At 52.2% G+C, this 57,671-nt stretch carries 37 protein-coding genes and 1 tRNA gene (2 of these 38 only partly in view); 20 read left to right on the top strand and 18 right to left on the bottom strand.

Going from position 1 to position 57,671, the window contains the following annotated elements; translation table 11 throughout:
• The 4 genes in view from ADH68_RS03195 to ADH68_RS03180 are tightly spaced (at most 58 nt apart) and all read left to right on the top strand, a layout consistent with a single transcriptional unit that may run on beyond the window.
• A protein-coding gene (locus tag ADH68_RS03195; protein WP_068959835.1) for a S41 family peptidase crosses the window boundary here: on the top strand, positions 1-1,104 show its 3' portion. The gene continues 561 nt to the left of window position 1, outside the view; 1,104 of the gene's 1,665 nt are visible here — the last part of the coding sequence; the start codon falls outside the window, past its left edge; its stop codon occupies positions 1,102-1,104.
• Positions 1,105-1,118: 14 nt separating this feature from the next.
• Positions 1,119-1,670, top strand: a complete 552-nt coding sequence (locus ADH68_RS03190; protein WP_068959836.1) for a 5-formyltetrahydrofolate cyclo-ligase — start codon at positions 1,119-1,121, stop codon at positions 1,668-1,670.
• A gap of 58 nt (positions 1,671-1,728) precedes the next feature.
• Positions 1,729-2,436 carry a hypothetical protein gene (locus ADH68_RS03185; RefSeq protein WP_068959837.1) on the top strand — a complete coding sequence of 236 codons (708 nt, stop codon included), beginning with the start codon at positions 1,729-1,731 and terminating at the stop codon, positions 2,434-2,436.
• Positions 2,433-2,975, top strand: a complete 543-nt coding sequence (locus tag ADH68_RS03180) for a helix-turn-helix transcriptional regulator (protein ID WP_068959838.1) — start codon at positions 2,433-2,435, stop codon at positions 2,973-2,975. Before ADH68_RS03185 ends, ADH68_RS03180 begins: the two co-directional genes overlap by 4 nt.
• 36 nt (positions 2,976-3,011) lie before the next feature.
• Here the strand turns inward: ADH68_RS03180 and ADH68_RS03175 are convergent, their stop codons facing one another.
• On the bottom strand, positions 3,012-3,989 hold the full coding sequence (locus ADH68_RS03175) for a polyprenyl synthetase family protein (protein ID WP_068959839.1): 978 nt from the start codon (positions 3,987-3,989) through the stop codon (positions 3,012-3,014).
• A gap of 94 nt (positions 3,990-4,083) precedes the next feature.
• Here ADH68_RS03175 and polA point away from each other — a divergent pair, with 94 nt between their 5' ends.
• The 5 genes from polA to ADH68_RS03150 all read left to right on the top strand — a co-directional run bounded on the left by polA (position 4,084) and on the right by ADH68_RS03150 (position 16,656).
• Positions 4,084-6,858, top strand: a complete 2,775-nt coding sequence (gene polA, locus ADH68_RS03170) for a DNA polymerase I (protein ID WP_068959840.1) — start codon at positions 4,084-4,086, stop codon at positions 6,856-6,858.
• A gap of 20 nt (positions 6,859-6,878) precedes the next feature.
• Positions 6,879-9,266, top strand: coding sequence for a helix-turn-helix domain-containing protein (locus ADH68_RS03165; protein ID WP_068959841.1), 2,388 nt, complete (start codon positions 6,879-6,881; stop codon positions 9,264-9,266).
• A gap of 111 nt (positions 9,267-9,377) precedes the next feature.
• Positions 9,378-14,279 (top strand): pectinesterase family protein, encoded by a 4,902-nt coding sequence (locus tag ADH68_RS03160; RefSeq protein ID WP_068959842.1) that lies wholly within the window; start codon positions 9,378-9,380, stop codon positions 14,277-14,279.
• A gap of 145 nt (positions 14,280-14,424) precedes the next feature.
• Entirely contained in the window at positions 14,425-15,555 is a 1,131-nt protein-coding gene (tgt, locus tag ADH68_RS03155) for a tRNA guanosine(34) transglycosylase Tgt (protein WP_068959843.1), read from the top strand.
• Positions 15,556-15,573: 18 nt separating this feature from the next.
• Complete coding sequence (locus ADH68_RS03150) at positions 15,574-16,656, top strand: LptF/LptG family permease (protein ID WP_068959844.1); 1,083 nt, start codon at positions 15,574-15,576, stop codon at positions 16,654-16,656.
• An 87-nt stretch (positions 16,657-16,743) separates the two neighbouring features.
• Here the strand turns inward: ADH68_RS03150 and ADH68_RS03145 are convergent, their stop codons facing one another.
• The 10 genes from ADH68_RS03145 to ADH68_RS03100 all read right to left on the bottom strand — a co-directional run bounded on the left by ADH68_RS03145 (position 16,744) and on the right by ADH68_RS03100 (position 31,855).
• Positions 16,744-17,622, bottom strand: a complete 879-nt coding sequence (locus tag ADH68_RS03145; protein ID WP_068959845.1) for a nucleoside phosphorylase — start codon at positions 17,620-17,622, stop codon at positions 16,744-16,746.
• A gap of 85 nt (positions 17,623-17,707) precedes the next feature.
• Positions 17,708-18,826 carry a DNA-processing protein DprA gene (dprA, locus tag ADH68_RS03140; RefSeq protein ID WP_068959846.1) on the bottom strand — a complete coding sequence of 373 codons (1,119 nt, stop codon included), beginning with the start codon at positions 18,824-18,826 and terminating at the stop codon, positions 17,708-17,710.
• Positions 18,827-18,872: 46 nt separating this feature from the next.
• On the bottom strand, positions 18,873-19,274 hold the full coding sequence (locus ADH68_RS03135; RefSeq protein ID WP_068959847.1) for an acyl-CoA thioesterase: 402 nt from the start codon (positions 19,272-19,274) through the stop codon (positions 18,873-18,875).
• 317 nt (positions 19,275-19,591) lie between these two features.
• On the bottom strand, positions 19,592-20,386 hold the full coding sequence (locus ADH68_RS03130; protein WP_157755861.1) for a DUF1573 domain-containing protein: 795 nt from the start codon (positions 20,384-20,386) through the stop codon (positions 19,592-19,594).
• A 119-nt stretch (positions 20,387-20,505) separates the two neighbouring features.
• Complete coding sequence (locus tag ADH68_RS03125) at positions 20,506-21,528, bottom strand: BT_3987 domain-containing protein (RefSeq protein WP_068959849.1); 1,023 nt, start codon at positions 21,526-21,528, stop codon at positions 20,506-20,508.
• 25 nt (positions 21,529-21,553) lie between these two features.
• Positions 21,554-22,789 carry a DUF1735 and LamG domain-containing protein gene (locus ADH68_RS03120; protein ID WP_068959850.1) on the bottom strand — a complete coding sequence of 412 codons (1,236 nt, stop codon included), beginning with the start codon at positions 22,787-22,789 and terminating at the stop codon, positions 21,554-21,556.
• A 24-nt stretch (positions 22,790-22,813) separates the two neighbouring features.
• Positions 22,814-23,773, bottom strand: coding sequence for a glycoside hydrolase family 18 (locus ADH68_RS03115; protein ID WP_068959851.1), 960 nt, complete (start codon positions 23,771-23,773; stop codon positions 22,814-22,816).
• Between the two features lie 41 nt (positions 23,774-23,814).
• Entirely contained in the window at positions 23,815-25,377 is a 1,563-nt protein-coding gene (locus ADH68_RS03110; RefSeq protein ID WP_068959852.1) for a SusD/RagB family nutrient-binding outer membrane lipoprotein, read from the bottom strand.
• Between the two features lie 23 nt (positions 25,378-25,400).
• Positions 25,401-28,430: a SusC/RagA family TonB-linked outer membrane protein gene (locus ADH68_RS03105; RefSeq protein ID WP_068959853.1), complete on the bottom strand. Its 3,030-nt coding sequence runs from the start codon at positions 28,428-28,430 to the stop codon at positions 25,401-25,403.
• Between the two features lie 521 nt (positions 28,431-28,951).
• Complete coding sequence (locus tag ADH68_RS03100) at positions 28,952-31,855, bottom strand: glycoside hydrolase family 3 C-terminal domain-containing protein (RefSeq protein WP_232321420.1); 2,904 nt, start codon at positions 31,853-31,855, stop codon at positions 28,952-28,954.
• Between the two features lie 246 nt (positions 31,856-32,101).
• Between ADH68_RS03100 and ADH68_RS03095 the strand changes: the two genes are divergently transcribed.
• Positions 32,102-32,896 (top strand): SGNH/GDSL hydrolase family protein, encoded by a 795-nt coding sequence (locus ADH68_RS03095; RefSeq protein WP_232321422.1) that lies wholly within the window; start codon positions 32,102-32,104, stop codon positions 32,894-32,896.
• Positions 32,897-32,971: 75 nt separating this feature from the next.
• Here ADH68_RS03095 and nhaA read toward each other — a convergent pair whose 3' ends face one another.
• Positions 32,972-34,369: a Na+/H+ antiporter NhaA gene (gene nhaA / locus ADH68_RS03090; protein ID WP_068959855.1), complete on the bottom strand. Its 1,398-nt coding sequence runs from the start codon at positions 34,367-34,369 to the stop codon at positions 32,972-32,974.
• A gap of 187 nt (positions 34,370-34,556) precedes the next feature.
• On the opposite strand from nhaA, the gene ADH68_RS03085 reads away from it, so the two are divergent.
• The gene (locus ADH68_RS03085) at positions 34,557-34,970 is read left to right on the top strand and encodes a PH domain-containing protein (protein WP_133165730.1); all 414 of its coding nucleotides are present in this window, start codon (positions 34,557-34,559) and stop codon (positions 34,968-34,970) included.
• 29 nt (positions 34,971-34,999) lie between these two features.
• Here the strand turns inward: ADH68_RS03085 and ADH68_RS03080 are convergent, their stop codons facing one another.
• Complete coding sequence (locus tag ADH68_RS03080) at positions 35,000-36,055, bottom strand: glycerate kinase (protein ID WP_068959857.1); 1,056 nt, start codon at positions 36,053-36,055, stop codon at positions 35,000-35,002.
• A gap of 28 nt (positions 36,056-36,083) precedes the next feature.
• Positions 36,084-37,871 (bottom strand): translation elongation factor 4, encoded by a 1,788-nt coding sequence (gene lepA / locus ADH68_RS03075; RefSeq protein ID WP_068959858.1) that lies wholly within the window; start codon positions 37,869-37,871, stop codon positions 36,084-36,086.
• 104 nt (positions 37,872-37,975) lie between these two features.
• On the opposite strand from lepA, the gene ADH68_RS03070 reads away from it, so the two are divergent.
• Both ADH68_RS03070 and ADH68_RS03065 read left to right on the top strand, forming a co-directional pair.
• A complete protein-coding gene (locus ADH68_RS03070; RefSeq protein WP_068959859.1) occupies positions 37,976-40,948 on the top strand; it encodes a DEAD/DEAH box helicase in 2,973 nt (990 codons plus the stop codon).
• Positions 40,949-40,964: 16 nt separating this feature from the next.
• Positions 40,965-42,815 (top strand): hypothetical protein, encoded by a 1,851-nt coding sequence (locus tag ADH68_RS03065; protein ID WP_068959860.1) that lies wholly within the window; start codon positions 40,965-40,967, stop codon positions 42,813-42,815.
• Between the two features lie 13 nt (positions 42,816-42,828).
• On the opposite strand, the gene ADH68_RS03060 is transcribed toward ADH68_RS03065, so the two are convergent.
• The gene (locus ADH68_RS03060) at positions 42,829-44,805 is read right to left on the bottom strand and encodes a KUP/HAK/KT family potassium transporter (protein ID WP_068959861.1); all 1,977 of its coding nucleotides are present in this window, start codon (positions 44,803-44,805) and stop codon (positions 42,829-42,831) included.
• Positions 44,806-44,987: 182 nt separating this feature from the next.
• Here ADH68_RS03060 and ADH68_RS03055 point away from each other — a divergent pair, with 182 nt between their 5' ends.
• Positions 44,988-46,427 (top strand): sialate O-acetylesterase, encoded by a 1,440-nt coding sequence (locus ADH68_RS03055; RefSeq protein WP_068961954.1) that lies wholly within the window; start codon positions 44,988-44,990, stop codon positions 46,425-46,427.
• Positions 46,428-47,332: 905 nt separating this feature from the next.
• Here the strand turns inward: ADH68_RS03055 and ADH68_RS03050 are convergent.
• Together ADH68_RS03050 and ADH68_RS03045 are read right to left on the bottom strand one after the other, a co-directional pair.
• Positions 47,333-48,337 carry an aldo/keto reductase gene (locus ADH68_RS03050; protein ID WP_068959862.1) on the bottom strand — a complete coding sequence of 335 codons (1,005 nt, stop codon included), beginning with the start codon at positions 48,335-48,337 and terminating at the stop codon, positions 47,333-47,335.
• Between the two features lie 23 nt (positions 48,338-48,360).
• Positions 48,361-51,351 carry a tetratricopeptide repeat protein gene (locus ADH68_RS03045; protein WP_068959863.1) on the bottom strand — a complete coding sequence of 997 codons (2,991 nt, stop codon included), beginning with the start codon at positions 51,349-51,351 and terminating at the stop codon, positions 48,361-48,363.
• Between the two features lie 330 nt (positions 51,352-51,681).
• On the opposite strand from ADH68_RS03045, the gene ADH68_RS03040 reads away from it, so the two are divergent.
• Both ADH68_RS03040 and ADH68_RS03035 read left to right on the top strand, forming a co-directional pair.
• Positions 51,682-51,754 (top strand) — tRNA-Phe (locus ADH68_RS03040).
• A 446-nt stretch (positions 51,755-52,200) separates the two neighbouring features.
• Positions 52,201-53,478, top strand: coding sequence for a site-specific integrase (locus ADH68_RS03035; protein WP_068959864.1), 1,278 nt, complete (start codon positions 52,201-52,203; stop codon positions 53,476-53,478).
• Between the two features lie 402 nt (positions 53,479-53,880).
• Here ADH68_RS03035 and ADH68_RS14200 read toward each other — a convergent pair whose 3' ends face one another.
• Positions 53,881-54,003 (bottom strand): hypothetical protein, encoded by a 123-nt coding sequence (locus tag ADH68_RS14200; RefSeq protein ID WP_256359322.1) that lies wholly within the window; start codon positions 54,001-54,003, stop codon positions 53,881-53,883.
• 270 nt (positions 54,004-54,273) lie between these two features.
• Between ADH68_RS14200 and ADH68_RS03030 the strand changes: the two genes are divergently transcribed.
• From ADH68_RS03030 to istB, 4 genes are all read left to right on the top strand, one after another.
• Positions 54,274-54,426, top strand: coding sequence for a Cas9 inhibitor AcrIIA9 family protein (locus ADH68_RS03030; RefSeq protein WP_084273905.1), 153 nt, complete (start codon positions 54,274-54,276; stop codon positions 54,424-54,426).
• A 142-nt stretch (positions 54,427-54,568) separates the two neighbouring features.
• Positions 54,569-55,813, top strand: coding sequence for a site-specific integrase (locus ADH68_RS03025; protein ID WP_068961955.1), 1,245 nt, complete (start codon positions 54,569-54,571; stop codon positions 55,811-55,813).
• A 145-nt stretch (positions 55,814-55,958) separates the two neighbouring features.
• A complete protein-coding gene (gene istA / locus ADH68_RS03020; RefSeq protein WP_068959738.1) occupies positions 55,959-57,560 on the top strand; it encodes an IS21 family transposase in 1,602 nt (533 codons plus the stop codon).
• Between the two features lie 37 nt (positions 57,561-57,597).
• A protein-coding gene (gene istB / locus ADH68_RS03015; protein WP_068961956.1) for an IS21-like element helper ATPase IstB crosses the window boundary here: on the top strand, positions 57,598-57,671 show its beginning. Its footprint extends 709 nt past the window's final position; the window shows 74 of its 783 coding nt (coding positions 1-74); the start codon lies at positions 57,598-57,600; the stop codon falls past the right edge of the window.

Below are 57,671 nucleotides of genomic sequence, written 5' to 3'. Positions count from 1 at the left end.
AATTCGGTCGATGCCGCCTACATGATATCGCCTGAGACGGGATATATTAAGGTAAATAAATTCGGACGCACTACCTACGATGAGTTCCTCACCGCGCTCGCCCGGCTTACAGCAAGCGGCGCCGGCAGTTTCATCGTCGACTTGCGCGGCAACGGCGGCGGATTCCTTGAGATGGCCATAATGATGGCCAATGAATTTCTGCCTATAGACTCGCCGATAGTGGAGACCCGAGGACGCCATGAGAGCGAGAACAGCGCTATAGCGAGTGACGGCAACGGGTCGTTTCAGAATGCGGGACTTGTAGTGCTTCTTGACGAATATTCGGCTTCGGCGAGCGAGATTTTTGCCGGAGCCATGCAGGACAATGACCGTGCCTTGATTGTCGGACGCAGAAGTTTCGGCAAAGGCCTCGTGCAGCGTCAGATTACGCTGCCCGACAGTAGTGCCGTACGTCTTACAGTACAGCGTTATTATACTCCGTCGGGACGTTGCATACAGAAGGATTACCGTCTTGGTGAGCGCGGAGCCTATGAGCAGGATATTACCAAGCGCTACGAACATGGCGAGTTTTTCGCCTCCGACAGCATTCATCTCAACAAGGAGGTCGAATATCACACCATCGGAGGACGCAAGGTATATGGCGGAGGGGGCATCATGCCTGATGTATTTGTGCCCAACGACACAGTAGGCATATCGAGCTACTATATTAATGTGCTTAATGCCGGACTTCTGCAGAAGTTTGCATTCCAGTATACCGACCGCCGCCGTGAGACTCTCTCCAAGGCCGCTAATCTCAGCGAACTGTTGCGTATGCTACCTTCCGACGAAGAGTTGCTGCAGCAGTTTGTCTCTTATGCATCGTCCAACGGAGTGCCGGCACGATGGTATTATATCAACATTTCCCACCGTTTGATTGTTAACTACTTGAAAGCCTTGATTGCAAGCGACACTCTTGGCCGTGAGACCTACTATCAGGTAGCCAATACCGACGATACCACTGTGCAGCGTGCATTGCGCGAGCTCACCGAGGGCCGGGCTACAGCTCCGATTACGGCAGGGACCGACAGCCTCGGTGTGCATCCCGTGAGACAAGGCGGTAAATAACAATCTTACCGACAATGAGAAAGGAAGAAATACGTAGCCGCATAAAGGCCCGCAAGGCCATGCTTACCGACGCCGAGCGACAGAGTGCCGCCGACGCTGTGTTCGCAGTTCTGGAGAATTCGGTGGCATTCATGCTTGCCGACAATATACTGCTTTATCATTCGCTCCCCGACGAACTCTCGACCAGAGCGTTCATAGAGAAATGGCACGACCGCAAGAATTTCTTTCTCCCAAGGGTGCACGGTGTCAACCTTGAGGTATTGCCTTACAATAGGAGTTCACTCAGGCTCGGTGCATTCCAGATTGAGGAACCCCAGGGCGACGATGTGCGCGACATCTCATCAATTGAGCTTATCGTAGTGCCCGGAGTGGCTTATGACCGCTGTGGCAACCGCGTAGGCCGCGGAAAGGGGTTTTACGACAGGTTGCTTGCCTCTACCCATGCCACCAAGGTTGGCGTGGGCTACGATTTTCAGCTTGTCGACGATATTGACAGCGAACCGCACGATGTGGTGATGGATTTAGTCGTCACCGAGCATGAGATAATAAGAGTGCGCCGCAGGTAGTATGTTGTCATAAGTCTTTCCTGCCGGTATCAGCTATGCCAATCACATTATCATATATATGACTCTTATCCGGACTACCACTTCACTGTCGGCTGTGCTTTTGCAGGAGCCCTCGGTGATACCTGTTATAAACCGTTTCGGCATACGGCTCGGTGTCAGCAACGCTACTGTCGGTCGGATATGCGAAATCCATTCGCTTGACAGCAATTTCGTGCTTGCTATACTGAACACGCTTGTCAACGAAGGGTATTTCCCCGAGAATCTGCTCCGCGGGTGTGGCTGCCATGAGGTAGCCGGCTATCTGGCCAAGGCCGACAATGACTGTCGGCGCACACTTGTGCCTAATGTGCTTGCCCACTTCGGTCGCCTTATGTCGACGGTGTCGGGCGAGAGCAACATGCCTATGATTCACGGAATGGCGCGCCATGCGCTTGCCTCTCTCGACGAGGCTATAGAGTGCGAGCTTACCGAGGTGTTCCCGATGGTGATGCAGCCCGATGCGTCGCGGCAAGCCGATGTATACCGTATGGTAGCACGCCATACCGAGCGTATGTGTGACTGCTGGAGCGAGATTGCCGACTTGCGTAGCATGCTTGTGAATCTTGTCAGCGGAGAGATGGATTCCAATCTGCTGTACGCCGTCATAGTCGCTGTTGGAGCCCTTGAAAACGATCTTCATAAAAACAACCGTCTGCGCAGCCGCATTCTGCTTCCGCTGCTCAGCGAGACAAATCCCTGCGGCGGGGCGGCTGATTCAGGACAATGAGGATAGTGATAGTTACAGCCGATACGGCTCGTGCGGTAGGACTGCGTTGGGTTATCAACCATTATTTTGAACTGGAGGCCAATGTAGTCGCTCCCATAGCGTCGGTTGCCTCGGAAATTGACGATTCCGACACCGGTGCCACCGTATATATGGTTGATGCCGACGTGTGGTGTTCCATGGCTGATTTCTTCATACCCCGGCGTCAGCGCACAATAGTCATCGGCACACGTGCCGGCATGTTTTCTACAGTACAGAGCGAAGGCGATATGGTAGAGGAGTTGCGCAGTCGTATTGACGGTATGAGTGCGATTGCTGTCGAGCAGTCGCTGCCCGGCCTGTCTCACCGTGAGGTCGAGGTATTGCGTCACATCGCGCTCGGACATCTCAACAAGGAGATTGCCGACGCTCTCGGTATAAGCATAAACACAGTGTTGTCGCATCGCAAGAACATCACGGCGAAACTCGGCATACGCTCGGCGTCAGGTCTTAGTGTGTATGCGATGATGAACGGCTATCTCTCACCCGTGGAGATACAATGATATATTGTCGCTTTCACGTATTGTTGTCTGTTGACATCAATATGTGCGGTGGATGATGTAGTCGAATATCGATATGAAAGCCGTGCGTGTAGGCGACTCGGGGAAATATGATATGATGTCGACAGCCTCGTCGCGCAGACGCTGCATTGTGGCATACGCGTAGTCGATGCCTCCGGCCCGCCGGGCATATTCTATCAAGGTATCAATTTCTTCGGAATTCAGCTCGTCGCGGCGCACGAGTTCGTTCATTGCCGCGCAATCATCTATGTCAGTGCGGTGGAGCGCATAAAGGAGCGGCAGGGTCACTTTGCCCTCGCGCAGGTCGTTGCCTGTCGGTTTGCCGAGGTCGTGGCTGTCAGGGAAATAGTCGAATATGTCGTCGCGTATCTGAAATGCCAGTCCTATCAGGCGGCCGAACTGCTCCATCCTTTCGGTATCTTCACGTGGCGCTTCGGTGGCTATCGCACCCATACGCACGCATGCCACAAACAAAGAGGCTGTCTTGTTGTCGATTACCTCCATATAGGCTTCCTCCTCAAGGTGATGGTTGCGGGCCTTGTTTATCTGGTCGATTTCGCCAAGCGACAACTGTCGGCCGAGCGCGCCGATTGTCGATGCGATATCAAGGTTTCCGGTAAGTAGAGCTTCCTGGAGGGCCATGCTGACAAAGAAATCTCCGACGAGTACAGCGATATGGTTGTCCCAGATGGTATTGATTGTGGGCCGGCCTCGGCGCAGTGGGGTCTCGTCCACAACATCGTCATGAATGAGCGAGGCATTATGTAGCATCTCGATTGCGGCGGCGCCATGAAGCGCTGTGCTGTTGATGCCTCCGAACAGCTTGGCGCTCAAGAGTACCATCACGGGTCGTATCTGCTTCCCTTTGGTGGTGAGATAGTTGGAGACAATCTCGTTCATGAGCGGGTTGGAGGTATGAAGCGCATGTCGCATGCGCTCGTTTAGCTCCTTCAACTCGGGAGCTATGGAGTGGAGTATGTCTTCAAATGCGGTCATTGAGGCAAATTGTGGTACAAAATTAGTAAAAGTCTTAAATTCTTTATACTTTTATCGTCAAATAATGAATGGACAATCGTAAATACCTCAGGATATGACCGACAAAAAACTGTTTCTCCTCGACGCTTACGCCCTGATATATCGTGCATACTATGCTCTTATACGAGCTCCCCGCATTACATCGCAGGGGATGAACACATCTGCTATATTCGGCTTTGTCAATACTCTCGACGAGGTCCTGAAAAAGGAGAATCCATCGCATATTGCGGTGTGTTTTGATCCGTCGGGCCCGACTTTCCGCCATGAGATGTATGAGGCCTACAAGGCGCAGCGCGAGAAGCAGCCGGAGGATATCACACGCTCGGTGCCATATATAAAAGATATAATCCGCGCATACGGCATACCGGTGGTCGAGGTGCCAGGATATGAGGCCGACGACGTGATAGGCACTCTCTCGCGCAATGCCGAGCGTGATGGGTACACTACATATATGATGACACCCGACAAGGATTACGGACAGCTCGTCACCGACCGGGTGTTTATGTACAGGCCATCAGTGCGCGGCGCCGATATCGAAATCAGAGGCCCCAAAGAGGTCTGCGCCAAATATGGCATAGACACCCCCGCTCAGGTGATTGATCTGCTTGCGCTCGAAGGGGATGCCGTCGATAATATTCCCGGTTGTCCGGGTGTCGGCGAAAAGACCGCAGCAAAGCTAATCGGAGAATGGGGCAGTGTCGAGAATCTGCTTGACAACACCTCGCAGCTCAAAGGGGCCATGCAGAAACGTATAATCGAAAATGCCGAGCAGATACGTTTTTCAAAAATTCTGGCCACGATTAAGACCGATGTTCCCGTCGATATTAGTATAGATGCCCTAAAGCGGGGTATACCCGACACTTCGGAACTGGCACGCATATATGGTGAGCTTGAGTTCCGCACTTTCCTTAAGCGTCTTAGCGATGTCGCGGCCGATACGGCTGTGGCCGCTCCCAAAGTGGAGGCCGAGGGTGTGATGGGCTCTCTTTTTGACATGCCGCAGGTTGCCGAAAATCAGACCGGCATTGATGTTGCGCGCTTCGATGAGACTACAGCCAGCTACCGCACTCTTGACTCTGTGTCCGAGGTAGAGAGATTTGTGGGTTCACTGCAGGGGGTGGCGCAGATTGGTGTGGCGTCATATGCCACGGGAGAGTGTGATATGACTTCACGTTGGCACGGGATAGCTGTCGCTACCTCGCCGGGAAACGCGGTGTATATCGTGCTGCCGGGTGACGCTGAGCAGCGCCGACAGATGGTGACGGCTATTGCTCCATTGTTTCAGAGCTCCACTACCGTTGTTGTCAGCCATGATGTGAAGCGTGAGATGATACTTTTGCGCCGCGAGGGGGTGATGTTCACGGCTCCATATTTCGATACCGGCATAGCACATTATCTTCTTGAGCCGGAGATGAATCATGCCTTGCCGCGCCTTGCCGCAGCAATGTTGGCCTGTCATACTTTGGACTACGATAATGAGTCGCGCCTGTCAAAGAAAGGAGAGATGCTTCCCGCAGGCGAGGAGGCAAAACGCTTGTGTGAGATGGCCGATGTCACTTTGCGCCTTCATCGTCCGCTCCTCGACAGAATTGACAGCGACGGGTTGCGTCATCTGATGGATGATATTGAGCTGCCGCTGGTTGGTGTGCTTGCCGACATGGAGTGGACAGGCGTGCGTATCGACGTGCACGCTCTGGCCGAATTGCAGCGCCGTTTCTCCACACAATTGCGTGCAATGGAGGAGGATGCCTACAGGCTTGCCGGAACTACATTCAACATTGCGTCGCCTTCGCAGGTCGGAGAGGTGCTTTTCGGACGTCTGCAGCTCGACCCTAAGGCCAAACGCACTAAAAAAGGCGGATATTCCACCACCGAGGAAATCCTCGACAAATACCGCGATGCCCACCCGCTGGTAGGACTGATACTTGATATACGCGGACTCCGCAAGCTGCTCACCACCTACATCGAGGCACTCCCGGCGATGATAAACCCGGCTACAGGCAAGATACACACAACATATAACCAGACTGTTACAGCCACAGGCCGTATCTCATCGGCAAATCCCAATCTACAGAATATACCTATCCGTACCGACAACGGACGCGAGATACGGCGCGCGTTTATAGCCGACCCGGGCTGTGTGTTCATGAGTGCCGACTATTCGCAGATTGAACTTCGCGTAATAGCTGACATATCGGGCGACAAGGATATGATTGATGCATTTGTGAGTGATGTCGACATACATCAGGCCACAGCCGCGAAGATTTATCACGAGAGCCTCGAGAGTGTCACTCCCGAGCAGCGAGCCAAGGCTAAGACCGCCAATTTCGGAATCATTTATGGCATATCGGCATTCGGACTCGCACAGAGGCTGCGTATTCCGCGGGCCGAGGCCAAAGAGCTTATCGACGGATATTTCCGCACCTATCCACATATCAGGGAGTATATCGCAGAGTCCATAGAGAAGGCTAAAAGTCAGGGCTACGTGACCACCATAATGGGGCGCAAGCGCATGCTTCCGGATATCAATTCGGCCAATGCCGTTGTGCGCGGATATGCCGAACGCAATGCTGTCAACGCGCCGATTCAGGGCTCTGCAGCCGACATCATAAAGGTGGCCATGATTAGTGTCGCCCGCCACTTCAGAGAGCGAGGGCTTAAGTCGCGAATGATAATGCAGGTACATGACGAATTGATATTCAACATTGTGCCTGAAGAGCTGGCTGAAGTGCAGGAGATAGTCACTGCCGACATGATGGGCGCCTACAAAGGGAAAGTGCCTCTTGAAGTCTCCTCAGGTGTTGGCCACAACTGGCTTGAGGCCCATTGACGTCGCGGCTACATGCTGTCATGAAACTGCGTGCTGTCATATCCTTTCTGGCAATAATATTTTCCGTCGTTGGCGTCTGTGCTGAGATTGTGCGCCATCATTTTGGTGTGGCCGACGGGCTGTCGAATGAGCACGTGCGCCACATTATGCAGGACTCCAACGGATACATATGGATTGCCACATGGTCGGGAGTTGACCGTTTCGACGGATACAGCTTCATCAATTTTCGCACCTACGCCGACGATTCCGTGCGCCTCGACCATAATCGTGTAGAGCGTCTGGCCGAAGCACCCGACGGCGGGATATTGCTTAAGACATATACCGGACGCGTTTATTTGCTTGATACGGCCTACGGTTCTTTCTCCCTTGCATCTCCATCCGACAGTGCCGCATTCGACAGCATGTCAGTATTACATAACACAACGGTGAGCGCATCACTCAGCGAATACAGGAGCGATAACAGGTTGCGTCTTGTAGATGCCGATGGCAATATATGGGAAGCCTCGCCTGACGGTGGCATCGATTGTATCACTGAAGCTCCTGCTGCATTCCGGTTTATAGAAAGCAATCCCCTCAATAGTGAGGGACGCGATATTCATGTTGTCTATGCGGCTCCTGACGGCATACTCTGGACAGCCTCGCGCGACACACGTGTTACTCTCTACGACCGTAATGGCATGTTTATAGGCAATCTTGCGCCCGACGGGCGTATCGTAGCCGACCCTTCGTTGCCTTTCGGGCGCCGGGTATACGCTATTATTGCCGACGACCGAGGGCGTATATGGCTTGGTACCAAACAGAAAGAGCTCGTTGTGCTTACGCCTGCGAAGAGCGGACGATATGTCGTGGAAAGTTACATTGAAAGCGACACTCCCGGTGCGCTCAATTGTGGAGACATCTATGGATTTGCCCCTGATGCCCGTGGGGATATGTGGCTGGCGACTTTCGGCAAGGGAGTGGCAAAGGCGGTGGCCGACTCCGCCGGGAGGATGAAATTTCTGTTTCCCCGGAGCTACGATATTTCTGCCGCGCCACGTGTGCGTTGCCTGACGCTCACTGAGAGCGGTATAATGGTGGGAGCCACAACGTCGGGGGTTCTGGCATTCGACCCTCATGCATCCGATCCCGACAGGATACGGTTCAGTTACCATGCCGCCGATCCGGAATGCAAGGGCTCGCTGAGCAACAACGATATTCTCGGTGTACTGAGCAGTCAGTCAGGTGCGGTATATTTCGCCGCATTCTCTGGCGGACTCGACAGTGTGGCTTCGGCCTCCGATTTAATCGGCCCCAATACATGCTTCGGCAACCGAAGCGTACGCACCGGACTTGATGCCGACCCGGTACTGTCGGTGGTACAGGACTGCGACGGCGACTTCTGGCTTGCCTCAAGGGCGTCAATATCAAGATATACATCCTCGTGGGAGCATAAGGCCACATATAATGCGGGAAATGCCGGACGTGAATTCATACTTACCGAGGCTGCGCCGCAATTGCTTGACGGATTCCGTATCGCATTCGGCATGAGGGGAGGAGTACTGATTGTCGACCCGCGGCGCTTCAGCGACACACCGATGCCTCGTCTGGCGGTCACTGCCGTCGATACAAATGAAGGCCACATCTACACCCTTCCATCCGACAGCACCATTGTGCTTTCCAGAGGGCATGGAGATGTATCGCTGCATTTTGCCGCGCTTGCCTACGGCGCCAACGGAAATATCACTTATGGCTACCGCATCAACGGTGCCGACAGCAGATGGATATCTATCGGCAAGAATCGGTCGCTTCATCTGTCGGGACTCCCGTCGGGAATCAACCGCATAGAGATATACTGGACTGACCCCTACGGTCGCCTGACCGACAATCCGGTGCGTATTGCCATAGAAGTGCCCCGCTCATATCGTGAGATTGCCGGCGACATAGCTATAACGCTTCTTGCCGCCATAGCGCTTGCTGCGGTTGCTTTCATGCTGAGGCGTGAGATGTCGCGTCGACGCCGCAAGGCTACTCTTGAACACTATATCGCTCTGGCGCTTTTTCCTGATACTGAACTTCGCCGGTCGGATGACACCGGTACAATGACCGGAGTGTGCGCGCAGGTAGGCCGCATGTACACCGACAGTACTCTTAAAGCCGAGAGTATCTCCCGGGAACTCGGATTGGGACGCAGCGAACTGCGTCGACATGTGAAAGATGTCATCAGTGTTTCGCTTGAGGACTTTATCCGTCTGGTGCGCCTGCGTGCCGCCGGCCGTCTGCTGGCTGAGGGCAAACTGAATGTTGCCGAGGTGGCGTACAGGTGCGGCTTCTCTTCTCCGCAGTATATGGCTATGCTTTTCAAGGAGCACACCGGCATGTCGCCGAGCAAATATGCTGACAGCCAATGCAAAAAAAATGTAAGTAATTAAGACTTACATTCAGGCACGGTAATTTCTACTCCATCAGCCGTCAGTTTTTGCCGCTTTAAGGGATGCTTCCCCATCATAATTTTGCAGCATGTACAACCAATTATTATTATCATGAAAAAGTTCAGGCATTTTATGATGGCTACGGCTGCTGCCGTTATCCCGATGCTCATGTCTGCTCAGACTCTGTTTACATGCGGCGACAGCACTATGGCCGACTATGCGACCGACGGCTCGACTCCGACCCGCGGGTGGGGGCAGTATTTCGGAGCGTTCTTCAGCCCTGATGTCACGGTAATCAACCGTGGCAAGGGTGGAATGGATGTGCAGGGATTCTACAACAGCGACGCTTACTGGCCCGCAATCCGCAAGCAGCTTGCCCCAGGCGACTATGTTCTGTTGCAGTTCGCACACAACGATGAAAAAAATGGCGGCATGGACGGTCCGCGTCTATATGAGTATTATGCATCCAAAGGCGATATGCAGGCTGCAGCCGCTGTCGACAAACGAGGGTCGATACCTCACGACACATATGTGGCTACTCTGCGCCGGCTTGTGGAGGAGATACGGGCCACACAGGCTATTCCGCTCTTTGCATCGTCGGTGTGCCGTATGAATTTCTCCGGAGGAGATATACGTCGTGCCGGGCGCCATGACCTCGGCGACAACTTCAGCATACTTACTGCCGACGGCCCTACAACCGGCAATTCAGTACCTGCCGATGACCACTCGATGGATTTCCGCTGGCAGATGGAGCAGCTTGCCAAGGAACTTGACGTACCGTTCTTCGACCTTACCGAGTCGAGCCGTCAGTTGTTTGTGAAATATGGCGACGCCAAATGCCACGAACTCCTTTCCGACGGCCAGGGCTCCACTCATCTCAGTGTGGCAGGTGCGGCTCTCATAGCCCGACAGTGTGCCGAAATGATGAGCAACGCCGGCATACTTGCCGATAAAATCAATATCAGCGATGCCGGACTGAGCATTTCACCGGTTTCAGGCAACCTCGGCGAGGCATATGTCGGCAATGTGCTCACCAAGGAGTTTACCATCACCGGCTTCGGTCTAACTCCCGAAAGTGGTTTTGTCACAGTGTCGGCTTCCGATGGTTTTGAGGTCTCTGCCGATAAGTCGCGTTGGACATCGAGCGTCGACATATCCTACGACGGCGGCACTCTTATAGGCACATTCTATGTGAAGACCTCACTCAAGTCGGCCGGTGCAATAGAAGGCACACTCACTGCTACTGCTTCTAACTCATCGGTCACTTCACAGCTATCTGCCGTCGGAGTGCCTATCCCGGGCAGTGGTTCGGTGAGCCTTGCATGGCCGCTTGTTTCCGATGATGCTTATGCTCTCGATGGCGATGCCGTTGTGTCGGATATGCGTCTTGTCGGACTTGAGGCCAAGGGCTATGAAGGGGGAGCCCTGAACCTCGCTCCCGCGGGTGGATGGCCTGCGGGCGACATCGATGAGTCACCGACACGATACATCGAGTTTGGCATCACAGCTCCTCAGGGGAAAATATTGCAGATAAACCGCGTGTCGCTTGATGCAGCCGGTGCTGGCACCGATGCCATGCAGTGTCATGCCAGTGTCTCCACTCAGCCCGGTTTCGGCAATCCGCGCACATTCTACAGTCCCGCCGACATGCCCGATGGCGTTATGAACAGCGCGGTATCGGACGACCTTGTCACCCTCGCCCCGGGTGAAACGATGCTACTTCGCGTATATCCCTGGACTAAAGATGCTTCTGATACAGGCATACTGCGTATCTCCGGCGTGACATTTACAGGTTATGTGCAGAATTCTGTTACGGATGTCACACTGTCGTGGCCGCTCGACAAAGGAACGGACAATCCATCGGCCGCCGACACGTCGAGCGACGCTTTTGCATTCACAACCTATGCAGTAGGCTCCGATCTTACCGTCGCAGGCACCGGCAAGCCTGTAGACCGTACCGGCACCATGTATCAGCCTGTGGTAAACAACCAGAGCGGATTCACCGATGCTGCATCCGTCACTTTTACGGTAAGGCCTAAGAACGGTATTACATTCTGCCCTAAGAAAGTGTCGTTCTACGGCACGCGCAACGGAACAAACGGAGGTAAACTAAACTGCCTTCTTAATGTCGACGGTGCTGTTACCGAGCTCGGGACGAATCTTGAGCCCGTGCGCAACAACGACGATGCCAACGGACGCCAGCGCCTGTTTGAGTTTGACGTAGACGGTGTGGTGGTTTATAAAAACACAATGACACTCTCTATCGGTATCGCTTCACTCGGCAACAACAAGACTGTCACTCTCCACGACGTGGTAGTCGAGGGTGAGGTGTCGGGCTCTGAAGTCGCGGTGCCGGCATATGTAATTACTGCTGTTCCCGCAATCGTAGAGGCCGGTTCGGTGACTGTCACTCCCGCTACAGCTACTGTTGATGAGGATGTCGATGTCACTGTCGCAGCTACCGAGAACTTCGGTTACCGTTTCACAGGCTGGAGCGCCGGCGGAAAGATTGTGTCGACTGAAAATCCTTACACATTTCCCGCTAAAAACGACATAAACCTTGTCGCTGAATATGATGTCCTCACCGTATATCCTCTTGATATTAAAATCGAAGGCGGTGCCAATGACTATATGGTCACTGTCTCTCCCGAAGGACACCTTATCGACGGCGTGAGATATTATGAAGCCGGTACCGACGTCATGCTGTCGGCCGGCGGAAACCGTATACTCACCTTTACCAACTGGGAAGACAATACAACATCTCCCGAAAGGGAAATTAAGATGGACGGCGCCAAAAACCTGACCGCCACCTTTTCAGCCGCCGACTTTATTGTGGGCTGGGACTTTCACTACAACGAGCCCGCTTCGCAGCGTGCCGCCGACTTCAAGGCCGAAAGCGACAATTCAGGCATGATGTCGCTCCACAACGAAAATGGCGAGACCTCGTCGTGGCTCTCCCGCGGTGTGAGCCGTGGCGACGAGAACGGCAGATATGCCGCTCGCATATGGAAGGTGCGCACCTCGCGTCTGTTCTATGAAGCATCATTTTCGGCCAAAGGATATACCGGACTGAAAGTGACATCGGCTTTAAGCTGCTCCTATAATACCTACAGTCGTTTTTTCGTACAGTATTCCACCGACGGAAAGAATTACAACACCCTCGGTGAGACATCTCCCGGCAACCGCGTATGGACCGACTGTGAATTTGACCTCCCTGCCGACGCTGACAATGCCGACCGGGTGTATGTGCGCTGGTATCCCGACTTCGAATCTCAGCTGATTGGCAGCGAAACTGACTACGACGGTCTCGCGATAACCGATGTGTTTGTGCTCGCCTCTCCGGTCTCGGCCGATGACAATGTCGCTCCAAGGCTGACATCGTGTATTCCCGCCGATAATGCTACGGGCGCATCGGTCAATGGCTCTATTGTGCTTACTTACGACGAGAAAATCGTAGCCGGAGCTGCATCGGCGACACTCAACGGCGTTGATGTGGCTCCCGTAATATCGGGGAAGAGTGCGGTATTCCGTTACAGTGGTCTGGCCTACAACACTACTTATACGTTTTCCATGCCTGCCGGCGCTATTGCCGACCGCAGTGGCAATCCTGCTCCTGCACTGAATCTAACATTCACTACAATGGAGCGTGTGCGTCCTGATGCGCGTCTCTACGATGCTGTTGTAGCTGCCGACGGCTCGGGCGACTATACCACCGTGCAGGCCGCAATCGACGGTGCCCCCTCCGGACGTGTAAAGCCCTGGCTGATTTTCGTAAAAAACGGCAACTACAAAGAGCATGTCGATATCCCTGCATCCAAGCCGTTCATGCATATCATAGGGCAGGACCGCGACAAAACCGTAGTGCTCGACGACCGTCTCTGCGGTGGTGACAATGCCGTGCATGTGAGCGTAGGGGCAACTGTGGTAGTCAATTCCAACGACTGCTTATTCGAGAATATCACTATAGAGAATTCCTATGGACATGAGCAGAAAAACGGTCCGCAGGCACTTGCGCTCAATACATCGGGCGACCGCACTATCTTCAACAATGTAGCCATGCTCTCCTACCAGGACACATGGATTACTCCCGGCAAGTCGGCCTATCGCGCATATGTGAAAAACTCTCTCATAGAGGGTGCTGTCGACTTCATCTACAATAGCGGCGACATCTATGTGGAGAATACCACGCTGCTCATCACCCGCAATTCGGGCGGATTTATCGTCGCTCCTTCCCACGGCAAGGATGTGAAGTGGGGATATGTGTTCCGCGACTGCACAATCACTGCTCCCGGCGATCCTTCCAAGACTACCGTGTGGCTTGGACGTCCATGGCACAATTTCCCTAAGACCGTATTTCTTAATACCCGCGCCGAAGTGAATATTCCCGCTGCCGGATGGTATGAGACAATGGGCGGTCTCCCCGCAATATGGGCCGACTGGAACACAACCGACGCCAAAGGCAATCTGCTTGACCTGTCGCAGCGCCGCGACACATATTACTATACCGATCGCGAATCGGGAGAGCGTGTGTACGGCACTGCAAAAAATCATCTTACAGATGAGGAGGCGGCTGAATACACTCTCGCAAATGTGCTGTCGGGTTCCGACGCATGGCAGCCGGCTGTAAAGACCGAGGCTTGTGAGGCTCCTGCACCAGTCATTGAAGGCAACACACTCTCCTGGCAGCCGGTAGACTATGCCATATGTTATCTTGTAACCGACGGAGACAACGTTGTCGACATTACAATAGAGACATCGGTTGAAATTGATTCCGACAGAACTGAGGCCCACAGCTATGGCGTACAGGCTGTAAACGAGTTCGGAGGCCTTTCAGCCAGGACATCTCCCGGACTGTCGGGCATCAGTGAAATCAACGCTCCGGGCACTCTTGAGATAGTAGCCATATACGATATACATGGGCGAAGGCTTACTGATACTGTCAGCGGAGTCAATATCGTGTGCTACGCCGATGCGGCAGGCAATACCTGCGTGAAAAAACTCGTAATGAGGTAGAGCGATAATTTAGACCCCCGTTCCCAATATTATGCCGGCATAGTCATCTGATTATGCCGGCGCTTTTGTTGTATCATAGATTCCGATGTATTCCGCGGACGTGTTTTGACAGTTTCGATGAAAAGCGGTATCTTTGCAGGAAGATATGGAATTTCAGCTACAAGCAACAGACGCCCTGAGCAATGCGCGCGCGGGGCTTATAACTACCGACCATGGCCGGATTGAGACTCCCGTGTTTATGCCTGTTGGCACAGTTGGGAGCGTAAAGGCTGTGCACCAGCATGAGCTGCGCGATGATGTCAACGCCCAGATTATACTCGGCAATACGTATCACCTCTATCTTCGCCCCGGCACAGAGATACTCCGACAGGCCGGCGGTCTGCACAAATTCATAGGATGGGAGCGCCCGATACTTACCGACAGCGGCGGCTTTCAGGTGTTCTCGCTATCTTCAAACCGTAAACTCAAGGAAGAGGGTGCATATTTCCGCAGCCATATCGATGGCTCCAAGCATCTGTTCACACCTGAAAATGTAGTAGATATAGAGCGTATAATCGGCGCAGACATAATGATGGCTCTTGACGAGTGTCCTCCCGGCACTGCCGAATACGATTATGCAAAGAAATCGCTCGGCCTTACAATGCGCTGGCTTCAGCGTGGCTGGAAGCGCTATAAGGAGACCGAGGGACTTTATGGTTACCGTCAGGCATATTTCCCTATCGTGCAGGGTTGCACATATCCCGACCTGCGCCGTCAGGCCGCCCGCGAGGTAGCCGAGCTTGGCGCCGACGGCAATGCTATCGGAGGCCTCGCTGTGGGTGAACCCGCCGAGGTGATGTATGATATGATTGATATCGTCAATGAGATATTGCCCGCCGACCGTCCGCGCTATCTGATGGGAGTGGGTACCCCAGCCAACATTCTTGAGGCCATTGAGAGAGGTGTCGATATGATGGACTGCGTGATGCCTACCCGCAACGGTCGCAACGGAATGCTCTTTACCCGCCACGGCGTGATGAACATGCGCAACAAGAAGTGGGCCGACGACTTCTCGCCGCTACAGGAGGATGGCCCGAGCTATGTCGACCGGGCATACTCTAAAGCGTATGTGCGCCATCTGTTTGCATCGCAGGAGATACTCGGCATGCAGATAGCGTCGATTCATAATCTTGCTTTCTATCTGTGGCTCACACGTGAGGCCCGTGCCCATATCCTTGCCGGCGACTTCAAGCAGTGGAAGGCAGAGATGCTCGAGTGTGTGACACGTAAACTGTAACCGAAAACAGCCGGATTTATGAAGAAACCGTTTAAGATTCTCGACCTGTACATTATCAAGAAGTTTCTTGGCACATACTTCTTCGCCATACTTCTGATTCTGGCCATCACGGTGATGTTTGACATCAACGAGAAACTTGACTCGTTTCTGAAGGCGCCGATACATGCCACTATCTTCGATTATTTTCTCAACTTCCTCCCATATTTCGCCAATCAGTTCAGCCCGCTGTTTACATTCATTGCGTGTATCTTCTTTACCTCGAAGTTAGCTGACAATTCAGAGATTATCGCAATGCTTTCGTCGGGTGTGAGTTTCCGCAGGCTTATGCGCCCTTATATCGTGTCGGCCGCAGTGATTGCGGCTCTTACGTGGGTGCTTGGCGCGTACATAATACCTCCGGCCAATGTGAAGCGCATAGAGTATACCAACACGTATGTTAAAAACAAACGTGTCGACTATGGGAGCAACATCCAGATGATGGTGGCGCCGGGCGAGATAGCCTATATGAGCCGCTATGACAACACTACGCGCACTGGCTACCGGTTCTCGCTCGACAAGTTTGACGGAAAGCGCCTTGTGTCGCGCCTTACAGCCAATACCATACGCTGGGACTCACTCTACCACTGGCAGGTGCGCGACTATATGATACGCGATATCGACGGCATACGCGAGCATATAAAGCGCGGAAGCCGCCTGGACACGATGATTCCGTTTGAGCCGCGCGATTTCCTCATATCAAAGAATGACCAGGAGACGCTTACTTCGCCCCAGCTGCAGGAGTACATAGCGCGGCAGAAGGAGCGTGGTGTGGCCAATATCGAGGCTTTTGAAATCGAGAACGAGCGCCGCTACGCGATGTGTGCTGCGGCATTTATCCTTACTGTCATCGGCATGACTCTGTCGTCGAAGAAGGTAAAGGGCGGCATGGGCATCAATATCGGCATCGGCCTTGTGTTGAGTTTCAGCTACATTCTGTTTATGACAGTCACTTCGACATTTGCCATCTCGGGATATACGTCGCCGTTAGTGGCCATGTGGATTCCCAATATGATATATATTGTAATTGCGATAGTGCTTTACCGGCGTGCATCGGCAGGGTAAGGCGCGTAAACAGATACACACACATCGAGGCCCGCGACGTATCATCCATTGTCGCGAGCCTCGATGTGTGTATCTGGATGGAGTGTGTCAGATGCGGTCGAGCACGGTGGCGATGAGATCGCGCACGGCTGTCTTGTAGTTGGGAGTCGCCTGAGTGGACACTCGGTTGGCGATTATCGAGCACACGGTCATGGCGCGATGTCCCATGAGCAGAGCGAGTCCCTGGAGGGGCGCCGACTCCATCTCGTAGTTTGTCACCGGCTCCCCTTTGTAGCGGAATGCCTCGATGCGGCTGTTGAGGTCGGGGTTGGCCAGCGGCAGTCGCAGTTCGCGTCCCTGCGGTCCGTAGAATCCGACAGCTGATATCGTATGTCCGCGTACCATGTCGTCGCGGCCGATTTGCTCTACGAGTTCTTTGTCGGCCGGCACTACATATGGTGCCGCCCACAGAGGATTCCATCCCACATATTCACAGAATGCTTTCTCGTAGTCGAGGTCCGACACACTGTTGCGTCCGGCGTAGTAGTTGAGCACTCCGTCAAATCCTATGGAGTGGGCTGCGATTACCGGAGTGCCCACGATGAGTTCGGGCTGAAGGGCGCCTGAGGTGCCGATGCGCACAAGAGTGAGTGTGCGGTGGTGCGGTTTCACCTCGCGTGTGGCGAAGTCGATGTTGGCGAGAGCATCGAGCTCGTTGAGCACGATGTCGATATTGTCGGGTCCGATGCCGTGGCTTATACACATAATCGGTTTGCCCTTGTATGTGCCGCCGATGGTGTGGAACTCACGGGATGATACCTCGAATGTCTTTGTGTCGAAGAACGATGCCACCATGTCGACACGTGCGGGGTCGCCGACAAGGATTATGCGGTCGGTAAGCTGTTCGGGCAGTAGGTGGAGGTGGAATATTGAGCCGTCGGGATTGATAATCATCTCGGAGGCTCCGATGCGGCGTGGTGATGTCATATATTGGAAAACAGTTGGATTTTGGTTAATAAATATATTGTATATAACGCTCTTGTAAGCAAAAGAGATTACAGTAGAGTGAATGTCAGAGTGCGGGACGATATTTGCCTCCAGGATAGGTGAGTATATGTCCGGCAAATTCAAGCGACATGAGCATGGCCATCAGTTGCGACACCGGAATCGACAGGTCGACACACATCTGGTTGAGCGACCCTTCGCCCGACGCATGCAGATAGTCGATTATACGCTCTTCGTCGGGAGAGAGGAGTGGCAGGGATGGCTGTACGCCTTCCTGCCTGTCGGGTATGGCTTCCCATCCCATTGCTGCTATGAGGTCGTCGGCACATGTGATCAGCGCGGCCTGGTTGCGAGCAATCAGAGCGTTGCATCCACGGCTGTAGGTGTCGGATATGCGTCCGGGGAGCGCCATCACATCGCGGGAGTACGACATGGCTATTGAGGCGGTGGCGAGTGCGCCACCACGTTCGGCCGATTCGGCTACGACCACACAGTCGGCCATACCGGCCACAATGCGGTTGCGGGCTATGAAGTTGCCGCGATGAAGTGTGTCCTGCGATGCATATTCGGTCAGCATGGAGCCCCCGGCGCGAAGTATCTCGGCGGCTGTACGGCGATGGGCGGCGGGATACAGGGTGTTGAGTCCATGGGCCAATACGGCGACTGTAGGAATCCCGGCGTGGAGTGCAGCGCGGTGAGCTGTGATATCTATGCCGTAGGCGAGTCCGCTGACGATTACAGTGTCGGGGCCGAGCTTTGCGGCGAGGTCGGATACGAGATTTTCGACGAACGCGATGCCGTAGGGTGTAGCGCGGCGTGTGCCTACAATACTGATTATGTGTGGCGCGTTAAGCGACGTTTCGCCGAGGGTATAGAGGAGTAAGGGCGCGTCCTCGCATTCGGCCAGCCGTGCCGGGTAGTCGCTGTCGGTGAAGTATAGGGGCTTGACTCCGGATTTCTGCATGAATGACAGTTCGGCCTCCGCAGCCTCTGCCAGAGTGCGGCGATAGCCCGCGGCAATCATGGCGGCAGGCAGACAGGGCATGCGCGATGATAGTTCTTGCGCCGAGAGACTGAAAAAAGCCTCTTCGGAGTCGACATGCTGCAATATCTTTTCGGCCACAGAGGGATTTATCCCTTTTATGCGGCTGAATGCGATACGGTATATGGTTGTTCTGTCGGTCATGGCAATGGCGTGGGGTAGTGAGGAGTGGCTGATAGGGGAGGAGGTGTCAGAGATAGGCTTTGAAGAATCCTGCCAGTTCGTCGCCGCGTGTAAGGCGTCCGTTGAGTGTCGACACACAGCTCACCTTGCCTGACACCACGAGTTGTCCGTCGGCGTTGTATATGTCCTGGATGAATATGAAGCGGGCTCCCTTGCGGGTGAGGTTGAGGCAGCTGAGAAAGCGCTCGCCGAGGTGGAGGGGGGTGCGATAGTCGATTTCGACACGGTTGAGCACAGGGTCTATCCCTTGTGCGTGCATCTGCGCGAACGACATCCCGGCATGCTCGCAGAATTCATGGCGGGTATGCTCGAAATAGTGGAGATATATGGCATTGTTCACTATACCTTCGGCATCGACTTCATAGTCGCGGACCTTCATCGGGAGGGTAAATATATATTTCTGTTGCATGGGTATTCACGGTTACTACACAAATTTATGAAAAATAGACGAGACGATGAAAAGGTTGTTTCACATTATATAAGTTTTATTGAACTGCATCCCTGCAACCATGGTGAGATGCATAGTGTTTTAGTAGTGGTAGAAGTTGTTAGATACTGTGAAAGCAGGACATGGTACAACAGGTCCTGCGGCCTACAGCGCGGCGGCCTTTAACCCTTGCCGACGCGGTCTGCAATTTCAGCCACAGGACCACTGGAAATATGGTAATTCTCCGGTACGTATCCGATGTGAGGACGTGTGCCGGAGTTTTTTTGCCGGGATATTGTCTATTTTGCGGGGTGTACGGTAAGCGTAAGCGGCTGGAGAGTGAATCCGTTGGCTACGGGTGTGATAACGACTGTGGCCATACTGTCAAGCTGCGTCAGCATCCTCACGGTTACGTCAATCTTCCCTTCTTCTCCAGGCCTGAGGAGGTAGCGCTCGGGAATGTCGATTATCAGTCCGGCAGGGATTACTGCGGATGCCGCGCTATCATAGAGGCGATTGCCTTTGGTCTCTCCGGAGTTGATGTGGAATGTGAGATTGAGGGTTCCGGTAGAGTTGTTGCCGAATGAGAGCGAGCGGGTGCGTGTCGCACCTTGCGGCACTGTTCCGAAATTCATCACTTTGTATTCCATCAGCAGCCCGTGGCCGTAGTCGTAGCGGTATTTTTCGGTAAGCGGGTGGATACCCGGCGTTACATCGCCTTTTACCCATATGCGGTTGTATCTGTTGTCGGTGGAGAATACGACAATCTCTTTGCTGAAATGGCCCGGACGGTAGTCGGGGTCGAATGTCACGTCGACATATCCGGTGCGCCCCGGGAGCACCGGGCGGCGAGATACTTCGGCATGCACGCAGCTGCATCCCGAGCGTGCGCGTGTGAGTGTCACTGTGTCGCGTCCGGTATTGGTGAATACAAACCGGTGAGTCACCTTGCCGTCGGTCTCGCCTATGGAGCCGAAATCGTGTATCTTTTCGTCGAAACGCACCGATTCGTTGAGGGTCTGGGCAATTGCCGTCGGGCATATGGAGATGAGCAGGGTTATTAGTGTGGTGAGGAGTCGCATGGTGAGAGACATTGTCATTGATGATTAAGAAAGGGAGCAGACCCGGGGTTGTGCCGGAAGCTGCTCCCTTTCGGAAAGAGTAGTTATTATGAGTGTTTAACCAGTGGGTCTAAATCTGGCGCCGGCATTGATTATTCATATGCCCAGAACTCGGCCATAGCCTGTCCCTCGCCTGTGCCGCCATAGAAAGAGTGGGAAGTGAGGCGTACGTAGCGCATCTGGAAGGGTGCCCAGAACGCGAATGCGCAGTTGCGGCTGAGTCGGCTCCAGGTGCGGGTGCCCTGTACGGTCCATTCTTCTCCATCGACACTTGTCTCTATTGTGCCGTCTTTAATCGCGTAATAGTTGCCGAAGTAGTTGATCTGCACGCTGCTCAGTGTGTAGACTTTGCCGAGGTCGAAGGTGGTGATTACTTCCTCGTTGGTAGCATCGGCATGATTGGGGACGAAGTAGGCATAATTGTTGTTGTTGCCGTCGAAGAGTTTTTCGGTGCAATCGGCGCCTGCTCCGGTGGCGGGAACAAAGTATGAGGCGGTCCAGCCGGTCTTGTCGGTAATCTGTGTGCCTGTAGCCTGTGTGGCCGACTCGTTGACCATACCTGCTTTCACATCTGTGAGTACGCCGATATATGCGCATCCTACTGCCTGGCTCGGTGTTGCACCCGAGGCCGACGAGATTCTGATGGGCAGAAGATAGGCCTTTTCGGTAAGTTTCGACCAGTCGGCGTTGGCTGTGTTTACAGTCACGGCAATCTTGTCGTCCGAACGGTTTTTACCGGCTGGGATAGTCAGGGTGTTGGATGTGAGAGTGACTGTGATTCCGGCATCGGCGGGAATTGTCGCGTAGCCGGGCACCGACATGTCGGGGGCGACTTCGAGAGTGACCTGCATGTCGGACGGAGCGTTTTTGGTGCACATCACGTCGATTTCGATATCGCCCGGTTCTTCCATCACCACCGGTCCTATAGGAGTATGATATAATACATAGGTGAATGAGTTCTTGGGCATTCCCTCGGGGAAGTCGCCTGCGATGTTGACGTAAACGAGTGTGTCGGGGTTGCCTACCACATCGTATGTATCGTCATCGCCGCATGAGGTCATGGCAACAGAGCCGATGGCCAGTGCGCATATGCCTAAAAGATATTTTGTTTTCATTGTTGGATTGCGATGATTGTGTTAATTATTCAGCACACTTGTTATTGTCGTCGTTGACCCAGTTGATAGCTCCTGCTGCTTCGGGAGTGGCCACCATTACGCCGTTCTCACTCTTGTCGCGGCTTGTATTGGCCCAGTCCATGTCGTATCCGTGGCCTGTGGCGTCGTGGAAAATAGAGCCGGAACCTTCGTTGAACTTCCAGTAGGCCACGAGACCTTCAGAGCCTGCGTCGACACCACATGTACCGAGTTTGATTTCACCCGGAGAGAGCGCACGGTTCCATACGCGCATCTCGGCTATACGGCCGTTGAAGCGCTGGCTGGCAGGATATCCGCCACCCCATGACATGCCGAGCTCGATACGCTGGAAGTGGATTGGGTCGGTACCGCTGTAGGAGCCTTCGGTGTCCTTGTTGCCGTCGATATACATCGTGAGGTTGGAGCCGTCGAATGTAAATGACAGAAGATACCAGCGGTTGGTGTCGAACAGAGTGTTGGAGACGATATTGCCGCCGGGACATACCCACTGGAGAGAGCGTGCGGGCTTGCCGTTCTCTGAGAAGCGGAGCATCGATGAGTTGCTTTCATCCTTTGCGGTGAACGAGCAGAGGCGTGTCGGGTTGCCGTTGCCGTTCTGGTTGTAGTTGAGACCCCATACTTTGAGCTCATATGTAAATCCACCGCTCATGTCGACCATCTTGCTGTCGTCGAATATGAAGTTGGAGTACATGGTGGGATTTGCGATATCAAGAGCAGTGAACTGGAGAATGCGTGCTACCTGGAGGTAGGCGGTGCGCTGTGCCGCAAGGATTTCAACACCATCGGCATCCACGATTGTGACGGGGATGAGGTAGGTGCGGCCTTCCTCAAAATCCTCGGTGCTGACCATACGTACCTGAAGTGCGTCGGAGAATGATTTTCCGGCAGGAATCACGGCCTGGTCGTTGACGAGCTCTGCTGCACCGTCGGGGATGGGGAAGTAGGATGTCTGGTGTTGGCGGTTGTATTCATCCACTTTCGAGGGGTCGATGGCCACCTTTACCGTGAGGTCGCGGTCGAGCGGAGCGACGAGCGAGACTGAAACATTCTCGGACGTGGGGGTATCCTCGACCACGAATTTACGAATGGGATCGACATCGGTGCCCGACATGAACGCGAGGTTCTTGTCGTAGTCGAATTTGTCGCCTTCGGAGTTGCATGCAGTCAGCGCGAAAGCCGCAGCAGCAAACAATATCGAGCGATGTAATATAGTTGTTTTCATTTTATTTGTCGGTTGACTGATTGATTAGTAGGGAACAGCTGGATTCATAATCTGTATGGCCTGGCGGAATGCATTGTAGGGTATGCCTGACACATCGAGGAAATTGTCGTCGAGATAGTAGACACCGCATCCGCCTTTGCGACGACCGTCGCCCGGCTCCCACTTGGCGTACTCAAGGAGCATGCCGTTGTGGCCTGTGGGGCCGAATCCTTTACCGAACTGCTCGCAGAAAATCTGCTTTTCAATCGGGTATCTGGACGAGGGGCGGAGTCCGCCTGTCTGGTCGGAATAGGCCTGCTGCACGAAATAGTCGCAGTAGGGTTCGCAGTCTGATCCGGGCTGGGCCGAGAAGTAGTCGACGATGAGGAGCATGTCGGGATTCTCTCCCATCGGTCCCCAGTACTGGCCGAGAATCTTCACGAGGCGGAATATGTTGGTCTCATCCCAACCCTCGTAGTCGATATCCACGCCGTTGAGGCCTGCGTCGTTGACCTGCTTCATAATCCAGCGTGCATATGCTTCCATTACGTCGTCGGATACGTTTGAGTCACCTGCCATGTCGTATTCAACGCCGTCTACCTCAAATTTGTGGCGGTAGTGCGACGCGTCGGCATGCATCACGAAGCGTGTGCCGAGTTTCTCCTGGCAGTACTTCATGTCCTTGTATGCAACGGGGTGGGTGTCGGGCATCGGCACGGCCATCCAGAGGTTGACGATATCGATTGAGTCGGGGAGTCCGATGAGACGCTCGCCGAGCGATGCCGGGTCCTTGAATCCGACAGCGCCTTCTACAGGAGCCCATGCCGCATAGTAGGCGAAGCTGACCTCATGGTCGGTCTTCTTGAAATCGCGGATATTCTTGAAGTAGGTTTCGTCGAAGGTGTAGGGCTTCTGCACGTCGATGTGCTCTACATCGGTGTCGCACGATGTGAGGGCTGCTGCGCCGGCCATCATTGCTACGAGACCATATATCTTAATATTCATAGTGATATTACTTTTTCTGATGGATTATAGAATAAGGGGAATCAGAAGCGGGTGTTTTTGTCCCACCATGTGCGTGTGCCGGCATTGTCCGCTCCACCGAGAGCCTGCACGCCGAGAGCTACGCCTGCGGTATTGTTCTGACGCTCCTGAAGGCAGAAGGGGAGACGACGGGGGCCGAGTTCCGACTTGACAACATTGCCTGAGCCGTTGGTCTTGGTGTCGATGAGGTCGGGATAACCGGTGCGGCGTACTTCGGCCCATCCTTCGGCTCCGTTGGGGAAGAGTGATATCCACTTCTGTGTGGCGATACGCTCAAGTTTTCCCTCGAAGTTGGCTGAGGCATCCCATGCGGGAGTCAGTCCGTTGGTTGTGAAGGTGTAGTTGTAGCCTGACACGGGGTCGGAATATCCTGTGATTGTGTTGGTGCTCGACAGGTATTCGCCAATTGATACACCGGTCTCCTCCATCGCTGTTTTCACACCGGCTTCGTAGAACGACTGTGCGTCGCCGAACTCGGGCCAGCGGAGAGCGGCCTCTGCGCGCAGGAAGAAACTTTCGGCTGCGGGCATCCATACGACGGGGGTGTTGTACTTGGTGATGTTGAAGTGGGAGCACTTGGTCTGGTAGTCAGACAGGTTGCCGGTGATGCCGAGGGGCACTCCATAGTAGTCACCGTCGACAGCGGTGAAGTAGGCCGAGCAACGGGGGTCGCCGAGCTGCTTCATAATCTCTACGATTGAGGCGCCAACGCGGGTATCGCCTTCGTTGAATTCGTAGTCGATTACATAGAGCGGGTTTTCATACTGCTGAAGTTCCTGGCGGAGTTCGGCACGCTGTGTCTTGGTCTCGATGAATCCGATGGTGTTTTCCATCGATTTCTTAACCTCGGCTTTGGCGAGATCGGGGTTGGCGTATACGACACGGAGTGCAAGACGCATGCGCAGAGTGTTGGCAAAGCGTATCCAGCTCTCGGTGTTGCCGCCGTATACGAGGTCGTAGTCGGGAAGTATCTCGGTGCCTCCGCCCACATAGTAGGCCGTGAGGTCGTCGATAGCGTCGCCGAGTTCGGTGAAGAAGAGGTTGTAGACAGCCTCCTGCGAGTCGTAGTTGGTAGTGCTGCCGTAGTTTACATAAGGAATCGGGCCAAATGTGTCGGCTATTGGCGACATGCCGGCTACCTTTACGATATTGGCGATGGCGAGCACCTCCGAGTTGTTCTGCTCCTTGGCGAGCTTGCTTACCTCGAGCCAGGGCATCATTATGCCGGTGTATGCTTCGTTGAATGTGGAGTTGATCCACTGGTCGTTCATCACATACTGCTGGTGGGTCTGGAACGCACCGAGTGTCGAGCCGGCATATCCTGCAAAGAGGTCGTGGGAAAGATTGCGGCTAATCTGATAGTCGGAGCTGAGTTTGCCGCCGAGCGCCACGAGGATGACACGTGTCTGCATCTGCTGGATGAAGGCTCCTGTCTTCAGGTTGTCGACCTTCATCATGTCCTCGGTCACGCCGTTGGGGTTGATGTTGTCCTCCATATCGATACACGATGAAGCGAGCAGCGACAGGGCGAGAGTGGCAACCGGAAATATTTTATTATATTTCATGAGTTTTCGATTGTTGGGATTAATTAAAACTGTACTTTAACCGAGAATCCGAGTGTGCGGAGGCTCGGGCTCATAAAGTTGTCGATACCCTGCATGTAGGTGCCGGTAGAGGCTGTAAGCTCGGGGTCGTAGGGAGCCTTTCTGTAGAAGAAGAAGAGGTTCTTGCCGATGAGCGACACGTTGAGGCCCTTTACAAATCCGCCCCACTTCTGTACGGGGAAGTCGTAGCCGAGGGTGAGCTCGCCGAGGCGTACGTTGGTGGCTGAGTATACATACCATGCGCCGATACCGCCGCTCTGTCCTGCCGAGCCGACTTTCTGGTAGAAGTCCTGTGCGGGGATGGGGCGTCCGTTGACAATCACGCCGCCGTTGAGACGTGCATCCTCGGTCTGCTTGGAAGCACCGTAGTAGTCGAGTACGGCCTGTGTCTGGGAGATGCCGATACCGCCTACGCGGGCAGTGATGAGGAATCCGAGGTTGATGCCTTTGTAGTGGAGGTCGTTGCCCCAGCCGAGATTGTACTTGGGAGAAGCGTTGCCGACTTTAATCCACTGGTCGGGCTGTGTTGTAACTGTCTGGTCAATGGGATGGACGTGGATGTAGCCGTGCTCGTCGGTCTTGAGAGTGTTGACATAGATGTCGCCGATAGAGCCGCCCTTGGTAACACGAGTCTGATACATGGATGTCGATGCCATAATCATCTCGGTGAGGGGTGCGGGTTCGCCGGTGATGGGGTCAACGTAGTCGGATGCGAGGTCTTTTACCGTGTTGCGGTTAATCGAGTAGTTGAGGTAGGTGGTCCAGGAGAGATCGCCCCATGTGTTGGAGAAGCGTGCCGAAAGCTCGATACCCTTGTTGTCGACGCGGCCTCCGTTGAAAATCTCGGATGTGTAGCCGGTAGAGGGAGCGAGCTGACGCTCGAAGAACTGGTTGAGAGTACGCGAGTAGTAGAAAGTAGCGTCGAGACGGAACTTGCTGTCGAACATCGCGAGGTTAAGACCTGCTTCCCATGCTTTTGTGCGTTCGGGCTTCAGGTTGTTGTTGGGACGGCGTGTGACAGTGGTGACTGCACCGTCCTTGATTTCATACGTGGGATTAGCGATGAATACTTCAGGGGCATTACCTACTTCGGAGTATGATACACGTACCTTGGCGAAGTTGAGTATGCGGCTCTGCATGCCGAGGATGTCGGTGACAATACCTGAGATACCTACCGAGGGGTAGAAGAACGAGCTTGTCGATGTGCCCTTGAATGTCGACGACCAGTCGTTGCGTGCTGAGAGGTCGAGGTAAACTTTCGACTGGTATCCGAGCTGCATTGTGCCGAATACGGCGCGCTTTTTCAGATGGAATCCGTCCTGACGGGCGAGGTCGCGTCCGGCGAAGTCGACGTTGGCGAATGTGAAGAGGTTGGCAACGGTCTTGAGCTGTCCGCCGAAATAGTCGTTCTGGTAGTCGGTGTTCTCGAAGTTGGCTCCGGCATTGACCATAAGGTTGAGGTTGCGGTCGAAGAGGTACTTGTTGATAGATGCAAGGAACTCGCCGTATACCTGCTGGTTGGTGATAGCCTCCTTGGAGTAGAAACCGTACTTAGACGCGTACTGGGTGTTGGTACCGGCGTCGAATTTACGTTCGCGCGACTCGTTGGCGCGGTCGATTTTGGCGCGTGCGGTGACATTGAGCCAGTCGGTGAAGTCGTAGCGGAACTGAGCGGAAGCCGTGTAACGGTTCTTCTTGTTGGGCATCTCGATGTTTTCGGTAATCCAGTAGGGGTTCATTAGAGCCATTGTCGAAGAGTAGGGGAAGTACTCGTCCATAAGTCCGCGACCGGGATTCCAGCGCTGGTATGCCTGCATCTTGGAGAAGTCTTCGCCGGAAGGGAAGAGGTAGAGCGACACGAGTGGGTTGTAGTACAGGCCCTGTGATGTCATGTTCTTCTCGTTGATCTGGCTGAGGTTGAAGCTGAGGTCCATTGTCAGCTTGTCGTTGGCCATCTTGGTGGTGTTGCGCACGGTGGCGTTGTAGCGCGAGTAGTTGTTGTTGTGGACAACGCCCTCGGCATTGGTGGTGCCGATGGAGAGATATGTCTGGTTGCGGGCGGTGCCGGTTGTGAGGGCTGCCGAGTTGGTCACGTTGAAACCGGTCTGTAAGAAGTCGGCGGGGTCAAATGTGCTGTTCTGAGCGAGTCTTGGGCCCCAGCTGAGATAGCTTCCGGTCTCGGAGGGTCCGAATGATGTCTGGAATTCGGGCATCACGGCCACACGCTGGAATGTGGTGTTGTTGGAGATGGTGACACGTGTCTGGCCTTCCTCACCTTTTTTTGTTGTAATCATCACAACGCCGTTGGCTGCGGCAGAACCGTAGAGCGCAGCGGCCGACGGGCCTGAGAGCACTGATATATTTTCTATATCGTCGGGGTTGATGGCCGACAGTGGGTCGCCGGTCTGGGCTGCACCTTCGTATACGCCTTCGGGCTGAGTGGCAGCGCGGCTCATGTCGAGCATGGGGATACCGTCGACAACATAGAGGGCGTTGTTGTTGCCGGAGATAGACTTGGCGCCACGCATTACCACGCGTGTGCCGCCGCCTACACCTGAGGCTGAGGCATTGATGGTGACGCCTGCCACCTTGCCTGCAAGGTTGTTGACGAAGTTGGCGTCGGCAATGCGGGTGATGTCGTCATTGTCGATTTTCTGAACATTGTAGGAAAGAGATTTCGCTTCTTTCTTGATGCCGAGAGCGGTGACTACTACTTCAGAAAGATTCTGAGTCTCTTCTTTCATAGTGACGGTGAGAGGCTGGCCTGTTACTTTCACGGCAGTCTTGGCGAAGCCGATGTAAGTAAATTCGAGGGTCTGGCCTACAGAGGCTTTTACGTTGAAGCGGCCGTCGATGTCGGTAATGCCGACAATCCCTTTGCCTTGGATACCGACTGACACGCCTGTCAGAGGATCACCATTGGCATCGAGAACCTCTCCGCTCACGGAAGTTGCTCCGGCAGAGGCAGTAGCTTCTCCCGAAGTTGCAGGGGCATTGCCCTGAGCAGACAGCATGGGAGCACAGCATAATGCGCACGCCACAACTGCATACTTTGTTTGGATGAACTTTGGATTCATGGCACTTGGGCTAAATTAATATATGATTGGTTTAACTTAAAATAAAGCAAAATCATGACGGCCTGGCCATAGTGTGTATGGCGAACCAAAATCAGACAGCATTGAAGTATTACGCACAATACCAAATCAATGTTGGAGACAGTTTACGGATGTGGAAGAGATAAAGACATCGTTATGCGACGCAAAGTTATTAAGAAAATATAAAAACGGGGGGGGTAAAAGTTAAAGATGCTTAAATTAAGGAATCGCATTATGTTAAAATGAGAATTAGCAATTGTTAATTCTGATAATATTTGGTTTGATTCAATAGGGAGACATAATCGGTGTCGCTTGTGTGTGCAGTCGCCGGGGTATATAATATATATAATAAAGGTATGGGATATGGAAAGCCCGGCGCTTGTGCCGCTGTGGCGGAACTTGCGTCGGGCTTTCTGTTATTGTTAGCGGGGTATATGCGATTACCGGTTGTGGAAAATGCTTGAGTGGCGTGAGATGAAGTTGAGCGATTTCCATGGACTGCCGATGCCCTCCGGCGAGGGGACTGTGAAGGTTATCGCTTTTGACTGGCCCGGATTGAGTTCGTAGTGGCGAGTGTCGCCGGTGCGAGTACCGTCGACATACATGGTGAGCTGTCCCGTGTCGGTGAGATTGCCCGAGTTGGTTACGTTGACAGTGACGATGTCGGAGCCGTCGGTCAGATTATGGCTAATATCGGTGATTGTAAACTCATATCGGGCGGCGGCAGGGATATCATATCGGAGAGTTCCGGTGACTCCTCGACCTTCAGGATAACCGAGAGAGTCCTTTATGCGGTCTTTTGCCGTGAAGTCGGGACTCATGCCTCCTACCATAATCTTGAAATCGCCCGGTTCGACCACTCGGTCCATATCGACATTGAGTAAAGAGAGGTCGTAGGGTGTGAGGGTGAAAGTGACGGTATGGGTCTGTCCCGGCTCAATGGTAATGCGCCGGAAACCTTTGAGTTCCATTACGCGAGTCTTTACCGAGGCATACATGTCGGTGATGTAGAGCTGTGCCACTTCGTCGCCTGTGCGCGAGCCGGTGTTGGTGATGTCGGCTTTTACCTCGACATTGCCGTCGGGCAAAGTGGATATGCGCAGATTGGAGTAGGCGAACGTGGTGTAGCTTAGTCCGTAGCCGAACCGGTAGAGCGGGTAGAAGTCCATGTCGACATACTCATATCGTCGGCCGGAGGTCTTGAAGTTGTAGTTGAGAGGGAGTTGCGCGGCACTCTGCGGGAATGTCATCGGCAGTCGGCCAGCGGGATTGTAATTGCCGAAAAGCACGTCGGCAGTCGCAAGGCCGCCTTCCTGACCGGGGAGCCAGTTGACGATGATGGCTTTAGTCTGGCGAGATGCCGACGACAGGTCGTAGGGTCGTCCGATTTGTGCTACCAGCACTACGGGAGTGCCTGTGGCGCATACGGCATCGAGCAGTTCCTGCTGCATGCCCTGGAAGCGTAGAGAGGCGAGGTCGTGGTTTTCGCCTGAGGTAGGCCGTTTTTCTCCATCAATAGATGGATGGCCCGAGTAGTCGCCGAGCACTACTACGGCTACATCGGCCTTGCTTGCGGTTGCAACGGCATCGGCGAGTCCCGCAGGGTCGTCGGTGGTGAATCCACATCCTTTTGAGTAGATAATCCCGGTGGATGGCGATGCCGAGGCTTTTATGCCGTCGAGTACTGATTTTATCTGTCCGGGCAACTGTTTGCCCGAATAGTCGCCGAGCTGAAGATTGTCGGCTCCCGGGCCTATAACTGCGATTGTACGGATGTCATCGGACAGCGGGAGGAGCGAATCCTCGTTTTTCAGCAGCACAATCGACTGGCGAGCCATCTCCCGGGCGAGCGCCACGTGTTCGGGCGACTGCCATGATGGGAACTGCTTGTCCCAGTTGAGCGGACGGCTTGGATTGTTCTCGAAGAGGCCTGTACGGAACATCACGCGGAGCATGTCGCGGCACACGTCGTCAAGGGCGGTCATGTCGAGGCGCCCCTCTGTTGCAGCCCGGATTACTTCCTTGTCGTTGTAGGTGTCGCCGCAGTTTGTGGCTATTCCGGCGCGGAGTGCGTCGTTGGCGGCCTCGATTTTGTCGAGTGCAGTATAGTGTTTGCGCGATGTCATGTTGGCTATGGCGCCGCAGTCGCTGACGATGAATCCGTCGAATCCCCATTCATCACGGAGTATGCCTTTGAGCAGCTCCTTGCTCTTGCCTACAGGCACACCCATATAGTCGCCATATGACATCATGACCGACTGCGGTCGGCATTCGCGGAATACGTTGCGGAAAGGTACAAGATGGATTTCGCGCATCTCTCGCTCGTTGAACCCTACGTCGTGGCTGTCGCGTCCGCCCAAAGGCGCTCCATGTGCGCCAAAGTGCTTGGACGTAGTTATGAGCCCAAGGCTCTGGTATCCGTTGACCCACGCCTTGCCCATCTCCGAGCATAGATACGGGTCTTCGCCGAAGCTCTCTTCGCATCGTCCCCATCGAGGGTCAGTGGCGACATCGAGCACCGGCGACCATGCTGCGATAGAGCCGGCGTCGAGACTTTCGCGGCCTATCGCCTCGGTCACCTTATATAATAATGGAGCATTCCATGATGCCGCCATGCCGAGCACCTGTGGAAAAATGGTGGCTCCGGTGCCATAGCTGTAGCCGTGTATAGCTTCTACTTTCTTTATATCGGGAATGCCAAGGCGTTTTACTCCCGGTATGCCCCAGCCTTCGCGTATGAGTTCCATTTTTTCCTCGGGAGTCATCTGTGCGAGCAGTATCTCTATGCGTCGGTCGATAGGGAGAGATGTGTCGAGATATGAGCGGTCGATGCCGGAGTCGTCGGCAACACTGTCGCCGGCTTCGATGGCGATTGCCATCTCGTAGATATTCCATGTCCTGGATATTACTCCCGGCTTGATGGCCAGGCGTACATGGGCGCCGTATTTAGCGGGAAATTTCAGTATTGTGTTGCCTGTCGGGCGGTCGGTGGCGACAGTGAAGTCGACAGGTTCGCCGAGGTTCATAGGGTCGTATGTGACATATATTTCAATGGCCTTTCTGAGCTGGTCGGCAGTAGCGCCTTTTTGAGTGAGAGTGATGCTCTGAACGTCGCCGGGGTTGGCGACAGTGGCCATAATCCACTGCGGCTTTTTTAATAGGGTGGCATCGACAGTCCATGCCGTAGTGTTGTCGTTGTCGAATGCTTTGGCTACTTCAGTCTGGGAGGCTGAGGCTGAAGCCGACATTACCGGGGATACTTCATGGCGTGCGGTTGCGGAGAGTGATGTCGCAGCCATCGCCAGCGCTATGGCAAGCGCTCTGCTGATTGTCGTAGGTGTCATAATCGTTTCGTTGAAAATACAGTTATATCGTTCGATACTGCAAATATACAAAATTTGCATAATCTTAAGAGCTTGTATAATAATAAATGTTACCGTCGTAAAACCGGATGGAGACGTGATGTACGGGAACGTTTGCGGAGGGTATCAGCGACAATTTTGTTAAAAATGCGGTAATTGAGTGTTGGCTGTAAGGCGGAAATAATTATATTTGTCGTTGAAAATACCAAATTTTGAAAAATACGGATTATGAAAAAAATCATGTGGCTAATGCTTGTAGCGCTCCTGTCGCTGCTTCCTTCTATTGCCGATGCCAAGAAACAGGCTGAGCCTGTCGATTCGGTGCGTATCCTTTTTATCGGAAACAGTTTTACTTATCACAATAAGATGCCTCAGATGGTCGACAGTATTGCAACCTCACAGAAGCGGGCTGTATCGATTACTACGGTAGTGAAAGGCGGACAGCGTCTGTCGGGACATCTGGAGAATCCGAAGTTGCACGAACTTCTTAAGAAAGGAGGCTGGGATTTTGTGATTGTCCAGGAGCAGAGCACTGATCCGGCACTTCCTACTGCTCAGGTTGTTGAGAAGGTATATCCCTCGGCCCATACGATTGACTCTCTTGTGATGGGCGGGTCGCCAAATGCCAAGGTGATTTTCTTTATGACATGGGGTCATAAGTACGGCTATCGGGTACCTATGCCCGAATATCCTCCTATGAACAGTTACGAGGGTATGCAGCATCGTCTTATTACATCATATCTTGAGATGGCCTATGACAATGATGCCCTTTGTGCACCGGTCGGTCTTGCGTGGAAACGTGTACGTGAGGAGCGCCCCAATATTATATTGTATAACAACGATTGCTACCATCCGTCGCGCATCGGTAGCTATCTGGCAGCTAATGTGATATATACCACGATGTTCCCCAAGAGATATCAGAGTAAATTCCGGGCGGGGCTGTCGGGTTCGGAGGCCGAGTATCTGCAACAGGTAGCACAGTCGACTGTGCTCGACAATCTTACGTTGCTCAACTTTAAGTAAGGGCTCTGTAGTAAAATATTATCGCCGCCTTATGTAGTCGAGACAGAACTGATACATAAGGCGGCGATATTTTGTCTATTCACCGGTGTCCTGTGCTGTGGTGGGAAGGAAGTGGTGGAGCAGCAGGAATCCGCCTGCGCCGGCTATAAGAGAGCCAATGACGATGCCGAGTTTGGCGTTGTTGAGCAGTGTGTTGCCGGTCTCGCTGCCTCCTCCAAACGAGAGGTTGGCGATGAAAAGCGAGACGGTGAATCCAATGCCGGCGAGCATCGCTATGGAGGCAATCATCTTCCAGTCGGAGCGTGCGGGCATCGGGGCGAGCCCGGTCTTTACCGTAACCCATGAGAACGCGAAGATGCCTAAGAATTTGCCTACGACCAGACCGATTATGATAGCGAGGCTTATACCGCTGAAGAATGCGCCGGCGCTCATGCCCCAGAAGCATATCCCTGCATTGGCGAATGCAAACAGCGGTACAATCAGGTAGCTTACTACAGGGTGTAGAGAGTCCTCAAGGTCCTGGAGCGGAGATATCACTTTGTCGGATGCCGACTCAATCTCTTTGAGCCAGTCCATCTGGTCTTTGTCGAGAATTGATCTACGCGACAGCGACTCATCATCGTCGGCATTGAAGTGGGCTATGGCCTTGCGTATCTGTTTTATATACTTCTCGGGAGCGAATACCGGCCGCGAAGGTACACAGAACGCTACGAGCACACCTGCAATTGTGGGGTGGATGCCTGAGTTGAGGAACAGATACCACACTATTATGCCTACGATTATGTAGAATATCTTGCTCTGAATCGATAACACGGAGCCGAGAAACAGCAGGCCGAGCATGCATATGCCTCCTACTATGAACCACGGCTCTATGTGGGTGGAATAGAACGCTGCGATAACGATAATGCCGCCGATATCGTCGACTACCGCAAGGGTGGTAAGAAAAATCTTCAGAGATATCGGCACTCGCGAGCCGAGCATGGCAAGTATGCCGAGCGAAAAGGCTATGTCGGTTGCCATCGGTATGGCTGCTCCATCTGTGTAGTCAGTGCCTGAAGCCATAAGCCAGAATAATCCTACCGGAACCACCATTCCGCCTATTGCCGCCACAATCGGTAGCAGAGCCTGCTTGAAAGAGCTCAACTCTCCGACCAGTACCTCGCGCTTTATCTCCAGACCGATTGTAAAGAAAAATATGGCCATCAGCGCGTCGTTGATAAACTGTAGCATCGACATCGGGTGACCTCCATGGCTGAAGATGTTGAACGTGCCTACCTGCAGGCGTATCTCCTGGTCCCAGAAGTCGGCATACAGGGTATTGATTCCCGGAATGTTGGCTACGATAAGGGCTAGTACGGTAGCGGCTATCAGTGCATTTCCGCCTGATGCATGGGAAGTGAGCGCGCGTTTGGCGCTGTAATATACTTTTGCCGGAAATTCTTTAGGAGTTGAATCAATATGTTGTGAAGACATAGGCGAGGGGCTGTTTGGGTTTTCTATCAATATAGATAACAATGTCACAGCTTAAGAGTTTTATGTCTGTGGTGTGGTGAATTTTTCTGATATAATAAGGAATCTCCTGTCTGTTAATTGGAAGGTGTTATTATCTTTTTGATGTTTAAGGAGAAATTGATATATTTGCCGGAGTAAATATTGTAATGTGAAAATCTATAGGTCAAAAATCGATTGCTGGCTGGCAGTGATGATATCGGGCATTACCATTTTGCCTACGCTTCCGCTTGTAATTTCGGGGGAGGATATCTGGGTAGTGGTCTTATTGGCATTTATTGCTGCATTGGAGATTGCTGTAGTCATAGGATTCCGATATGTCATAGACGGCTCGAAGCTCATGGTTAAGGCTCTTTATGTTATCAATAGCGGTACATATGATATCGGCAATATCGTTGAGATAACTCCGACCCGTACGATTCTTTCATCTCCGGCTGCTTCGTTGGACAGGATTGCAATATCGTTCATCAACAGTCGTACGCCACTGGTAATATCGCCTGTAGACAAGGATGCTTTTATCCTGGCGCTGACTGCGATAAATCCTGATATACGGGTGAAATCCTGACCAGAAACAGATGGAATACAGAGGCTATTTCAGATATATGCTTTGAGACGGTCGACGATGGCCTCGCGGATACGCCATGCCGCAACCTCCGGAGTTATGGGGTGAACATCGCGCGGCTCATAGCTGTCGGCAGCTATTATGGCAGTCAGGTCGTTACCTTCCGGTGAGGCGGGCGAGTCGGTCGAGATGGCGCAGTCGGCATCCACACATCCGCCGATAGCGATTACCGGTGTGGAGGTGGTGCGGTGGTATTCAATGAAATAGGATAATACTTTTCCCATGGCCGACTGCCTGTCGATACGGCCCTCGCCGGTGATGACAAGGTCGGGGTGAAGCACGCTGATGCGGTCCCCTGCCACTATATCCACTCCGCGCATGAGCTTGCCGCCCATTGCGAGTATGGCAAATCCGAGGCCTCCGGCGGCGCCGGCTCCCGGTGTGTCGGGGTCTCCTTCCGGCATCATTTTTATCGCTTTGCGCAGACGCATCTCAAGCATGGCCATATCGTCGGCATCGGCGCCTTTCTGTGGCGCGAAAGTCAGGGCCGACGGCTTGCCTGCGTGTGCGAGCAGCGGCACACCGGCGTCATACAGGCCAACTATCTGGGGCATATGCACCTTGAATCGGGCCATGTAGAGTACCATGCCGAGCCCTGCGTCGCAATTTGCCGTTCCTCCGAGTCCGATAATCGCCTGTCGTACATCATGGCGCTCCTGGACTATCGACAGAAGTTCGCCGACGGGAGCCGATGAGGTGCGCATTATGTCTCGTTTTCCGGCAGGTACGAGCGATAATCCTACAGCGGTAGCGGAGTCGAAAAGTACGGTTTTATTCTCCGGATGATAGTAATATACCGACGTTGTGAGGGGGAGTCCCTCTACAGGGGCATGTATGACAGCCTCGTATCGGGCATATCCCATCTCCGGGGCTATTATCTCGGCGGTGCCTTCTCCGCCGTCGGCCATAGGCACAATATGTATCTCAGCATCGGGACACACGGCAAGCACACCCTCGCGCATGGCTTCTGCAGCCTGACGCGAGGAGAGCGTGCCCTTGTATTTGTCGGGAGCTATGGCGATTATCATGCTGAGGTTGCTGTACAGGCGTATGGAATCAGTCGAGCTTGAGCACGGCGAGGAATGCCTTCTGCGGCACTTCTACTGAACCAATCTGCTTCATGCGCTTCTTGCCTTTCTTCTGCTTCTCGAGCAGTTTGCGCTTACGAGAGATGTCGCCGCCGTAGCACTTGGCGGTAACGTCCTTGCGTACGGCCTTGATTGTCTCGCGGGCGATGATTTTGGCACCGATTGCAGCCTGAATGGCAATGTCAAATTGCTGGCGCGGAATGAGTTCCTTAAGTTTCTCACACATGCGACGGCCGAATGTCACGGCATTATCCACATGGGTAAGTGTCGACAGTGCGTCGACGCTCTCGCCATTGAGCAGAATGTCGAGTTTTATGAGTTTAGACTCGCGGAAGTCGTGGAGATGGTAGTCAAACGATGCATATCCCTTGGAAATGGATTTGAGCTTGTCGTAGAAGTCAATCACAATTTCGCCGAGCGGGAGGTCGAATGTCAGCTCGATGCGGTTGCCGGATATGTACTGCTGGTTGAGCAGTTCGCCGCGTTTGCCGAGACATAGGGTCATAATCGGGCCGATGTAGTCGGCGGCGGTGATAATCGACGCACGTATGTAGGGCTCTTCGATGTGGTCGATAAGCGTAGGTTCGGGTAGGCCCGAGGGGTTGTGTACCTCGGTCATGTTGCCTTTCTTGTCGAACACCCGGTAGCTTACGTTGGGCACGGTGGTGATTACATCCATGTCGAACTCTCGGCCGAGACGTTCCTGAACGATTTCCATGTGGAGCAGTCCGAGGAATCCGCAGCGGAATCCGAATCCGAGAGCCATCGACGACTCCGGTGTGAATGTAAGAGATGCATCGTTGAGCTGTAGCTTTTCAAGCGAAGAACGCAGATTTTCGAAGTCTTCTGTTTCAATCGGGTAGACGCCGGCGAATACCATTGGCTTCACTTCCTCAAATCCGTCTATTGCTTTCTCGCATGGACGGTCTACGTGGGTGATTGTGTCGCCTACTTTTACCTCCTTAGAGGTCTTGATGCCTGATATGATGTATCCGACATTGCCTGCCGACAATTCCTTGCGCGGCGACATGTCCATCTTCAGCACGCCTATTTCGTCGGCATGGTATTCTTTGCCGGTAGAAACGAATTTTACAAAATCGTCCTTGCGGATAGTGCCGTTTACAATCTTGTAATAGGCGATAATGCCGCGGAACGGATTGAATACAGAGTCAAAAATAAGAGCTTGCAATGGCGCATCGGGGTCGCCCTGAGGTGCAGGTATGCGGTGCACTATGGCCTGAAGAATTTCCGGCACGCCGATACCGGTCTTGCCGGAGGCGCGGATTATATCCGAGGGGTCGCATCCGAGCAGATCGACAATCTGGTCCTCGACCTCGTCGGGCTTTGCGCTGTCAAGGTCTACCTTGTTGATTACCGGAATAATCTCAAGGTTGTTTTCAAGGGCCATGTAAAGATTTGATATCGTCTGGGCCTGGATGCCCTGGGATGCGTCGACTATAAGGAGCGCACCCTCGCATGCGGCAATCGAGCGCGATACCTCGTAGGAGAAATCGACGTGTCCCGGAGTGTCGATAAGATTGAGCGTGTAGTGTTCTCCGTCAAGAAGATAGTCCATCTGTATGGCGTGGCTCTTGATAGTGATGCCACGCTCACGCTCGAGATCCATGTCGTCGAGCACCTGTGCCTGAAGGTCTTTTTCGGCTATGGTATGGGTATATTCCAGCAAGCGGTCGGCCAGGGTGCTTTTGCCATGGTCGATATGGGCGATTATGCAGAAATTTCTGATTCGTTTCATAGTGTGCAAAGTTAGTGAAATTTTTTGAGATTTTTTCGAATGATGTGCAGATGGATTGTTAATGGGATTTGTTATATTTGCAGTTTGCTTATCAAGAAAAAACATTGGATTCGTTAGAAAAAAACAATAGTGTATTTTCCTCGTCGTTTGCAGCCGGACTGACAGGACTGCGTCCGGTAAGCCGTGTAGTGCGCTCAACGGTCGTTGCCGATGATTTCCGGTTTCGGATCAGTCGCGCGACAAGCGGTAACCGACATTCAGAGGCTTTTGTATCGGTAGTTGATGCAAAAGGCAAAGAGGTGTCGCCCGACAGGTCGAGAGTAACGGTGGCGGCCGGGCGAGTGCTTGATGCTATGCGAGAGTCTCGCTCTCAGTCGGGGTTTATGCTCGGGTGGGATGGTGTCGACAGCGCTGTTAGTCTGTCGCGTTTTCCTGTGGTGGGCACCTTGCTGCTCGACTGTCATAATGTTGATGTAGAGGGAGTCGGCCCTGTGAGCACTTCCATAGAGCCGGCCAAGGTGTCTGTCGAGTTGCGAAGGATAGCTGACAATGACGGTAATACCTTGCGTTTTGAGCCTGAACTCGGAATTGCCGTCGAGTCGACAGAATCCGATGGCGAATCGCAGTACCGCATATTGGCGCCGGAAAATCTGCTGTCAAGGAATATAGCGCTTGACGGCAATGTGTTGCGCAGCATTGCCGACATTGGCGACAACTTTAATATCATATCGATTTTTCTCAGCAGCCTGCCTCCTGTCGGTCTAAACCAGTGGCTCAGCCTGTTTTTTACATATATAGATAATGTAACGGTGATGCTCGACGGACATCCTGTAGAGTGGAGCCACAATGCCGCGGGGTATGAGCCTACGATAGTGTTTACACGAGTAGATGCCGACCGCTCGCTTAACATGGAGGTCGCCAGGTTGCTTCCCGGCATAGATTTCAATCTACAGCGACGCCTTCAATTTACTGCGGTAGCTGTAGACGGTGGTGACGGACGTCCTGTCATATGCCGTACACAGCAGCCTGATCTCCGGGATTCCGATAATGACGCCGACAAGATAGCGGGTATGCTGCGGTATTATACACCGAGCCGGGCCGCATATAAAAATGTATATCGCGAGGGCTCTTTTTTCATTGTTCCGCCGGAGGTGGCCGGGCCGTTTCTGCTTCATGGTCTCCCGTCGTTGCTAAGAGAGTTCCGTCTGATAGGTTCGGAGCATCTGCGGGAATATAAGATACAGGCCGCTTTCCCTAAAATCAACATGCGCATGATGTCGTCGGGAATCAATTTCCTCGACACTCAGGCTGAGGTGGATATCGCCGGTGAGAAGATAACCCTTCCCGATCTTCTCAGCCAGTATGGCAACCAGCGTTTTGTAGTGCTTTCCGATGGCAACCGTGCGATACTCGATGACCGCTATATGCGCCGTCTTCAGCGTATATTCAAGGTTGAAGGCTCCGGTAAGGAAGCAAAGGTCAAGGTGTCGTATTTTGATATGCCTGAAATCGAGGCTCTTCTTCAGGCACCTCTTGAAGGCGTGGCTCCACAACAATATCGGGCATTTCTGGAGGGATTCAGAATGCTTCCGTCGTCAGAATTGTCTCTGCCTGGACTTAATGCCACACTCAGACCGTATCAGCTTGAGGGTGTCAAGTGGATGAAGTATCTGCGTGACCATGGCATGGGCGGATGTCTTGCCGATGACATGGGCCTGGGAAAGACCGTGCAGACCATAGCGTTGCTTACAATAATATATGGCGGAAAGATATCTGCTGATGAAAGGCCGCGTAGGCGCGGACGTCCTCGCAAGAATGAGAACCCCATGAATATAGTTGCCGATGGTAGTATCCTGCCATCTCTGCTTGTTATGCCCAAGAGTCTTATATTTAACTGGGAGAGTGAGATAGCCCGATTCGCGCCATGGCTGAGTACCTATACCTATTATGGTGTCAACCGGAATATTGATGAGGCATGCAGAGCCAATGTGGTGCTTACTACCTATGGTATGATGCGCAATGATATCGATACATTCCGAGGCCGGACATGGGAGTATGTGATACTCGACGAATCGCAGAATATCAAAAATATGGAGTCGCAGACGGCTAAGGCGGCATTTATATTGAAATGTAACAACAGGCTTGCGCTTAGCGGAACGCCGATGGAAAACAATATAATGGAACTGTATTCTCTGTTCCGCTTTCTTAATCCCGGTATGCTTGGCGATGCGGGCGACTTCAGTCGTCAGTATGCGATACCTATTCAGAACGAGGCCGATACCGAGGCTATGACAAGTCTGAGGCGCAAACTGTATCCTTTTATGCTACGCCGACTTAAACGCGACGTGCTTACCGAACTGCCCGACCTTACCGAGCAGACGCTATATACCGAGATGGAGCCGGCCCATGCACGCCTTTATGAGGAACGCCGCCGCTATTATCAGGACATTATCAGCAAGTCGATAGAGTCTGACGGCATGCAGAAGAGCCAGATTGTGATATTCCAGGCACTTAGCGAACTGCGGCGTATTGCATCGGTGCCGAATATCCTTACCGACGGCGCTGTCACTTCGCCAAAGCTCGACCCGCTTGTGGAGACGATATCGGAGGCTGCCGCCAACGGTCATAAATGTGTTGTATTCTTCAACTTTATTGCCGGAATAGAACTTGTAGGGGAGCGTCTTGAACGTCTGGGTATAGATTATGCCACAATGACAGGCTCGACAGGCGACAGGCGCAGTGTGGTGCAGCGTTTTCAGAACGATGCCGACTGCAAGGTGCTGCTGCTGACCCTTAAGGTAGGCGGTGTCGGGCTTAATCTTACTGCCGCCGATACAGTGTTTATCTACGAGCCATGGTGGAACCGCGCAGCCGAAAAACAGGCTATTGACCGTCTGCACCGCATGGGACAGAAGATGAAAGTCACTTCATACTCGATGATAACACGCGGCACTATAGAAGAGCGCATACGCCAGTTGCAGGAGCGTAAAGCTGCTCTGTTCGAAGGTCTCGTTTCTTCCGACTCGACTCTGTCAAAGCAGATATCACAGGAAGACGTAGATTTTATTCTATCATAATCCGTACAAACTCTATATGAAGGACAAGGTAATTGAACTCGTCACTATATATGCCGGCAATGAGTCGGATGTGGAAGCTATTATAAGGGAACTTGCCGTATACCGGTCGGTGTATATCCAGCGGATGCTTCATTACGCATTTGTCGATATAGGCTACAGCGAGCCGGAAGTCGACTGGAGTGCGTATAATGGTAAGCCTCTCTTTACTAATGGAGAGATGAGTCAGGCGATACTCGATAGCTCCTCCAAGAGGCGAGGCCATCTTACCGAGATATTTGCGGTGTTTCTGTCGGATTGCCGTAATCTGAAATGGCTTGTTGACAAGATTCCAGAAAAAGAACTGAGGCTATGGCGCAAATGTCTGATTTCGGGTGTTGTAAGCGAGATGGAGGTACGTAAGGCTCTTGACATTACCGGATCGTCGGAAGTGTTTATCGACAAGACCCGTTTCTCGTGGCTATACCCGACACCACGGTCGATACAGCAGTTCAGGTGGAGCTGGAGAAAGACAAAGTCAAAGCTGGAATTTGTCATTGACGGACTGTTGCGTCCGTATCTTTTGGCCGTATTATATCCTGAGGCAGCCGATTTCTGCAAGTTGGATACACTGCCTGATAATCTTAGGGTATTTTCAGATGTGGGAGGCTCGCTTAAGGCAATGTCGGACTACGATGCCTTGGTTGCCGCAAGAATGTTTGACTCCGGCTCGGTGCATGTGACATTGCCGGTAATCCGACGTGTTTCTGCCGGAGTGGGGTTGAAGGAGTTTTTTGCCAATGACAAAGAGAGCAAATATTATGCTAATGCGAGGGGGCGCATCGTTGTCAACCTGATGATGGAACTATTCCTGACTGAATCGGGGGTGTCAATGTCGCCGGCTGAGCGTTGCCGCTATGTTGTGGGGCATATTGGAAGTGTCGTGCCCGATTTTGTGAGACGCGCGCTGATGCCTCAGCTTAAGGGGAAGTTTGCCAACTCTCCGTTTGACAGCATGGCCAGTGAGATGGCATACCGTATTATGCGTATGATAGCCAGGCATTCCGAACCGGAGAAATGGATTGAGTCCAAGGGATTTATCGATTATTTCAGGATGCTTTACGGTGTCTATGGCGACAATCTGCTTGTGGACAACTACAGTTTTGACCGTAGCAGTATGTACGTAAGGTCGGGTGTGAAGAGTGGTGGGGAGCATTATATCGCATTGGATGAGAAATTTGAATATCTGATAGTGCCGATGATACAGGGCGTAGTGTTTATGCTTGCCGCGGTAGGAGCGGTTGAAGTGGCATTTGTCGAACGTGATGCGGTAAGCTGTAGCCCGTTCTGCGGACTTATGTACTGGCGTATCACTGAGCTTGGACGTTTCATACTCGGAATCACCAACAGATATGAACATACGGTGGAGATACGGTCGGTCAATGATTTTCTTCTTGATGACCGTTATCTTCTTGTCACTCTGGCTAATCCTGATACATCAATGCGCGGCATACTTGACCGGTTTGCCCGCCCGGTATCTGCAAACCGGTATGCCGTGACTGCCGAGACATTTCTGCGCAACTGCAAGGATAGTGGAGATATCGACCGGACGATAAGTCTGATACGGAATTTCGTATGTCCTGAGCCTCCCGACAACTGGATTGAATTTTTCAGCCGCATACGGCGTCAGGCATGCGCTGTTGCAGTCGATGATACGGATTATGAAGTGTTTGTAATCGACCGTGAGGACAAGGAGCTGCAGCAATATCTGGCGATGTCGCCGGAGATGCGCGAAATCGCCATCTGTGCGCAGGGATTCCGTGTGCTTGTCGAATTGGGCAATCTGCCACGTTTCAAGGAACTGTTGCGCGACAAAGGGTATCTGCTTTAGATAGTCTCTTAGATTATGCTTCGGCAGATTGACCGGACCGTCTGATGCGGCGTCGGTGGGAGGTGGAGATTATAAGAGGAACTGACTCCATGACCACTCCGGATGTGTCAAGCCCCATGGCTTTCAGATCGCTGATGCCTATATGGCGCAGTCTGTCGTGCATGCGCAAAAGCATTGTGTCTTTACGCGTGCATGAACTTTCGGCTGAGAACAGTCGGTTGATTACCACAAAGCGGAAGTCGCCGGCCACGCCATGATGGCGCAATGACGGGTACGACGATGTAATGTCGACTTTCCCGTCCTTTACGAGGTCTTCCACAACCTGCCTGAGATAGAGGCTGATTTTCGGCTCTACGCGGAATCCCATCGTTATGGTGACGAAGAACATGGTGTCTTCAATCAATTCGTCGACTTTATAGTCGAGGCGCCAAGGGTCGTCACTGCGCTCGATATGTATTATCCAGTAGTGGTCGGCACGTTTTGGCTGACGGCTTACTATGGAGTAGAGGAGTTTGTTTTCGAGCTTACGCGGATTGGCAGAACGGCTGAAATATACAATGTTGGATGCATAACGCGGCACTTCATTGTCGTTTTTCAGGTCGCGGATAAGGGCGAGCTTGCTGTCGACACTGCTGAATTCGATGTGAGAGTCGCGTATGCGTGTCGAGTTATACCATATAATCATCACAATCGCTACCATGCCGGCAATGAGGAGAGTAAACCATCCTCCATGGGTGAATTTGACGGCATTGGCTGCGAAGAAAATAGCTTCAAGAACACCGAAAAACACCAGAAACGATATGCATATCCACAGTGACTGCCCTTTGTGGCGCAGGTATATGGCAAGCAGCACTGTAGTCATAAGCATCGTTATAGTGATGGCCAGTCCGTAGGCCGCTTCCATATGGCTTGAGTCGCGGAACAAAAATACAGTGATCAGACATCCTGCAAGAAGAGTCCAGTTTATCGCCGGAATATATAGCTGCCCTTTTTCGTTTGAGGGGTACTTTATTCTGAGTTTTGGCCAGAAGTCGAGGTTTATCGCTTCGGAGAATATGGTAAAAGAGCCGCTGAGGAGTGCCTGGCTTGCTATAATAGCGGCTCCCGCCGACATGGCTACACCTATCGGCATGAACCATGCGGGCATAATGCTGTAGAACGGGTTGACTCCTTTTATGCCTCCTGTGCCGATAAGCCATGCGCCTTGCCCGAGATAGTTTACAATCAGGGATATTTTAACGAATATCCAGCTTATGGATATATTCCAGCGTCCGCAGTGGCCGAGGTCGGAGTAGAGTGCCTCGGCTCCTGTGGTGCAGAGGAATACCGCTCCAAGTATCAGAAACCATTCGGGATATGTCGATAGCAGTCTGATGGCATACCAGGGATTGAATGCGCTCAGAATATGGGGCGCGTAATGAATGTTGCATGCACCGAGCACACCAAGCATAAGAAACCATGCGAGCATGAACGGACCAAACATACGGCCTATTTTTCCTGTGCCGTTCTGCTGCAATATGAATATACCGATGATGATGAGCACGACAATGGGAGTGACCGGTACTCTGGGAGTTATGATGGATAGGCCCTCGATGGCCGATGTCACTGTAATCGCCGGGGTGATAACTCCGTCGGCAATGAGAGCGGCCGCGCCTATTGCACCGACGAGATAGAGTCTCTTCTTCGGCAGATTCTTTATGAGTGAGAATAGAGCGAGTATACCTCCCTCGCCATTATTGTCGGCCCTTAGTGCTATGATTACATATTTTAGTGTGGTCTGGAGGGTGAGTACCCATATCACACACGACACGGCACCTATTATATAGTCGGCATCGAATCCGGGATTTACTCCTGTAATCGCTTTCATTACATATAGCGGCGAAGTACCGATGTCTCCGAATACTATGCCTACGGCAATTAGAAGGCCCATTGCAGAGAGTCCTTTCAGGGAGGCTGATGATGAGGTATGTCGGTTAGTTGTTGTTTTCATATCGATAAATGTGGCAAATACTATGATGCATAATTCTAACAATACAGGTATGCAATTGGTTTTTTGTGGAATAGCAAGGCGTTTTATTTGGAAAGTCGCTATATTTGTAATCCGGTTAACTATCGAAACAATTATTAGAAATGAAAGTAAGAAAAGAGAATGTAAAATCAGTGGCCTGCCGGATGCCGATGGTATTTGCGGGTATAGTATTGTCGGCATCTACAGTTGAGGCGCGCGTAGTGCTTCCCCATGTGTTATCGGACGGTATGGTGCTACAGCAGCAGACGGATGTAAGGCTGCGAGGCAAGGCAACACCCGGATGTAAAGTCGAGGTGACGGGTTCGTGGGATGGTGCCAAAGCAGTGTCCGAGGTCGCGAACGATTCATTGTGGTGTGTGACAGTGTCTACACCTAAGGCCGGCGGTCCGTATGAAATCGTGATATCGGATGGCGATGGAGTGCCGGCAGTAATCGGAGATGTGCTGATAGGAGAGGTGTGGTTCTGCGCCGGACAGTCCAATATGGAGATGCCGATGAGGGGATTTGACCGACAGCCTCTGAGAGGAACCAACGATATCATAGCCAGATCCAGGGAGTCTACAAAGATTCGTGTTTTCACTCCCGACAGTAAGAAAGGGCAGTGGGTACGCTCTTCGGCCAAGACGCCTCAGCGGGATGTGGCCGGAGAGTGGTGGAGCAATACTCCGGATAATGTTGCCAATACAAGCGCTGTGGCATATCTGTTTGGGAAATATCTCAATGAGGTGCTTGATGTGCCGGTAGGTCTTATCGTGTCGACTCTTGGAGGCTCACGCATTGAGCCTTGGATGTCGAGGGAGGCCATGGACAAGTTTGCCAGATACGGTTACGAGCATCTTGATGAGGGTGTCAAAGATAATCCATGGAATGATCCGTGTCTGCTTTTCAATGCGAAGGTAGCGCCGTTTACAGATTTCCCGGTGAAGGGATTTCTTTGGTACCAGGGTGAGAGCAACCGACACAATGCCGATGACTACGATAGTCTTATGGCCAGTATGGTATGTGACTGGCGTGCTCGCTGGGGCGGTGGTGAGGAGATGCCGTTTTATTTTGTTGAGATAGCTCCTTTCCGATATGAGGGTAACGATGGCACTTCGGCCGCGCGGCTGCGTGAGGCTCAGGCAAATGCTTTGAAGAAGATACCCAACAGCGGCATTGCGTCGACACTCGATGCTGGAAACTACAATTTCATCCATCCCGTCGACAAGTTTACTCCGGCAGAACGTCTGGCGTGGATGGCGCTTACTGACACATACGGGCTGACGGGATTTGGTTCTCACTCTCCACAGTATGAGTCAATGGAGATAAAGGATGGAAAGATATATATAAATGTAAAGAATGCTCCCAATGGTCTGTGTCCGATGTGGACTTCGCTTTCCGGATTCGAAATCGCCGGTGACGACCGTCGGTTTTACCCGGCTTTTGCCGAAATAGAGGAGCGGAGCTGTCGCCTTGCTGTAAGCTCGGATATGGTGAAGGAGCCGGTGGCTGTGCGCTATTGTTACCGCAATGTGCCCGAGATGTCGGTATATAATGTGGCAGGGCTTCCTCTTTTGCCGTTCCGGACCGATGATTGGGACTGACAGGAAATGACTTGCTTATACGGAATAAATATACATAAACTTGTGAATGTGAGCGATTTTTAACATTTAAATCGCTCATATTTATTTGGCAGAGAATCAAGGAGATGTGAAATTTTTTATGTTAAAAAACATAGTTTTATTGCAGGTTTTCGGATATTTCATCTAACTTTGCATCGTAATTAAGCGTATATATTAGTGAAAAGCCGGAGAGCCGGCAGTTAAATTGTTTTAGGTCGAAGCGGATTAAAACCTGCTTCATTAATTTAAAATTTTAATGGTATGAACAAGATGATTAAATTTTTCAAAGAAGAGGTAAGTGCTTATACTCGTCATCTTGGTGCCCACAGCTACTTCCGTGTAACGGGAGATTGCACCCCGATGACTTCGGAACGTAACTAAGGGCATTTCTCTGATTCTCCACAGCGGTGGAGACATTGACGGGCGGCAAGATTAGAGCCGCCGACGCAAAATAGTCTAACACTAAATATTAATCCCGGAGGCAGAGCGGGCAGACTGATATCGCTGACAGTGATTTCTGTTTCTGTCGGCGATGGCTCCGAAAAAAGTCAGTGTTATGTTGAATATTTTTAAGAAAGTGTTCCATTGGTATTTTGAGAACGCTGCCGAGATGTACAAGTAATCTGTGCATACCGGAAACTCTCTTACTCACACATCTACAGTGATTTCCGCTGACAGGCAATTATTGGTGTCTTTTTATGACATGATATGCTTAATCGGAATCATTTCAGTAAAAAACAAGGAGATGTGTCGATAATTGCTGTCGAAATCCTATTGTGGATTATACATATGCGACATGCATTATGGACACAACTCCATAGAGAATCGTGAAAATCTCACGATTTTTTTTGTATATATGCATTCTATTTATGTGCGGGCACGTCGTATCAGCCTATTGCATTGTCGATAAGGGCAAGTTCTTCCTGTGTGAAGTCAGTATGCTTTATTGCACAGATTGTGTCGGCGAGCTGATTGATTGAACTGCATCCTGCTATTACGGATGTGACACGTTTGTCGGCGAGCACCCATGATATTGCCATCTGAGCAAGCGACTGTCGGCGTGATTCGGCTATGTCGTTGAGTTCGCGTGTGCGGCGTATTATTTCTGGGGTGATTGTGTCGGCCTTCAGAAATCGTCCTTGTGCGGCACGTGAGTCGGATGGCACCCCGTGGAGATAGCGGTTTGTGAGCAATCCTTGAGCGAGTGGCGAAAATGCGATGAATCCTACGCCAGCCTGCTGAGTTTCTTCAAGGATTCCGGAGTATACCGAGGAACGGTCGAGCATATTAAGACGGTCCTGAAACAGGAGACAATGTGTGTCGCGGCGGTCAAGATATTCGAATGCGAGTTTTGTTGCTTCGAGAGGCCAACGGGATATGCCTGCGTAGAGGGCTTTGCCTGAGCGCACGATATCGACAAGTGCCTGAAGTGTTTCCTCGATCGGAGTCTCCGGGTCAAAGCGGTGGATGTAGAATATGTCGACATAGTCGAGGTTCATGCGACGCAGGCTTTGGTCGAGCGAGGCCATGAGATATTTGCGCGATCCCCAGTTTCCGTATGGGCCGGGCCACATATCGTAGCCAGCTTTTGTTGATATGAACATCTCGTCGCGGTAGGGGCGGAAGTCGGTACGGAATATTTCGCCGAATGTCTGTTCGGCTGATCCGTATGGTGGGCCGTAGTTGTTGGCGAGGTCGAAGTGGGTGATGCCATGGTCGAATGCATATCGCAGGATTTCTCGTGAACGACTCAGTGGGTCGCCGGCGCCGAAGTTGTGCCATAGTCCGAGCGATATTTCAGGCAACAGTATGCCAGAGCGCCCGCAGCGGCGATAGCTCATGTTGCCATCGGAGTAGCGCTCGTCGGCCGGAGAATATACGGGGGGTATCATGTGGTTGTTATGATTATGGGCGGTTATTTTTTCAGACGAGTTTCAATCATCCGGAATATGTCGGCTTCGGAGCCCGGATAGTTTTCCCGCAGACTCTTTAGGTATTCGTCGGCTTCGAATGTGTTGCCTTGGCTACGTGATATGTCGCTCAGGAGTATGTAGCCTCGGGCGAGCCAGTACTGGTGGGGTGTGTTTGAGTCGATGAGGGCATTGACGGTACGTCTGGCTTGTTTTATGTTGCCTTTGTCGAATTGCTGCTGGGCAAGATGGAAAGCGGACATGGCTCCATAGAGGTCATCGGTATCGGAGGCGAGTTTTTCCCATTCGGCGGCAGCCTGTGCCGTGTTGCCCTGTTGTGCGAGCGCGTATGCCCGGGAGTAGAGCACTTCTGTGCGCCGGTCGGTCGACAGGGCTGAAGATGACAGCAGTGCGTCGGCGGCCGCTATGACATCGGCATGATGGCCGAGGTCGCGCGACACGCGCATTATGCCCAGACGTGCGGCCTGTATGTTGCGGGCCCCTGATGCGCTTGATTCGAGCGTGCGGAATGTTGCCAGAGCTTGTTCGGCGTTGCCCGATTCGAGTTCTATTTCGCCTTTTATGGCAAGACCCTCTTCTGATGCCTCTGAATGGGGGAAGCGTGTCACAAGTGTTGTGGCGTAGGTGAGGGCCTCTGAGTGATTGCCGTTTTCCAGCGAGGCTGTGGCGAGATAGTTGAGTGCCTGCGGAGCGTGTTGTCCTGAGGGGAAACGGTCGATATAGTCTTTCAATCGGTCGGTGGCTCCTGAGGCGAGATATGATTTTTCGGCCGACTGGAATGTCAGCTGGTCTATTTCGGTAGTGTCGAGGCGCGGGGCGTCGGGTACGCTGGCTATGAAGGCGGTATACTGGTCGAGGCGTCCTTCGTCGGCGAGAATGCGCTTGAGGTCGTCGGATGCTACGCGAGCTTCGTCGGATGTTGGATAGGAGGATATTACCTTTTTATATGTGGCTATGGCGTCGGATGTGTGTCCGAGCGACATCTGGGTGATAGCCATCTGCAGGTATCCGTTGCGACCTTGTGATGTGGCCGGATATTTGGCCACGAGACGGGAATATACGCCAAGAGCTTCGTCGGAGCGGTTGAGTGCAAGGAGGCTTTCTGCCTTTTCGAGCAGGGCTGATGCCATGAGTCCGGATGTTGGATAGGTCTGCATCATTTGGTCGAGCATGTCGATTTTCTCGTCATGGGCGCCGGATAGTCCGCGCATTACGGCTTTCTGGAATAGCGGGTAGTCGCCGGTGGCCGGATTGGCCGACAAAGCACGGTCATAGTTGGCTGCTGCTGCATTGAAGTCTGACGAGTAGTATTGGCAGTCGGCTATGCGGCAGTATGCGTCGGCCGTTATTCGAGGCTCTGCGGATGATTGTCCGGATGCATCGATTACTTTCTTGAAGTCGGCGAGTGCTTCGTTGTAGCGCCGTTGGGCAAATCGGGTGTATGCAAGGTCGTAGAGGGCGATTGTGCGGTTGGGCGAGGATTTTGGTGCGGTGCGCAGATATGAGGAGAATGCAGTGGCTGCGTCGGGGTAGCGTCCGAGTCGATAGAGGCAGTCGCCAATCCATAGCTCGGTCTCTGCTCCCATGTTTTTGTCGGCTTGCGGAGCGAGTGCTTTGGATTCGCGGAATCGCTCGAGGGCTTGGGTTGTGCGGTTGTTTGCGAGGTCGCGGGATCCGAGTATGTAGAGCACTCGTTGTTTTGCGGCGATGATGGCAGGAGTCGGGCGGCTTATGGCGTTGATTGATGCGAGGGCCTGGTCGTAGTTGCTGTCAGTAATGTAGCCTGTGACGAGATACTCCTGTACTTGTGGGGCGAAGCGTGAGTTGGGGTACGTGCGCAGGAAGTCTTCCATCAATGCCACCGAACTGCCGAATGGTGTGCGTCCGCCTTCCATGCGTGTAACGGCATAGTTGTAGAATGCTGTTTCGCGCACTGATGGGTCGTAGTCGAGACGATAGGCTTTTTCCAAAGCCATGATGGCTGCGTCCATGTTGCCTTGTTGTAGAAATGCTTGTCCGATATAGAGATAGGCCGACTGTCCGATGGCATCGGGCTGCTCGGTGACGGGGGTAAGTAGCTTTACGGCACGGTCGAGTTCGCCCTGCTGATAGGCGTTTATGCCTAATATATATAATGCTGATGGCTCGGCCTTGTCAATAGATGTCGTGTCAAGATATCGCTGAAGATAACTGATGGCTTCCGGTGTGTCACCGGTCTGGTATGACGATTCGCCTGCTATACGGAGCATTTCGGGGGCGTATGGCGAGTGTGGACTCTCGGAAATGGCGCGTCGGGCCATGGCGAGAGCCTGGTCGTAGTTGGCTTCGTGGAATGCTATCTGAGTGAGGAAATATGGGGCCTGGTCGCCTGGTGAGGAGTATTTGTCGACAGTGTCAAAAAGGTGCCGGGCTTCGGCGTATTCTCCCTGGGTGTAATATATGTAGCCCTGATAGAACCTTGAGGCGTTGGCATAGACGGGCGAAGAGGTCAGCGCGGCAAATCCGGCAAGAGCCTTGGAGGTGTTGCCGAGCATCATGTCGCAATAGGCTGTGCGGTATATAAGGTCGTCGGCGAGAGCGAGGTCGGGCGCTGATGGAGATATAGCATTGTAGGCCGATAGGGCCTCGCGGTAGCGCCCTTGATAGAAATCGCAGTCGGCCAGCGCTATGCGGGCTTTTAGGGTCTGGGACGTGGCCGGGTAGGCTTCGATATATTTCTGGAGAAGGCCGCGTGCGCTGTCGATGTTTCCTTCGCGAAGGGTGGCAATCGCTTTACCCCAGGCGATGTCGGCGTCCTGTGTTGGGGTAGGGGAGGAGTGCCGGGCAATGTCGAACTGGTCGATTGCACCCTGGGTGAAGTCGTTGCGGAGGAGAACTATGCCGCGTTGCAGACATCCGTCGGCAAATGGCGAGTTGATTTCGGCGGAGAGAGTCAGTGCGGCGGCGAGCGAGATTATAGTGAGTTTTCGTTTCATTATCGCGAATAGTTGAATAGATGGCTACACGTCGGCCATATATCATATACATATATATATATGAGGATACATGTGCTGCGGATTCGTCGGATGAATTTGTCTGATGAGTTTATGGTTATGAAATCATCAGACATGTAGAATGTTATGACAATTCATGCACTCCGGTATGTATCTCTGATATAGAGCGTATTGTAGTAATGCAAAGATAGCGAAATTGTGGAAAGATACAGACCTAAATAAAAATTATTTTAAAAAATATCTTCAAAGACTTGCACAATTGAAAAAGACTTCCTACCTTTGCAACGTAAAACGGCAAAAGACCCAATGCAAGGTGCCATAGCTCAGTTGGTAGAGCAAAGGACTGAAAATCCTTGTGTCCCCGGTTCGATTCCTGGTGGCACCACAACCTAAAGCCGAAAGGCGGTGTAAAACACTGAATATCAGCGATATTCGGTGTTTTTCGCATTTTAGGGGTAAGGCAAAACGCTCAATCCACACCAATCCAGCAGGGTAGCAAACGAGATTTGGTGGAGCAAGATTGAAATCCACACCACCCCACGGCTTGCTATCTATCTGCAATCACGCATTTTACAACATTATGCCCAAATTCTTAAAAGGATCCTCTGTGAAGAGATAATCAACAGAACTTTGACAAGGCGGAGCCACTCTGAAAATTTTTTTTGAAAAAATTTCTCCCGGCGGTGGTGTAGAAATCGGTGGAGCCGAAATATCCACTGAACAATCTCCACCGAAACAGCGTTTAGATACTATGTTTCAACGAGTTATTTATCAAAATCTATATCAGTTTTGCTCCACCGCGTCGCAAACCTTTAACACAAGAATTTGGCAATGAGAAGCAAAACCAATTTCCGTGTGTCTTTTTTTCTTAAAAAGACCAAGCTACTCAAGAGCGGAGAAGCCTCTGTGAGTATGCGTATCACTGTGGACGGACAGCGCGTAGAAAATAATATCCGCAAAAGTATCCTTCCCAATCTGTGGGATCAGTCAAAGGAACGTGCGAAAGGCACGAGCAAGACTGCCGTTGACCTCAACCGTTTTATCGAGGAAGCCCGCATCAAAATCCACCAGATAATAACCGAGCTTCAGCAGAACGGCGAGGAAATCACTCCCGCTGTGGTTCAACAGCGTTTCTACGGCATCGGACAGGTTCGCAAACAGGAGCGGACAATCCTTCAAGTAATTCAGGAACACAACGAAGAAGCGGAGAAACTAATCGGCAAGGACTTTGTGAAGATTACCGTCAGACGCTACGAGTCGATGAAGCGTTACCTCTGCGAAATGATAAAGGAGAAATACGATGTGCCCGACCTGCCCCTTTCGGATTTTACCGGCGAGGTAATCCGCGCCTACGAGGTCTATCTCAAAACGGAGAAAGACCTTTGCCAGAACACGCTTATCCGCTACATGAAGGCGTTGAAGAAGATTACAAACCGCTGCATCGCCAACGACTGGATACACAAAGATCCGTTTGCCGGAATTAAATTCCGCGAGGAACCCACCGACCCGGAGTTTCTCACTATCGAGGAAGTCAACCGCATCTATGAATGTGATCCGGGAAGCAAGCGATTGGAGGTGGTGCGTGATATGTTTCTGATGTCGGCGTTCACTGGCCTTGCCTTCACTGATGTTTCCCAGCTTACCGAGGAACATATCGTGACCGACAACGAGGGGAATAAGTGGATACGCAAGCCCCGTCAGAAGACGCGCCAAATGAGCAATATTCCCCTGCTGGATATTCCTCTTGAAATAATAGAGAAATATCGCGGCGACAAGAAGGCGGCGAAAAAAGGTGTGTTGCTCCCCATTCCGAGCAATCAGGTGATGAACCGCTATCTGAAAGAGATTGCCACAATCTGCAAGATTGACAAGTATCTCACCACCCATGTGGCCCGGCACACATACGCCACCGTCTGCCTTTCGCAAGGCGTTAGTCTGAAAAACGTGTCGAAGATGCTCGGACACGCCAGCGTTAAAATGACCGAGCGTTACGCCAGAGTGCTTGACTCATCAATCCTGCGTGACATGAACAGCATCAGGGACACCATGAACCTCGGCAAACCGAAAAAGCAGAAGGTCAAGGAAGAATCAGACAAGGAAGCAATCTGAGCAGTTCTGCATTAAAAGATAAAGGAGATGATATTTCCCACACGGGGTATCATCTCCTTTAATTGTTTCATACCGTTTGAAAGCGGAGAGAGGTGTGGCAGTCAGCCATGAATGGACCAAGACCGCCACGCCACTCTCCGCTTGTTGTTGCAATCCACGGGCATAGACAATGATGTGAAATCATAGACTATGCCTTATCGGGATTGGACTGTGCCATTATCAGTTTTTCAATCATTCTTTTTCAGAGGGTTCAGAACCATCGGCAACACTGACGGTTGCCGGGTCTATATGTTGTTTCGGGCTGTCATATCGGGGGTACCGTTTTCAATCATAGCATCACAATAACAGATGGGCAAGTATAAGTAGCTCGCCTGATTAAACGTATGGCTAAGGAATGTTCATTCAGTCATGGAAAAATCTCCACGCTCCTGCGGAGGTAGTATTTGTTCCTGCCTGCCTGAACATTCCTTTTTTGTCGCCATACGTCATTGAGGCGTCGAGCAACTCATACAGCCACACCGTCATTGGACGCATGGTTAAAAAAAAGTACCCACCGATATGACAGCTACAAAACAACATAGAAATTTAGGTCGAAGCGAAGCTCACCAAACCTCCCATCAATACCGCATAATCAAAGGGTTGGCGAAAGTGGTTGGTTGCATAATCGGCTTAATAGTGGCTCTGATAATGTGGGTTGTAGTCCGACCGATACTCCGAGGTGTGGGGTGGCTAATCTCCATACTGACGATGATAGCGATAATCTATTGGTTAATGACACTCTAAAATATTACGACTATGGCAAACAAGAATGAAAACAAAGGTACTATGGCATTTGCGGACACTATCCGTCACTACCTTGAAAAGAGAGCCGAGAATGACGTGCTTTTCGCCGTCAAGTTCGCAAACCCCTCAAAGTCCGTAGAGGACTGCGTGACCTATTATGAGTAGAGGCATATTATGAGAAGTACTATCTCCAGTTCATTCTGTATTCATTTTATTTTAAGTCAACTCCCATCATTACTTGACATAACAACTTCTCATAACTATATTTACCATGGGTAATATTGCCCTACAACACAACGGTAAATTTATGAAAGAAGAGAATCTACAGCATCTCATTTCGAGATGTGAGGCTTTTCTCCGAGACACTCGCTATGCCGCCATATCCATACGGAATCATATCAGACGATGGAACAGTGGCATAGCGCAGTATCTGAGGAGCAAGGGCCTTGACGATTATTCACCTCCGTTGGGGGATGAATATCTATGTTCCATACAGGCTCTTGGTATATATACTGAGGGAACTGTAAACGAATATCGCAGATCTGTCCGGATGCTTAATGATATGCTTTTGCTCGGGCATATCAGAAGGTCAAGTAAAGTTCCTGTGAAATATGACTTTAGTGGAGAGATTGGCATGGAAATGCTGAAGTTTATAGATTCACAGAGACGTTTGCGCAGAGCAGAAAAAACGATTGTCCACCATCAGCGTAATTTAAGCTATTTCCTCGAATATCTGGTTCAAGGCAAGGCACTCGTACATCCAATGGAGATAACAGAAGGGGATATTGTGTCTTATATAGGAGTTTGCTCTAATAAAGTAAGCGCAAGATATTCAATCAGAATGCTTATGTCTTTTTGGCATGAGCATGGAGTAGTCTTAAATGACTTCGATGAGTTTTTTCGCGCTTTCAAAGTCAGGCGTAAAGAGAGAATCCCTTCGTTCTATCCATCTGAAGATGTCGAAAAAATCGAGGAATCCGTCAATCGCAACTGTGCTCTTGGGAAAAGAGATTATGCAATCATCCTATTGGCTTCAAGGCTCGGACTCCGCGCGTCAGATATAGCCACGTTGACTTTTGATGAGATTGACTGGGAGAACAATCTTATCAGGAAAAAGATGGTAAAGACCGGCAATTCCATAGAGTTGCCACTTCTGTCGGAAGTCGGGAATGCCATAATCGATTATCTTAAGAATGGTCGTCCGAAGTCGTCGGCTGTGAATTTATTCATACTACACAGGCCCCCATATACATCCCTAAGTGCCTATGCAGTTTGCAGTCAGATAAACAGGCTGATCGCACTCAGTGGTGTGAATGTCATAGGGAAGCATCATGGCCTACATTCACTCAGACACTCTCTTGCCTCTGCACTCCTAAAACAATCAACACCGATAGAAACAATATCCGAGGTTCTGGGCCATCAGAGCTGTCAGTCGACTATGAGCTATCTGTCCATAGACATGGAATCGCTCCGGCAATGTGCACTTGAAGTACCGCTTGTCCCGGATACATTCTATAATCAGAAAGGAGGGACATTTTATGAGCGACACTGATTATAAAAGCGTTCTGGCTCCATATATGGCTGCATCTAACATTTGAAAAGGGACCCAGGTAGAGCAATTGAAAAGGGACCCACCCCATGGGTAAGTTCAACCGGATATCGTTGATTAGAAAGAACGACATCAACGATTCCACAAAATGCTACACATGGAGGAAAAAACATCCATTATTCTGTCTCATCGCCGCGAGGGGATGAGCATCCGCGAGATAGCGCGCCGCAACGGCATGAGCCGCAAGACCGTGCGCAAGTATCTGCGCGAGTTCGAGAGAGAGGCCGGCCCGTCACCGACAGAGCGGGAGGTTGACGATTATCTGCTGACCAGGCCGAAGTATGACAGCAGCGGACGCGTCAGGCGTGTTGTGACCGATGATGTCCGCCGTCGCATCGATGGTTTTATCGCCCGCAACCGGGAGAACGTCGCTGCCGGATTGCACAAGCAGCAGATGCGCAAGCTCGATATGTGGCGACGTCTTCAGGACGATGGCGTGCGTATCGCCTATTCCACAGTATGTCAGTATGTCCGTGCGCTGGAGGCAGCGCCGAAGTCGCAAGAAAAGCCTGCAAAGGCATATATCCGTCAGGACTATGAGCCTGGATTCCGTTGCGAGTTCGACTGGGGCGTGCTTACCCTGTGGATCGGTGGAGTCAGGACTCGCCTTCACATGGCGGTATTCACCCTCGACCACAGCAATATGCGCAAGGCATATCTGTTTTCGCGCGAAGATACCCTGGCTCTTATGGAAGCCCACCGCAACTGCTTCCGGGAGTTGGGGGGCACCCCGCGCGTGATGGCCTATGACAACATGCGTACCGCCGTAAAGAAGTTCCTCGGGCGCGACCGCGAGCACACGGATGCGCTGCTGCGCATGGAGGTACACTACTGTTTCACACCCCATTTCTGCAACCCTCGCTCGGGATGGGAAAAAGGCAAGGTGGAACGTTCGGTGGAATATATCCGGCGTCGTGCATTCTCGTTCGAGGTCCGGTTTGACTCCCTGGATGCCGCGCAGACGCATCTGGCGGCAGTCTGCGACAGGCTCAACACAGAGGCGTCCAACATGTCGGCGGAAGAAAAACGCCTGCGCATACAGGCCGATCTGGCGGCGCTACGTCCGTTGGACCACGGTGACATCGGCTGCTTCGAGCAGCGGCTGTACCGCGTCGGAAAGTATTCAACGATAACCGTTGACGGAGTGCACTACTCTGTGCCCGACCGTCTGGTGGGCTCGCAGGTGGCGGTAAAGCTGTATTCCGAGCGCATCGTGGTGCTTTACGGACGCGACAAGGTGGCCAATCATGCCCGAAGCCGACGCTCCGGCGACTGGGTCATCGACCTGATGCATTATCTGGGTACATTCCTGCGCAAACCGGCCGCTCTGGGGCGGTCTGTGGCTCTGCAACAGGTACATCCGTCGGTGGCGGCGCTTTACCGCGAACACTTCCGCGAGTCTCCGCGAAGCTTCATAGAACTGCTTGTGTTCACCCGCGACAACAATCTGGCATACACTGACATCGTCCGTGCCGCCACAAGTCTTTCGTCCCGCGGGCTCCAGCGCCTCTCATCTGAACAGATACAGGCTCAGATGATCTCGGCGGAAGGACATATGCAGTCAACCGCCGATATCGCGGCAACGAACGTTCCCGACCCGCAACAGGCTGAAATAGAAAGTTCGGCAAGCCATACCCTTGACATGCTTTCATCATTTATGGAATATACCCGCGCATCGCAGGCAGACTGAATACCCCCCCAAAAAACAACCAATACACTGAATGACAATGACAGACATACATGAAACAGACCGTGACGGACTTCGGGAGCTCATTCGCTCATGCGCTTTCGACCTTAAACT

Origin of the sequence: Muribaculum intestinale (genome assembly GCF_002201515.1) — a bacterium.
Classification (GTDB): Bacteria; Bacteroidota; Bacteroidia; order Bacteroidales; family Muribaculaceae; genus Muribaculum; species Muribaculum intestinale.
This window is presented reverse-complemented; position numbering and strand designations above follow the sequence as displayed.

Excerpts from the sequence above, each read along its gene's own strand:
- ADH68_RS03190 (WP_068959836.1), top strand. The coding sequence starts at position 1,119 with ATGAGAAAGGAAGAAATACGTAGCCGCATAAAGGCCCGCAAGGCCATG.
- ADH68_RS03185 (WP_068959837.1), top strand. The coding sequence starts at position 1,729 with ATGACTCTTATCCGGACTACCACTTCACTGTCGGCTGTGCTTTTGCAG.
- ADH68_RS03180 (WP_068959838.1), top strand. The coding sequence starts at position 2,433 with ATGAGGATAGTGATAGTTACAGCCGATACGGCTCGTGCGGTAGGACTG.
- ADH68_RS03175 (WP_068959839.1), bottom strand. The coding sequence starts at position 3,989 with ATGACCGCATTTGAAGACATACTCCACTCCATAGCTCCCGAGTTGAAG.
- polA (WP_068959840.1), top strand. The coding sequence starts at position 4,084 with ATGACCGACAAAAAACTGTTTCTCCTCGACGCTTACGCCCTGATATAT.
- ADH68_RS03165 (WP_068959841.1), top strand. The coding sequence starts at position 6,879 with ATGAAACTGCGTGCTGTCATATCCTTTCTGGCAATAATATTTTCCGTC.
- ADH68_RS03160 (WP_068959842.1), top strand. The coding sequence starts at position 9,378 with ATGAAAAAGTTCAGGCATTTTATGATGGCTACGGCTGCTGCCGTTATC.
- tgt (WP_068959843.1), top strand. The coding sequence starts at position 14,425 with ATGGAATTTCAGCTACAAGCAACAGACGCCCTGAGCAATGCGCGCGCG.
- ADH68_RS03150 (WP_068959844.1), top strand. The coding sequence starts at position 15,574 with ATGAAGAAACCGTTTAAGATTCTCGACCTGTACATTATCAAGAAGTTT.
- ADH68_RS03145 (WP_068959845.1), bottom strand. The coding sequence starts at position 17,622 with ATGACATCACCACGCCGCATCGGAGCCTCCGAGATGATTATCAATCCC.
- dprA (WP_068959846.1), bottom strand. The coding sequence starts at position 18,826 with ATGACCGACAGAACAACCATATACCGTATCGCATTCAGCCGCATAAAA.
- ADH68_RS03135 (WP_068959847.1), bottom strand. The coding sequence starts at position 19,274 with ATGCAACAGAAATATATATTTACCCTCCCGATGAAGGTCCGCGACTAT.
- ADH68_RS03130 (WP_157755861.1), bottom strand. The coding sequence starts at position 20,386 with ATGTCTCTCACCATGCGACTCCTCACCACACTAATAACCCTGCTCATC.
- ADH68_RS03125 (WP_068959849.1), bottom strand. The coding sequence starts at position 21,528 with ATGAAAACAAAATATCTTTTAGGCATATGCGCACTGGCCATCGGCTCT.
- ADH68_RS03120 (WP_068959850.1), bottom strand. The coding sequence starts at position 22,789 with ATGAAAACAACTATATTACATCGCTCGATATTGTTTGCTGCTGCGGCT.
- ADH68_RS03115 (WP_068959851.1), bottom strand. The coding sequence starts at position 23,773 with ATGAATATTAAGATATATGGTCTCGTAGCAATGATGGCCGGCGCAGCA.
- ADH68_RS03110 (WP_068959852.1), bottom strand. The coding sequence starts at position 25,377 with ATGAAATATAATAAAATATTTCCGGTTGCCACTCTCGCCCTGTCGCTG.
- ADH68_RS03105 (WP_068959853.1), bottom strand. The coding sequence starts at position 28,430 with ATGCTGTCTGCTCAGGGCAATGCCCCTGCAACTTCGGGAGAAGCTACT.
- ADH68_RS03100 (WP_232321420.1), bottom strand. The coding sequence starts at position 31,855 with ATGACACCTACGACAATCAGCAGAGCGCTTGCCATAGCGCTGGCGATG.
- ADH68_RS03095 (WP_232321422.1), top strand. The coding sequence starts at position 32,102 with ATGAAAAAAATCATGTGGCTAATGCTTGTAGCGCTCCTGTCGCTGCTT.
- nhaA (WP_068959855.1), bottom strand. The coding sequence starts at position 34,369 with ATGTCTTCACAACATATTGATTCAACTCCTAAAGAATTTCCGGCAAAA.
- ADH68_RS03080 (WP_068959857.1), bottom strand. The coding sequence starts at position 36,055 with ATGATAATCGCCATAGCTCCCGACAAATACAAGGGCACGCTCTCCTCG.
- lepA (WP_068959858.1), bottom strand. The coding sequence starts at position 37,871 with ATGAAACGAATCAGAAATTTCTGCATAATCGCCCATATCGACCATGGC.
- ADH68_RS03065 (WP_068959860.1), top strand. The coding sequence starts at position 40,965 with ATGAAGGACAAGGTAATTGAACTCGTCACTATATATGCCGGCAATGAG.
- ADH68_RS03060 (WP_068959861.1), bottom strand. The coding sequence starts at position 44,805 with ATGAAAACAACAACTAACCGACATACCTCATCATCAGCCTCCCTGAAA.
- ADH68_RS03055 (WP_068961954.1), top strand. The coding sequence starts at position 44,988 with ATGCCGATGGTATTTGCGGGTATAGTATTGTCGGCATCTACAGTTGAG.
- ADH68_RS03050 (WP_068959862.1), bottom strand. The coding sequence starts at position 48,337 with ATGATACCCCCCGTATATTCTCCGGCCGACGAGCGCTACTCCGATGGC.
- ADH68_RS03045 (WP_068959863.1), bottom strand. The coding sequence starts at position 51,351 with ATGAAACGAAAACTCACTATAATCTCGCTCGCCGCCGCACTGACTCTC.
- ADH68_RS03035 (WP_068959864.1), top strand. The coding sequence starts at position 52,201 with ATGAGAAGCAAAACCAATTTCCGTGTGTCTTTTTTTCTTAAAAAGACC.
- ADH68_RS14200 (WP_256359322.1), bottom strand. The coding sequence starts at position 54,003 with ATGACGGTGTGGCTGTATGAGTTGCTCGACGCCTCAATGACGTATGGC.
- ADH68_RS03030 (WP_084273905.1), top strand. The coding sequence starts at position 54,274 with ATGGCAAACAAGAATGAAAACAAAGGTACTATGGCATTTGCGGACACT.
- ADH68_RS03025 (WP_068961955.1), top strand. The coding sequence starts at position 54,569 with ATGAAAGAAGAGAATCTACAGCATCTCATTTCGAGATGTGAGGCTTTT.
- istA (WP_068959738.1), top strand. The coding sequence starts at position 55,959 with ATGCTACACATGGAGGAAAAAACATCCATTATTCTGTCTCATCGCCGC.